Genomic DNA, 57671 nt, shown 5'->3' on the forward strand with positions numbered 1-57671 from the left:
AGGACGCCGCCGAACAATCTTTGTGGGAGTGCCCCGCACCGTTTATGGTGCGGGGCATTTCTGCGTTCGGGGCCCTTTTGCGTGAGCGAGGTTTTTCGCCCCCTCCCGCACATGTCACTTCAGAGGCGGCCCGCAGCCTTCAGCGCCAGATAGGCGTCCGCCAATGCCGGCGCCAGTGCGTCGGGTACGGCGTCCACGACCGTAACGCCGTACCTCTGGAGCTTTTCCGACGTACGGCGACGTTGGGATTGCGCCTGCGAGCCGGCAGCGGCTTCATACACCGCGTCCACTGAACCCCGTGCCGTGCTCATCGCCTCTGTATGCGGGTCGGCCACCGAGGCGACGATCACTGTGTGGCGCTGGGTGAGTTGAGGGAGGACAGGCAGGAGTCCCTCCTCGACCGGAGCTGTCTCAAGGCTGGTCAGCAGCACGATCAGTGAACGTCGGGGCGCGCTCTTCATGACTGTGGCGGCCAGGCCTCGTGCGTCTGTCTCCACGAGCTCGGGCTCCAGCGTGGAGAGCGCGTTCACCATCGCGGGCAGCACGTCGCTCGCCGAGCGGCCCCGGACCTGGGTGCGCGTGCGGCGGTCGTACGCCAGCAGATCGATACGGTCGTCGGCGCGGGTGGCGAGGGCCGTGAGGAGCAGTGTGGCGTCCATCGCGGCATCGAGGCGCGGGACATCGCCCACGCGGCCGGCCGACGTTCGGCCCGTGTCGAGGACGACGAGGATGTGGCGGTCACGCTCGGGTCGCCAGGTGCGGATCGCGACCGCCGACTGACGGGCGGTGGCGCGCCAGTCGATGGACCGGGTGTCGTCCCCCGGTACATAGGGGCGAAGGCTGTCGAATTCGGTGCCCTCGCCGCGGGTGAGCACACTTGTCCGACCGTCGAGCTCGCGCAGGCGCGCGAGCCTGGACGGCAGATGCTTACGGCTCGTGAAGGGTGGCAGGGCGCGCACCGCCCACGGGACATCGTGATTTCCCTGGCGGGCCGCCAGGCCGAGGGGGCCGAAGGAGCGCACGGTTACTCGTTCCGCACGCCTGTCGCCGCGGCGAGTCGGGTGGAGCAAGGTGGTGAGGCGGCGGCGTTCACCCGCCGGGACGGTCAACTCGTGGCGGGAGACGGCCTGTTCGGAGTGGGCCGGCCAGCTGCTAGGGGGCCAGGCGTCGCGGATATGGGCGCGCAGGGCTCGGCGTGCGGGGTTGGTGACCGTGAGCTGGACCTCGGCCTTTTCGCCGAGTCGAACTGAGGTATCACCACTTCGAGTGAACTGGAGCGTTCGCACTGGCGCGGCCAGGCAGTAGTCGCACAGAATTGCGAGTGAGAGGGGCGCGTTGACCGCCAGCATCCCGGCCCAACTGGGGGCGAGGAGGCCGACGGGAAGCGAGCCCAGAGCGGCGAGGAGCGCCGTTCGTCCGGTGAGGGCCACGGTTCATCGCCTCATCGGGGTACGGGGACGTGGGCGAGGATCGCGGTGATGACGGAGTCGGCTGTGACTCCCTCCATCTCCGCTTCGGGGCGGAGTTGGACGCGGTGACGCAGGGTGGGTAGTGCCAGAGCCTTCACGTCGTCCGGTGTGACGTAGTCGCGGCCCGTGAGCCAGGCCCAGGCCCGGGCGGTGGACAGCAGAGCGGTGGCGCCTCGCGGGGAGACGCCCAGTGAGAACGAGGGGGAATCACGAGTGGCACGGCAGATATCGACGACGTAGCCCGCTATCTCCGGGGAGACAGAGGTCTTGGCGACCGCGGCTCGTGCCGCTTCGAGGTCGGCCGGGCCGGCGACGGGGCGAACGCCCGCCGCTTGGAGGTCGCGTGGGTTGAAGCCGTCCGCGTGTCGGGTCAGGACGCTGATCTCGTCGTCGCGTGACGGGAGGGGGACCGTCAGCTTCAGCAGGAATCGGTCGAGCTGTGCTTCGGGGAGGGGGTAGGTGCCCTCGTACTCGACCGGGTTCTGTGTGGCGGCGACCAGGAAGGGATCGGGGAGTGGCCGGGGCGTTCCGTCGATCGTGACCTGGCGCTCCTCCATCGCTTCGAGCAAGGACGACTGGGTCTTGGGCGGGGTGCGGTTGATCTCGTCGGCGAGCAGCAGGTTGGTGAAGACAGGGCCGGGCTGGAAGGAGAACTCTGCCGTGCGCGCGTCGTAGACGAGTGAGCCCGTCACGTCGCTCGGCATCAGATCGGGGGTGAACTGGACGCGCTTGGTGTCGAGTTCGAGAGAGGCGGCGAGGGCCCGTACCAGGAGTGTCTTCGCGACGCCGGGGACTCCTTCGAGGAGGACGTGGCCCCGGCAGAGCAGGGCGACGACGAGTCCGGTCACGGCGGGGTCCTGGCCGACCACGGCCTTCGCGATCTCGGTGCGCAGGGCCTCCAGGGAGGCGCGGGCGCTGTCCGAGTCCTCAGCGGTCTTGGGGGTCGGGGCACTCATGAGGTGCGTACCTCTCTTTCGAGGGCGTCGAGTTGGTCCGTCAGGCGGATAAGAGCCGCATCGTCGGCCGGCGCCGGGCCGAAGAGCAGCGTGCGGAGATCCCGCGAGTCGTCGGGGAGTTGTGCGGAGACGGCGGGGACCAGGGTCTCCGGGGTGTGGGCCTCGGACGGTGGGACACCGAGGAGGGAAGCGAGGCGGGTGCGGGTCTCCGTACGGAGGACCGAGGCGGCACGGTCGCGGGCGTTGGCCTTGCGGTAGAGGCGGGCGCGGCCCTCTGTGGCTTCGGAGGCGCGGATGGCGACCGGGAGCCGTTCGGCCACCACGGGGCCGAGTCGGCGGGAGCGCCACACGGCGGCGAGTACGGCGGCGAGGGCGAGTTGGAGAGTGCCCCAGAGCCAGCCGGAGGGGATCAGGTCGAGGAAGCTCGACTCGTTGTCTGCTCCGTCTTGGTCCTCTTCGCCGCCGGTGCTGTCACCACTGTCGTCGCCGTTGCCGCTGTCGTTGCCACTACCGATGCCGCTGCCGGATTCGGTGGCGGAGGGATCACTGAGTGAGGGGAGGTACCAGACGATATGAGGCCGGGAGCCGAGGAGTTGAAGGGCCAGCGAGGCGTTGCCCTGCTTGGCGAGGCGCTCGTTGTAGAGCAGGTCGGGGGAGCCGAGCAGGACGGTGTCGCCGTTGGCCGGGGTGTCGACTCGGAGAAGGGACGGCCGCCCCTCCGTGGGGTAGCAGGCGTCGCTGTCGGGCGAGTCGGCGGTGTAGCGATGCCCGCCGATGTCGACGGTGCCCGCGTCGCGGGCGGCCTGCAGGGAGCAGCGGGGGTCTTTGGCGGCCACCGGTGTTTCGGTGGTCGATGTGACGCCCGGCGCGAGGGTGCCGACGGAGGGCGGTCCTGGCGACAGCAGGACGGTGCGACCGCCGGAGAGTTCCGTCGCGGTCTGCAGGGTGCGCTGCTGATGGAAGGTCAGGAGATTGGGGGAGGTGACGACCAGGGTGGTGTCCGGGCCGGTTCCCGCTGTGGCGTCGGCGAGCGTGGTGACGACGCGGGTGGAGACGCCGCGGTCCTTGAGCAGTTCGGCGACGGCGCGGCTGCCGAGCGGGTCGGCGGAGCGGGGGTCGAGGCGGCCGTGCTGGTCGCCGGAGCGCACGGCTGCCAGGGCGATCCCGGCCACGAGGAGGATGGCGAGTGCGAGCAGCAGCCCTCGGACGCGCTTCCAGACCTGCTGGGCGCTGGGCGACATCGAGGTGGGGCTGGTCATCGGCCGAGCTGGGGCGCCGGTCCCGGTGCCGGTCATTCGGCGGCTCCTTGGGTGACGTCGCTCAGCTGGGGTCTGCTGCTCTCCAGCGCGAGGTCCAGTTCGCGCAGGCGCAGGTATGTCTGCTGGTCTGCGGTGCGTCCGCCGTACGTGATGTCGTCGAAGGCTCTGGCCGCCGCGCGCAGGGCGGTCGCGTGCTCGGGGAGGGATCGGCCGGCGTCGGCGGCGGCCTCGTCGGCGGTGCGGCCGGGGCGCGGGTCGAGGATCGTGCGCTCTTCCAGGGAGCGGACGACGGCGCGCATCCGTTCCTGGACAGCTGGGTTCCAGCGTTCTGCGGCGGCGTGTTCCTCCGCGTTGGCGCGGTGTTCGGCGGCGCCGCGTGGGCCGGAGTCGAAGAGCGCGTCCTTGGGGAGGGTGGTGCGCCCGGGGGTGCCGAGTCGCCACCAGAGGGCTGTGCCCAGTGCCGCGACGAGGACTGCGATCACGGCGAGGCCGACCGGGCTTGTGACGCCGGAGCCGGCCACGGAGTTGAAGAGGTCTCCGATCCACTCCCAGAAGCGGTCCATCGCGCGTTGGAGGAGATTCGGGTCGTTCTCGTGGTACATCGGCTTGGACAGTTCGTCCTCGGCGGCCTCACGAGCGGGGACACGCGGGGTGTCCACCGGTATGTCGTCGCTCGTGAGTGCCGTCCGCCAAGCCGTTGCCGAGCCCCCCGTGCCGAACACCGCATCAGCCCCTGTGGGCGTCGTTGCCAGGCTGTTCGGGGCCGTAGCCCGGTACACCGGCGGCGCGTGCGAGTTCGAGGTCCAGGGCTTCGCGCCGGATGCGCTGGTCTACGTAGAGAAGCACGGAGACACCCGCGGAGATCGGCAGGGTGATGGAGGTGCTGATCACGGTGCCGATGCCGGTGATGATCAGGAAGGGCCAGCCGAAGTCCGGGCCGGTCTCGGAGAACAGGCCACTGACCCCGTCGCCGTCCACCGCCATGGCGACGAGGCTGAAGGGCACAGCGATGATCATGGAGACCACGAAGGTCAGCAGCATCGTCAGCAGCAGGATCCCGAAGATCCTCCACCAGGTGCCCTTCACGAGCTTGGCGGAGCGGCGCATGGACGCCACGATCCCCTGCCGTTCGAGCATCAGGGCGGGCGAGGCGAGGCTGAAGCTGACCATCAGCCAGATCAGTACGACGGCGGCGGCCAGTCCGCCGAGCATCGTCAGTGCGACTCCCGCACCGGAGCCGATCAGCAGTCCCGGCAGGATGCCGACGGTCACGATGGCGGCGCCAATGACGGGCAACAGCAGTGTCAGGCCCAGCAGTTGAAGCAGCCGGGGCCGGGCCTCGGCCCAGGCGTCGGTCAGGGTGACGCCGCGGCCGAGGACGGAGCGGCTGATGACCACGGTCAGCACGGCCGTGGTGAAGAGCGTGCCGATGACGGTGATGAACAGGGACGGTGCCAGGGCGAGGAGGCTGGACTGCATCGCGTCGACGGCCTGGTTCAGGGCTTCCGCCGGGCTCGCGTCCGGGTCGAGGTCCACCGGCTCCGGCAGGAGATAGCGCTGGACGAGTATGTCGCCGATCTGCGAGATCACCGCGACGACGATGGTGACGCCGAGGACGGTGCGCCAGTGTGCGCGCAGCGTGGACACGGCGCCGTCGAGGATCTCCCCCACACCCAGGGGGCGCAGCGGGATGACTCCGGGCTTGGCCGCGAGGGGCGGCTGTCCCCAGCCGGGGTGCCTCCCGCCGCCGGGGCCGGGGCCGCCCCAGCCCGGTGCGGGCCTGGGAGCCGGCGGAACGGGGCCGGGGGTGGTGGGCGCGGACCACTGGCCGGGCGGCGGCTGGTTCTTGGACCACTTCGAGGGGGAGTCCGAGGGCGTGCCGGAGTCGTCGGCGGGGGCGGCGGGCCGGGGCACGCTCGCGTCCTGGCCGTCGGACGGGGCAGATCCGGGCGAGGCCCAGCCCGGAGTGTCGTTCACGGTCGTCCACCTCGTGGATTGGTTTCGGAGGCAGGCTCGGGGAGCCGGCGCTTCAACGGTGCCTGTCTGCGAAGCAGAGCGGGAGGCTGGCAGCCATCGTGCCACGCGTGGCCCGCTGGTGGGCGGGGTGCTCCATCTCCTTCTCACCTTCATAGTCCGAGCGGTACCGGGCAGACTGGGCGGATGACTGATCAGTACGCACCATCGCCGCTCCCTGCCGAGCCGTCCATGTCTCCGGCGCTGCGCTGGGACGAGCTGCCTGAAGGGCCCGTACTGGTCCTTCTCGACCAGACGAGGCTGCCGGTCGAGGAGGCCGAGCTGGTCTGTACCGACGTGCCGGCCCTGGTGCAGGCGATTCGGACGCTCGCGGTGCGCGGGGCGCCGCTCCTGGGCATCGCGGGGGCGTACGGCGTCGCTCTCGCCGCCACCCGGGGATACGACGTGGATGAGGCGGCGGCACTGCTGGAGAGCGCCCGGCCCACCGCCGTGAACCTCGGGTACGGGGTACGGCGGGCGCTGGGGGTGCATCGTGCCGCGATCGCCGGGGGCGCCGACCAGGAGCAGGCGGCCGCGGCGACGCTGGCGGAGGCGAGGGAGCTGCACCTGCAGGATGCCCTGGCCAGCGCCCGAATGGCGGCATCAGGGCTGGCCCTCCTCGACGAGTTGCTGCCGGGCGGAAGCCACCGGATCCTGACCCACTGCAACACCGGGGCGCTGGTGTCGGGCGGCGAGGGCACCGCGTTCGCCGTCGCGCTGTCGGCGCACCGGGCGGGGCGGCTCAGGCGGCTGTGGGTCGACGAGACCCGTCCGCTGTTGCAGGGGGCGCGGCTGACGGCGTACGAGGCGGCTCGCAACGGGATGGCGTACACGCTGCTCACCGACAACGCGGCCGGTTCGCTGTTCGCGGCGGGTGAGGTGGACGCCGTGCTCATCGGGGCGGACCGGATCGCCGCCGACGGCTCGGTGGCGAACAAGGTGGGCAGCTATCCGCTCGCGGTGCAGGCGAAGTACCACCATGTGCCGTTCATCGTGGTCGCGCCGACCACGACGTTGGATCTGGAGACCCCGGACGGCGCGGCGATCGAGGTGGAGCAGCGGCCGGGGCAGGAGGTCACCGAGCTCACGGCTCCGCAGGCGGCGGGGGCCGGGGTGGAGCTGGGTGGTGGCATGCCGATCGCGCCGCTGGGGACGCAGGCGTACAACCCCGCTTTCGACGTGACGCCTCCGGAACTGGTGACGGCGCTGGTCACCGAGTACGGGGCGCTGTCGCCGGTGACCCGGGACGGGATCGCGGAGCTGTGCGCCCAGGCGCGACAGCAGGCGCGGGGCTGACGGCACAGGTGCGCGAGGGGTGGGGGAGGCACGTTGTCGGGGTGGGCCGGGCGGGCGGCTCGCTATGGTTCCTGTCGGAGAAGGTCAACGAGACAGGGCCTGACATCTGTGGTTGACGTCAACAGCAACGAACCGCGACGGTCCACGAAGGACACACGTCCACGTCGTCCCAGGTCAGTGAGCTGGATCACGCAAGTCTACGCAACGGAAATGAAAATGGGATGATGTCGATATGAAGGGACGCGTCCTTGTCGTCGATGACGACACCGCACTGGCCGAGATGCTCGGCATCGTGCTGCGAGGTGAAGGGTTCGAGCCGTCGTTCGTAGCGGACGGCGACAAGGCTCTCGCCGCTTTCCGTGAGGCCAAGCCGGATCTGGTGCTGCTGGATCTGATGCTTCCAGGCCGCGACGGTATCGAGGTGTGCCGGCTCATCAGGGCCGAGTCCGGCGTGCCGATCGTCATGCTGACGGCCAAGAGCGACACGGTCGACGTGGTGGTGGGGCTCGAATCGGGCGCCGACGACTACATCGTCAAGCCGTTCAAGCCCAAGGAGCTCGTCGCCAGGATCAGGGCGCGGCTGCGCAGGTCCGAGGAGCCGGCTCCGGAGCAGTTGGCCATCGGCGATCTGGTCATCGATGTGGCGGGTCACTCGGTGAAGCGTGAGGGGCAGTCCATCGCCCTGACGCCGCTGGAGTTCGACCTGCTCGTCGCGCTGGCCCGTAAGCCGTGGCAGGTGTTCACCCGTGAGGTGCTCCTGGAGCAGGTCTGGGGTTACCGTCACGCGGCCGACACCCGCCTGGTCAATGTGCATGTGCAGCGGCTTCGCTCCAAGGTCGAGAAGGACCCGGAGCGCCCGGAGATCGTCGTGACCGTACGCGGTGTCGGCTACAAGGCCGGACCGAGCTGAGATGTCCAGTGGCAGTGCTGCCCCGAAGCCCGGGGAGCCGGGAGTCCGTGCGGGGCGGACTGCCGACCGGGATCGTCGGGCCTCACGCCTGGGCAGGCTCCTGCGCCGTGGCCGGCTGCTCCAGGACGGGGCGGCGGGCAGTCCCGTGCTGCGGCTCGTCGTGCGCTGGCTCAGGCGTCCGGTGCTGCCCGCGGTGCGGCTGTGGCGGCGGAACATCCAGCTCAGGGTGGTCACCACCACCCTGCTGATGTCGCTGGGCGTGGTGCTGCTGCTGGGCTTCGTCGTGATCGGGCAGGTCCGCAACGGCCTGCTCGACGCCAAGGAGAAAGCGGCCCAGAGCCAGGCGGCGGGTGGTTTCACCGTCGCCAAGGAGAAGGCCGACGCGCCGGTCGAGCCGGGTGGCCAGGAGGGCGGCGCGGGGGACGGCAAGTCGAGCCGCAACTCCGTCAACTGGCGCTCCGACCTGGTCGTACAGCTGGCCAGTGGCGGACAGAGCGCGTTCAACGTGGTGGCGCTGAGCGCGGACGCGAACGGTGCGGGGTCCAGCAGCCGCTTCCCGCGCGCGTCCGGCGGCGTGGACCACATCGCGAGCGTTCCGGCGGATCTGAGGTCGGACGTGGCCAAGGGCACGGGGACGTTCCAGACGTACACCCTGATCGAGTACACGGACGGCCGAGAGCCCGAGTCCGGGCTGGTGATCGGCAAGCGCCTGACGGATGTCGACGGCAATTCCTACGAGCTGTACTACCTGTTCCCGCTGACCCAGGAGGAACAGTCGCTCAATCTGGTCAAGGGCACCCTCGCGACGGCGGGGCTGTTCGTCGTGGTGCTGCTCGGGGCCATCGCCTGGCTCGTCGTACGGCAGGTCGTGACGCCCGTGCGGATGGCGGCGGGGATCGCCGAGCGGCTCTCCACGGGCCGTCTCCAGGAACGTATGAAGGTCACCGGCGAGGACGACATCGCCCGTCTCGGCGAGGCCTTCAACAAGATGGCCCAGAATCTTCAGCTCAAGATCCAGCAGCTGGAGGAGCTCTCCAGGATGCAGCGCCGCTTCGTGTCGGACGTCTCGCACGAGCTGCGTACCCCGCTGACCACGGTCCGGATGGCCGCGGACGTCATCCACGAGGCCCGGGTCGACTTCGACCCCGTGACCGCGCGCTCGGCGGAGCTGCTCGGTGACCAGCTCGACCGGTTCGAGTCCCTGCTCTCGGATCTGCTGGAGATCAGCCGGTTCGACGCGGGCGCGGCGGCGCTGGAGGCCGAGCCCATAGATCTGCGGGTGGTCGTACGCCGTGTGATCGGCGGAGCGGAACCGCTCGCCGAGCGCAAGGGGACCCGGATCCGCGTCATGGGCGACGAGCAGCCGGTCGTCGCCGAGGCCGATGCCCGGCGCGTGGAGCGGGTGCTGCGCAATCTCGTCGTCAACGCCGTCGAGCACGGTGAGGGACGCGACGTGGTGGTGCGGATGGCGGTGGCGGGCGGAGCCGTCGCCGTGGCCGTAAGGGACTACGGAGTGGGCCTCAAGCCCGGCGAGGCGACCCGGGTCTTCAACCGGTTCTGGCGGGCGGATCCGGCGCGGGCGCGTACCACCGGTGGTACGGGCCTCGGCCTGTCGATCGCCGTCGAGGACGCGCGCCTGCACGGCGGCTGGCTCCAGGCATGGGGCGAGCCGGGCGGCGGGTCGCAGTTCCGGCTGACGCTGCCGCGCACCGCCGACGAGCCGCTACGGGGCTCGCCCATACCGCTGGAGCCGGAGGACTCGCGGCGCGGCCGGGAGCGCTCCGCCTTCGACTCCAAGGAGAGCGCCCACCGGCTGGCGAGTGTGCCTTCCCAGTCGCCGACGGCGTCGCCGCTTCCGGTGCCGCCCCGGGCGCCGGTGCCACCCCCCGCCGGGGTGGTCGACCCGACGGCGCTGCCGGGCAACGGCGCCCGGGTCGTGCCACGTGCCGCCGGGGAACCCGTTGAACGGGATTCCGACCCCTCCGCTTCCCCGTCGTCGTCCTCGGCGTCGAGGACCACATCGTCATCTGCCTCCGCGTCCGCGTCCGCGGCGCAGGCACCTCAGCGGGAGGACACAACTCGTGGGCGTTGACCGGCTTCGTCACGGCCGGGGGCGCGCGGTGCGGCTGCCCGTCGTGGTCGGGTGCGGTGCCCTGCTGCTGGCCGGCTGTGCGTCGATTCCCAACAGCGGGGACGTCGAGCCGGTCAAGGCGTCCCCACGCGGTGACTCGCAGGTGCGGGTGTATCCCGTCGCTCCCGCCGAGGGGGCCGATCCGAACGAGATCGTCGACGGCTTCCTGGAGGCGATGACGAGCGACGACCCCGACTTCGCGGTGGCCAGGAAGTATCTGACCAAGCAGGCGTCGCAGAGCTGGCAGCCGGCGAACCGTACGACGGTGCTGGCGTCCGCCCCCGACCCGGCCGACCCCCAGGGCCCGTCCGGTCCTGACGGCCCCGGCCTCACCTACCCGCTGTTCGGCGACCAGATCGCCGCCGTCGACGCCGGGCACGCCTACCAGCCGGTGGCACCCGAGCCGTACAACGGCTCCATCCATCTCGTCCAGGAGAACGTGCTGGACGGCAAGGAATGGCGTATCGACGACCTTCCGCAGGGGCTGGTGCTCGGCGAGTCCGACTTCCAGCGCAACTACCGTGCGGTGAACAAGTACTACTTCGCCCCCGGACAGGGCTGGCTCGTCGCGGACCCCGTCTACATCCGTCAGCGGATAGACCCCGTGACACGGATGGACCCGGTCACCCAGGCCGTCAAGGTGCTCCTCGAAGGGCCCACGGACTGGATGCGGCCCGTGGTCGACTCGCCCTTCCCGACCGGTACGGAGCTCAAGCGCGGCACCCGGACACTTGAGTTCGACGACCGGAACGCCCTGAAGGTGCCGCTCAACTCGAAGGTCGACAACGTCGGGCGTGAGCAGTGCCGCAAGATGGCGGCGCAACTGCTCTTCACCCTGCGCGACTTGACGTCCACCCGGGGCGAACAGGTCGAACTCCTGCGGCAGGACGGCTCCTCGCTGTGCGTGCTGAGCGGTGACCAGGCCGAGGAGTTCGCCGCCGACCGTACGTCCGGCAGCCCGGACAGTCCGTACTTCATCGACGCGAAGGGCCGCCTCGCGCAGCTGTCGGCGAGCAGCAAGGAGCCGATCGACCCGCCGCGTGTGCGCGGCCCGTTCGGCGACGGCACGATGCCGCTGGGCCAGGTCGCGGTGGCGCGGGACGAGAAGCACGCGGCGGGCGTGTCGCAGGACGCCAAGTCCATGTACGTCGGGTCCATCATCTCGGCGGGCGAGGTGGGCGACGCCCTGGTCGTCAGCAAGGCCGAGAAGAAGGAGGACCGGCTGTCGGCGCCCAGTTGGGACGGCAACGGCGATCTGTGGATAGCGGACCGGGACCCGCAGCAGCCCCGGCTGCTGCGCCTCGCCGACGGCGCGGACGCGCCGCGCGAGGTCACGGTCGACGGTCTCGGTGACGCGCGCATCGAGGCGCTGCGGGTCTCGGCCGACGGCGTACGGGTGGCGCTGCTCCTCACCGAGGACGGACGTACGACCCTGCAGATCGGCCGCGTGGAGCGGCGCGGCCCCGCCGGCCGGCAGACCGTGTCCGTGACGGAGCTGAAGGCGGTGGCGCCTCGTATGGAGACCGTGACCGCCGTGTCGTGGGCCGGTCCCAGCCGGCTCGTCGTGGTCGGCAAGGAGGCCGGCGGGGTGCAGCAGGTGAGCTACATCCAGACGGACGGTTCGACGTCCGCCGCGGGTGTGCTGCCGGGGCTGAATCAGGTCACGGGGATCGCCGCGACCGACGACGAACAGCAGCCGCTGGTCGCCGACTCGGACGACGCCGGGATCGTGCGGCTGCCGACCGGCGCGAACTGGCAGACGATGGTGCAGGAGGGCTCGTCACCGGTCTATCCGGGCTAGTCACACCCCGGGGCCGGGCCTCGGCCGACGGGTCGGGCGCGGCTCCGGCGGGGACTTTGTGGCCGGATCCGGAACCGGGTTATCCACAGGGGTGGCCGCAGGTCCGAGACCTTGGCACAGTGGATGACATGCGGGGGTGGTGGCGAGAAATCACCGGGCTGGTGCTTCCGGTCGTCTGCGGCGGCTGCGGGAGTCCCAGGACGCCGCTGTGCGACGCGTGCGCGAGAGCGCTGTACGGGATGTGGCCCGGCCGGGTGCGGCCGGTTCCCGAGCCCGTGGGGCTGCCGGTGGTGCACGCTGCCGCGCCGTACGAGGACGCCGTACGGGCCGTGCTGCTGGCCCACAAGGAGCGTGGCACGCTCGGGCTGGCCGCGCCCCTGGGCAGGGCACTGGCCGGGGCGATCGAGGCCGCCGTGCCGCAGGGCACCGGTGTCGGGCCCCTGATGCTCGTGCCGGTTCCGTCGACGAAACGTGCCGTCGGTGCCAGGGGACACGACGCGGCCCGCCGTATCGCCCTGGCGGCGGCCGGGGAGCTGCGCGGTGCGGGTCGCTCCGCCCGGGTGCTTCCGGTGCTGCGGCAGCGACGCGCGGTGGCCGACCAGTCGGGCCTGGGCGCCCGTCAGAGGCTCGCCAATCTGTCCGGCGCTCTGGAGGTCGCCGTCGGCGGTGCGGGGCTCCTGGAGGGCGGCAGAGTGGTGCTGGTGGACGATCTCATGACAACCGGTGCCTCGCTTGTGGAGGCTTCGCGTGCGGTGCATGCCGCGACGCGTCCGGGGAACTCGGTATTCGTACAGGTGAGCGCGGCCGTGGTCGCCGCTCCTCCGCTCTCTTTCGAAATAAACCGGAACTGATCGCTAGTTTGCTTCGTTGCAGGTGGTGAGGGTCATAAAACACCGAAACGGACGTACGCGCGGGTAGCGGGTGCCGATACCCGTCCAAGCGAGCTATGTTCGGTTGTGAGGAAAAGCGAAAGCTGTACTCACCGATATGCAGCGGCGTGTTGGGAGCGTTTTCCAAAACCTCGGAGACAGAGGGAATGGGGATCTTGCCCACGGGGGAGGAGGAGGTGAAAGTCACCAAGTCCGAGGCCTCGATGACCATCGAGGTCGGGTGCAAGAGGGAGTAGTTCCGCAACGCGGCGGAGCGAATCCGGGAACGGAGTTCTGCGTGGACATCGTCGTCAAGGGCCGCAAGACAGAGGTACCCGAGCGGTTCCGCAAGCACGTGGCCGAGAAGCTGAAGCTGGAGAAGATCCAGAAGCTCGACGGCAAGGTGATCAGCCTCGACGTCGAGGTGTCCAAGGAGCACAACCCGCGTCAGGCGGACCGTTGCGACCGGGTGGAGATCACGCTCCACTCCCGCGGTCCCGTCATCAGGGCGGAAGCATCCGCCGCCGACCCGTACGCAGCGCTTGACCTGGCCACCGGCAAGCTGGAGGCGCGGCTTCGCAGGCAGCACGAGAAGCGGTTCAACCGGCGTGGCAACGGCAGGCTTTCGGCCGCCGAGGTCGTCGACGTCGTTCCTGGGGTCGCCCAGTTGAACGGAGCGGGCCCCGCCCCCGTGAGCGAGTCGTCGAACGGCGTACCCACCACCAGGATCGGCTCGCTCGAAGTGCAGGGCGAAGGACCGCTGGTGGTCCGCGAGAAGACGCACACCGCGGCCCTGATGACCCTCGACCAGGCTCTCTACGAGATGGAGTTGGTCGGACATGACTTCTATCTGTTCGTGGATTCCGAGACCAAGGAGCCGAGTGTCGTCTACCGGCGGCACGCCTATGACTACGGCGTCATCCACCTGAGGACCGACCAGCTGGCCGAGTCCGAGGCGGCGGGCGCGGGCGGCGCGCTCGGCGGCTGAGAGAAACGACACCCCTCGGTGGTGCCCCCGCGGTCCTGATCCGGCCTCGGGGGCACCACCGCGCGACTACTGGATCACCGCTCTGTCGGCCGGGCATGAAATCATGGCCACGCACGCCAACACCCTTTCCCTGACCTGGGGTTGGTGTAGCTCGCATGTAATTCGGCCCATGGCCTTCAGGGGGAGGAACGATGGCGGACAGCTTCGGGCCGGTGCACCACGCTCACGGTGCCGGCGGTACGACCGGCGGTGCCGGACCGGGCAGCGGCGCGGACCCGGACGACCCCGGCAAGGAACCGATCAGGGTCCTTGTCGTGGACGACCACGCGCTCTTCCGCCGGGGACTGGAGATCGTCCTCGCCCAGGAGGAGGACATCCAGGTCGTGGGCGAGGCCGGGGACGGCGCGGAGGCCGTCGACAAGGCCGCCGACCTGCTCCCCGACATCGTGCTGATGGATGTCCGGATGCCCAGGCGCGGCGGCATCGAGGCATGCACCTCCATCAAGGAGGTGGCCCCCAGTGCCAAGATCATCATGCTGACGATCAGCGACGAGGAGGCCGACCTCTACGACGCGATCAAGGCGGGCGCCACCGGCTATCTCCTCAAGGAGATCTCGACGGACGAGGTGGCCACCGCGATTCGCGCCGTCGCCGACGGGCAGTCGCAGATCAGCCCTTCCATGGCCTCCAAGCTGCTGACCGAGTTCAAGTCGATGATTCAGCGCACCGACGAACGCAGACTCGTGCCCGCGCCGAGGCTCACCGAACGCGAGCTCGAAGTCCTGAAACTGGTGGCCACGGGAATGAACAACCGTGATATCGCCAAGGAGTTGTTCATCTCCGAGAACACCGTGAAGAACCATGTCCGCAACATCCTGGAGAAGTTGCAGCTGCACTCCCGGATGGAGGCCGTGGTCTACGCGATGCGGGAGAAGATCCTCGAAATCAGATGACGGCCCGCGTCAGCGCCGCCGCCAGGTCAGGGCGGTCGACGCGCTCGATCCGTACGGAGTCGCAGCCGACCCACTCGGCCGCCTCCCGCAGCGCCCTCGCCATGGGCTCGACTGCCGCGGGGGTGTCCAGCGACACCTGTCGGGCGACGAGCGTGCTGCCCTCACGCGCCGGGTCGACACGGCCGAGCAGCTTCCCGCCCGACAGCAGGGGCATCGCGAAGTACCCGTAGATCCGCTTGGGCTTGGGGACATAAGCCTCCAGGCGGTGGGTGAAGCCGAAGATCCGCTCGGTACGGGCGCGCTCCCAGATGAGCGAGTCGAACGGTGAGAGCAGGGTCGTGCGGTGCCGCCCGCGCGGGACGCTCGTCAGCGCGTCCGGGTCGGCCCAGGCGGGCTTCGCCCAGCCCTCGACCGTCACCGGCACGAGCCCCGAGTCCGCGATCACCGCGTCCACCTGCTCACCCTTGATGCGGTGGTAGTCCCCGATGTCCGAGCGGGTGCCCACACCGAGCGACCGGCCCGCGAGCCGTACGAGCCGACGAAGGCACTCGGTGTCATCCAGGTCGTCGTGCAGCAGATGGTCGGGAATGGCGCGCTCCGCGAGGTCGTACACCCGCTTCCAGCTGCGGCGCTCGGTGCACACCACCTCGCCGTGCATCAGCGCCCGCTCGACCGCGACCTTCGCCTCGGACCAGTCCCACCACTCCCCGCCGTTCTTCGCGCCGCCCAGCTCCGTCGCCGTGAGCGGGCCCTCGGCACGCAGCTGCTTGATCACCGCGTCATACGCCCCGTCCGACAGCTCGTGGTGCCAGTGCGGGCGGGCGCGGTAGGCGCGGCGCCGGAAGGCGAAATGCGGCCATTCCTCGATCGGGAGGAGGCAGGCGGCATGCGACCAGTACTCGAAGGCGTGCGGCCGGGGCGGGTCGCCCTCGGGCGCCGCCGGAGTCCAGTACGACTCCTCGACCTTCCTGCGGCCCACGGCGCCCAGCCGCGCGTACGGAATCAGCTCGTGCGAGCGCGCGAGCACCGAGATCGTGTCCAGCTGTACGGCTCCGAGATGGCGCAGCACGCCCCGTACGCCGCCCCGTCGGTCGGGCGCGCCGAGGAACCCCTGGGCTCGCAGCGCGATACGGCGGGCTTCGGCGGCGGACAGCTCGACGGCGGGGGGCGGCACAGTGGTCATGCCACGAACGATAGACGGCGGCACTGACAGCCGGCCGGGGCCGGTGATCACGGGCGTCGGGCGCGCGCGGGCAGATACGGGTGCCTGGACGGCAGGCCGAGATCGGAGGGCAGTATCGCGCCGATCCAGACGTCACGCGTCGTCTCCTTCGTGAGGAGAGCGGCGCGCAGGGTGCCCTCCGGCACGAAACCGGCCTTCAGCGCGACGGCCCGCGATCCCTCGTTGCCGGCCTCGGCCCGCCACTCGACGCGTTCGGCGCCCAGCTCCGTGAAGATCCAGCGGACCAGGGCGCCCAGGGCTTCCGTCGTGTAGCCCCGGCCCCGGTGCTCCTTGACCGTCCAGTAGCCGACCTCCCACACCCCGGTCCGGCTGTGGGCGCTGACCGAGGCCAGCAGCGGGCCGCCGCCGACCGGCTCGACCGCGAAGACGAAGTTGGTCCCGGCCCGCCACATGTCCGGCACGACCCGCTCGACGAAGTGCTCGGCGTGCTGTCTTCCGTACGGAGAGGGGATCGTCGTCCACCGCTGGATGTCGGGATCCTGGCAGGCCGCATGAACGGCGTCGATGTCGTCCGGGACCAGGGGCCGCAGCCGCAGACGCTCGGTGATCAAGGAGACGGCCGAGGCGTCCGGAGGGGCGGAAACGAGGGTGACTGGCTCCATGGAGGGATTCTGGTGAGAGGGGGTCCCCGGCGCGAGCGCTTTTCGTGGCTCACCGGCACCTATCGCGCTTCCCGCGCGTTCTCAGGGCGGGTGACAGGAGGCCGGCGTCACGTGGACCTCCCGAGGCGGCCGGGTCCTCGCTTACGATGGCCGTTGCGGTGGGGTCGGCCTGCCGCGCCCGCGCCAGTGTCCATCACCAGACCCAGTGCCAGGCCCGACCGGCAAGGAGACCAACCTCAGTGTCCGTCTTCAACAAGCTCATGCGTGCAGGCGAAGGCAAGATCCTGCGCAAACTGCACCGCATCGCGGACCAGGTCAACTCCATCGAGGAGGACTTCACCGCCCTCTCCGACGCCGAGTTGCAGGCCCTCACCGACGAGTACAAACAGCGCTACGCCGACGGCGAGACCCTTGACGACCTGCTCCCCGAGGCCTTCGCGACCGTCCGTGAGGCGGCCAAGCGGGTGCTCGGCCAGCGTCCGTACGACGTCCAGCTGATGGGCGGTGCCGCGCTGCACCTCGGCCATGTCGCCGAGATGAAGACCGGTGAGGGCAAGACCCTCGTCGGCACGCTGCCCTGTTATCTGAACGCGCTCTCCGGCAAGGGCGTTCACGTGATCACGGTCAACGACTATCTGGCGGAGCGCGACTCCGAGATGATGGGCCGGGTCCACAAGTTCCTGGGCCTGAGCGTCGGCTGCATCCTCGCGAACATGTCGCCCGCCCAGCGGCGCGAGCAGTACAGCTGCGACATCACGTACGGCACGAACAACGAGTTCGGCTTCGACTACCTCCGCGACAACATGGCGTGGTCCCAGGAGGAGCTCGTCCAGCGCGGTCACAACTTCGCCGTCGTGGACGAGGTCGACTCGATCCTGGTCGACGAGGCCCGTACGCCGCTGATCATCTCCGGCCCCGCGGACCAGGCCACGAAGTGGTACGGCGACTTCGCGAAGCTGGTGACGCGGCTCACCAAGGGCGAGGCCGGCAACCAGCTCAAGGGCATCGAGGAGACCGGCGACTACGAGGTCGACGAGAAGAAGCGCACCGTCGCGATCCACGAGTCCGGCGTCGCGAAGGTCGAGGACTGGCTGGGCATCGACAACCTCTACGAGTCGGTGAACACCCCGCTCGTCGGTTATCTGAACAACGCCATCAAGGCCAAGGAGCTCTTCAAGAACGACAAGGACTACGTCGTCATCGACGGCGAAGTCATGATCGTCGACGAGCACACCGGCCGTATCCTCGCCGGCCGCCGCTACAACGAGGGCATGCACCAGGCGATCGAGGCGAAGGAAGGGGTGGACATCAAGGACGAGAACCAGACGCTCGCCACGATCACCCTGCAGAACTTCTTCCGCCTCTACGAGAAGCTTTCGGGCATGACCGGTACGGCCATGACCGAGGCCGCCGAGTTCCAGCAGATCTACAAGCTGGGCGTCGTGCCGATCCCGACGAACCGGCCGATGATCCGGGTCAACCAGCCCGACCTGATCTACCGCACCGAGGTCGCGAAGTTCGCGGCGGTCGTCGACGACATCGCCGAGAAGCACGAGAAGGGCCAGCCGATCCTGGTCGGCACGACCTCCGTGGAGAAGTCCGAGTACCTGTCGCAGCAGCTCTCGAAGCGGGGCGTGCAGCACGAGGTGCTCAACGCCAAGCAGCACGACCGTGAGGCGCCGATCATCGCCCAGGCCGGGCGCAAGGGCGCGGTCACCGTCGCCACGAACATGGCCGGCCGTGGTACCGACATCAAGCTCGGCGGCAACCCCGACGACCTCGCCGAGGCGGAGCTGCGGCAGCGCGGGCTCGACCCGGTGGAGCACGTCGAGGAGTGGGCGGCCGCGCTGCCCGCCGCGATGGAGAAGGCCGAGCAGGCGGTGAAGGCGGAGTTCGAGGAGGTCGTCGAGCTCGGCGGGCTGTACGTCCTCGGTACGGAGCGTCACGAGTCGCGCCGGATCGACAACCAACTGCGCGGTCGTTCCGGCCGTCAGGGCGACCCGGGCGAGTCCCGCTTCTACCTGTCGCTGGGCGACGACCTGATGCGTCTGTTCAAGGCGCAGATGGTCGAGCGCGTCATGTCGATGGCGAACGTCCCCGACGACGTCCCGATCGAGAACAAGATGGTCACCCGTGCCATCGCGTCGGCGCAGTCGCAGGTGGAGCAGCAGAACTTCGAGACGCGTAAGAACGTCCTGAAGTACGACGAGGTGCTCAACCGGCAGCGCCAGGTCATCTACGGCGAGCGACGCCGGGTCCTGGAGGGCGAGGACCTCCAGGAGCAGATCCGGCACTTCATGGACGACACCATCGACGACTACATCCGCCAGGAGACGGCGGAGGGCTTCGCCGAGGAGTGGGACCTGGACCGGCTGTGGGGCGCCTTCAAGCAGCTCTACCCGGTGAAGGTCACGGTCGAGGACCTGGAAGACGCGACGGGGGACCGCGCGGGGATCACGGCGGAGTTCATCGCCGAGTCCATCAAGGACGACGCGCACGTGCAGTACGACGAGCGCGAGAAGTCGCTGGGCCCGGACGTGATGCGGGAGCTGGAGCGGCGCGTGGTGCTGTCCGTGCTGGACCGCAAGTGGCGCGAGCACCTCTACGAGATGGACTATCTCCAGGAGGGCATCGGGCTGCGCGCGATGGCGCAGAAGGACCCGCTGGTGGAGTACCAGCGCGAGGGCTTCGACATGTTCACCGCCATGATGGAGGGCATCAAGGAGGAGTCCGTCGGCTACCTGTTCAACCTGGAGGTCCAGGTCGAGCAGCAGGTCGAGGAGGTCCCGGTGCAGGACGCGGCGGCGGCCGAGCGTACGTCGCTGGCGAAGGCGGACGCGCCGGCGGGCGCGGGCGCGGGTGCCCGAGGTGGCGGCGGACGTCCGGAGATCCGGGCGAAGGGCCTGGAGGCTCCGCAGCGCCGCGACCGGCTGCACTTCTCCGCGCCGACGGTGGACGGTGAGGGCGGGGTCGTCGAGGGCGACTTCGAGAGCAGCGGTGGCGCGGATCGCACGGAGGCGGGTGCGGGGACGACTCGCGCGGAGCGGCGGAAGGCGCAGAAGGGTGGGGGGCGGCGCCGCAAGAAGTAAGCGGCGGGGTTCCTTACGCGGATTCGGTGCGGCGGCCGGGCCCGGACACGATGTGTCCGGGCCCGGCCGCCGTTTGCGCGCCCCGCGCGGCCCCTGGTGAGGGTTGGGCCCGGCGGGGGCCGCAGGGGGCTGTACGAGGGCCTCGTGGCCGCGGTGAGCGGTCGGGCCGGGTCCGTCCGGCGGCCGGTTCGTCCTCAAGCGCCGGACGGGCTGAGGCGGTCCGCCCGGGCGGGTGTTGCCCTCAAACGCCGGGCGGGCTGGTTTGGTGCGGGTGGGCTGGGATGTGGCGGGTTGGTGGTGGGTGTGTCCTCAAGCGCCGGACGGGCTGAGGCGGCCCGCCCGGGCTGAGGGGGCCCGGGCGGGTGCACCAGTGCGGCGCGTCCGCTCGCCGCCCTACCCCCGGGGGCGGCGGGACGCCACCTCGATTGCCGCGCAGCGCCAGCGGAGGTCGGGGCCCTGTTCGAGGCGGAATGCCATCGCGCGGACGCGGTCGCCCGCCGCGATGCTCGCCCAGGCCTCGACCACCCCCGGGCGGGGGTGGAAGCCCCGGCAGGTGCGGATCACCGGGGTGGTGTTGCGGGCGCGCAGTGGGGTCGTCGGGGCGAGGTGGACCAGTTGGTCGTACGCCTCACCGATTGTCTGGCCCAGCATCGAGTGGACCGGTCGCAGGCCGCTGAGGACCGCGAGCAGCAGTTCCGCGAAGCGCTCGTGCGGCTGGAGCCAGGGCTCGCGGCGCTGGGAGATCACCCGGCCCGGCCTGCGCGGGTCGCGCCTTGTCGGTGGGCCGACCGTCCGTGCCGCCCGCCTGTCGTACGTCCTGCCGGTGTCTGTGTCGCTCACGCAGATCGCCCCCGTTCCGCAGGCCCGGTCCGCGATCGCGTTACCGGGCGGTAACTTGTGTTGGGGATCTTCTACGGGTGATCCGCGGCCGTCGCAAGGGCCGGATTGCGGGGCGGCGCGCTCGTCGGATGTCACCTGTCCGAGTGGCCGGGCAAGCCGCAGCAGGGCTGGAGGCGTCACTCTGTGTATTCAGGTGGACGTTGAACGGCTCCGCAGTGTCACCCCGACGAGGGATCGCCCGGATGTGCCGGACGTATCCTTGGACCGCTCCTCCGACTACGAAAGCGGTCATCGCATGCGCGTCTACGTCCCCCTGACCCTCCCCGGTCTCGCCGAGGCGTACAAGACGGGCGAGTTGGGTCCCGGGCCGCTTACGGCCTACGCGGTGACGCCCGGACTGCGCGAGTGGTATCTCTCCGACGACATCGAGGAGTTGGAGTACGCGGCCCTCAACCGCGCCGCCGCCGGTTCCCTCCGGCTGCTCGCCGGTGACCCCTCCGCCGCCCGTCGCCGGGTCGTGGTCGCCGTCGACGTGCCGGACAGGGAAGCCGCGGCCGACCCCGACCGCGGGGTGGACTCCGCCGGGCTCGGCGAGGTGCGGATCGCCTCGGCCGTTCCCCTGGCCAAGGCCGCCGCCGTGCACATCGACGCGGACGACGCCGAGGCCGATGTCTCCGCCGCCGCCGCGGCGCTGGGCGCCGCCGACCACGGTGACGACGACGCGCGGTTCACGGTGGACGGCGCCGAGGACCACGAACTGCTCTGGTTCGGGGTGCAGGAGATCCCGGGCATCGTCGCGTAAGGTTGCGCGGCGCGTTGTCAGACCCGGCCGGTAACGTTTCCGGCATGGGGAAGCACGACACACATCTGGTCTGGGACTGGAACGGCACGCTGCTCGACGACTTCAGCGCGGTCATGGCGGCGACCAACGCCTCCTTCGCGGAGATCGGCCTCGACCCGATCACCGCGGAGCGGTACAGGGATCTGTACTGCATGCCGATCCCGGTCTTCTACGAGCGTCTGATGGGCCGCCTCCCCACGGACGCCGAGTGGCTGGTCATGGACGAGACATTCCACCGGCACTATGTGGAGCACCGCGTCGGGTGCCTGCTGACCGAAGGCGTCGAGGAGCTGCTGACGCAGTGGACGTTGGCGGGCCGCAGCCAGTCCATCCTCAGCATGTACGCGCACGACCAGCTGGTTCCCGTGGTGCGGGGTTACGGGATTCACCAGCACTTCGTCCGGGTCGACGGACGGACGGGACCCTCCGGCGGCACGAAGGCGGTGCACATGGAGCGCCATCTGGCCGCGCTCGCCGAGGAGGGCCGGATAGCCCCCGAGCGTACGGTGGTGATCGGTGACGCCGTCGACGACGCCCTGGCCGCCGCCCATGTGGGAGCCGGCGCCGTGCTCTACACGGGCGGATCGCACAGCCGAAAGAGCCTGGAGGCGGTGGGCGTTCCCGTCGTCGACAGTCTCGCGGAGGCCGTCGACCTGGCGCAGAGCATCGCGCGCTGATCGCCGGCGCACACCACTGACCGCGCGGCACCGCCGCACACCGCCGGGCGCCACCACCCTCGCCCCGCCGCATGTCACTGGCCGGAATGGCAAATTTCCTGCCCTTCTTTTGTACATATGCGGTTCATGACGGGGCCGGGGTGCGGCGGGATAGCCTTGGGCCGTGATCAGTGCGATACGCCGTGGGAGCAGTGAAGCTCCCGGCCCGCGCCCGGAGTGCCACAGCGCCCCGGGCCTCCCTGATCCCCTCAATCCGGCGTGGCCGTCAAATTTGGCCAATAACGTCCCGGACATCTCTCATCGCGGCATAGCGTCGACTCCGACCGGACACCCCGCGTCGTGGCGTCGTGCCGCTTCTTTCAACGACGTCACGCAATGGCGCGCGACAGGAGCCAGAGGACATGCAGACCAAGCTGGACGAAGCCAAGACCGAGCTGCTCGCACGGGCGGCACGGGTCGCTGAGAACAGCCCAGCCGGGGGGGCTGGGGGTCTGGGGGGCACCTCCCGGAACAACTCGGCCGCGACGGCGACCGACGACGGTGCGTACGACGAGAAGCATCCGGACAACGAGGCGCTGCTCGCCTTCCTCCACCGGTACTACCTGCACACCGCCCCGGACGACCTCGCCGACCGCGATCCGGTCGACATCTACGGCGCGGCACTCTCCCACTACCGGCTGGCCGAGAATCGCCCGCAGGGCACGGCCAACGTGCGGGTCTACACGCCGACCGTCGAGGAGAACGGCTGGACGTGCACCCACACGGTCGTCGAGGTCGTCACCGACGACATGCCCTTCCTGGTCGACTCGGTCACCAATGAGCTCACCCGGCAGAACCGCGGCATCCACGCCGTCATCCACCCGCAGATCCTGGTGCGCCGGGACATCACCGGCAAGCTCATCGAGATCCTTCCCGAGGGCCGGGCCGAGGGCGCGGAGCTGTCGCACGACACCCTGATCGAGTCCTGGATCCACGTCGAGATCGACCGCGAGACCGACCGCTCCGATCTCAAGCAGATCACCTCCGACCTGCTGCGCGTCCTCTCCGACGCCCGCGAGGCCGTCGAGGACTGGGACAAGATGCGCAAGTCCGCCCTGCGCATCGCCGACGAGCTGCCGAACGAGCCGACCGCGGACGACCTTCGCGACCAGGAGGTCGAAGAGGCCCGCGAGCTGCTGCGCTGGCTCGCCGACAACCACTTCACCTTCCTCGGCTACCGCGAGTACGAGCTGACGGGCGACGACGCCCTGGCCGCCGTGCCCGGCACCGGCCTCGGCATCCTGCGCTCCGACCCGAAACACACCGACGACGAGGCCCACCCGGTGAGCCCGTCGTTCAACCGGCTCCCGGCCGACGCGCGTGCCAAGGCCCGCGAACACAAGCTGCTCGTCCTGACGAAGGCCAACAGCCGCTCCACCGTGCACCGCCCGAGTTATCTCGACTACGTCGGTGTGAAGAAGTTCGACGACAAGGGCAACGTCGTCGGCGAGCGCCGCTTCCTGGGACTCTTCTCCTCGGCGGCGTACACCGAGTCCGTACGCCGTGTGCCGGTCGTACGGCGCAAGGTCGCCGAGGTCCTGGAGGGCGCCGGCTTCTCGCCGAACAGCCACGACGGCCGCGATCTGATGCAGATCCTGGAGACGTACCCGCGCGACGAGCTGTTCCAGACGCCCGTCGAGCAGCTGCGCGCCATCGTCACCAGCGTCCTGTACCTCCAGGAGCGGCGCCGGCTGCGCCTCTACCTCCGCCAGGACGAGTACGGGCGTTACTACTCCGCCCTCATCTATCTGCCGCGCGACCGCTACACCACCGGCGTCCGGCTGCGCCTGATCGACATCCTCAAGGAGGAGCTCGGCGGCACCAGCGTCGACTTCACCGCCTGGAACACCGAATCGATCCTGTCCCGGCTCCACTTCGTCGTACGTGTCCCGCCGGGCACCGAGCTGGCCGGGCTCACCGATCCGGACGTCGACCGCATCGAGGCACGGCTCGTGGAGGCCGCCCGCTCCTGGGCCGACGGCTTCGGTGAGGCGCTCAACGCCGAGCTGGGCGAGGAGCGCGCCGCCGAGCTGCTGCGCCGCTACGGCAACGCCTTCCCCGAGGGCTACAAGGCCGACCACTCACCGCGCGCGGCCGTCGCCGACCTCGTCCGGGTGGAGGAGCTGAGCCGGGAGGAGCAGGACTTCGCGCTCTCCCTCTACGAGCCGGTCGGCGCCGGTCCCGGCGAGCGCCGTTTCAAGATCTACCGCACGGGCGAGCAGGTCTCCCTCTCCGCCGTTCTGCCGATCCTCCAGCAGCTCGGCGTGGAGGTCGTGGACGAGCGGCCGTACGAGCTGCGCTGCTCCGACCGCGCACAGGCCTGGATCTACGACTTCGGGCTGCGCATGCCGTACGGCGACAGTGGTCACGCCAAGGACGACCATCTCGCCGAGGACGCCCGCGAACGCTTCCAGGACGCCTTCGCGGCCGTCTGGACGGGCGAGGCGGAGAACGACGGATTCAACTCCCTCGTCCTGCGCGCCGGGCTCAACTGGCGCGAGGCGATGGTGCTCCGGGCCTACGCGAAGTATCTGCGGCAGGCCGGGGCGACCTTCAGCCAGGACTACATGGAGGACACCCTCCGTAACAACGTCCACACCACCCGGCTGCTGATCTCCCTCTTCGAGGCCCGGATGGCGCCCAACCGCCAGCGAGCCGGCACCGAGCTCATCGAGGGGCTCCTGGAAGAGCTGACAGGCGCCCTCGACCAGGTCGCCAGCCTGGACGAGGACCGCATCCTGCGCTCGTTCCTCACCGTCATCAAGGCCACGCTGCGGACGAACTTCTTCCAGAGCGCCAGCAAGGGGCACGACGGGACGGGCCGCAGGGGCACGGGCGAGAAGCACCACACCTACGTGTCGATGAAGTTCGACCCGCAGGCCATCCCCGACCTGCCCGCACCCCGCCCGGCGTACGAGATCTGGGTCTACTCGCCACGGGTCGAGGGCGTGCACCTGCGCTTCGGCAAGGTCGCGCGCGGCGGCCTGCGCTGGTCGGACCGGCGCGAGGACTTCCGTACGGAGATCCTGGGTCTGGTCAAGGCGCAGATGGTCAAGAACACGGTGATCGTGCCCGTCGGCGCCAAGGGCGGCTTCGTCGCCAAGCACCTCCCCGACCCGGCCGTGGACCGTGACGCCTGGCTGGCCGAGGGCATCGCCTCCTACAAGACGTTCATCTCGGCCCTCCTCGACATCACCGACAACATGGTCGGCGGCGAGGTCGTACCCCCGGCCGACGTCGTGCGGCACGACGAGGACGACACCTATCTGGTCGTCGCCGCCGACAAGGGCACAGCGAGCTTCTCCGACATCGCCAACGAGGTCGCGATCGCCTACGACTTCTGGCTCGGCGACGCGTTCGCCTCCGGCGGCTCCGCCGGCTACGACCACAAGGGCATGGGCATCACGGCGCGCGGCGCCTGGGTGTCCGTCGAGCGGCACTTCCGCGAGCTGGGCCACAACACCCAGACCGAGGACTTCACCGTCGCGGGCGTCGGCGACATGTCCGGTGACGTCTTCGGCAACGGCATGCTGCTCTCCGAGCACATCAGGCTGGTAGCCGCCTTCGACCACCGGCACATCTTCCTCGACCCGAACCCGGACGCGGCCACCTCGTTCGCCGAGCGCCGCCGCCTCTTCGAGCTGCCGCGCAGTTCCTGGGCCGACTACGACAAGTCGCTGCTGTCGCAGGGCGGCGGGATCCACCCCCGTACCGCGAAGTCGATCGCCGTCAACGCGCATGTGCGCGAGGCGCTCGGGATCGAGGCGGGTGTGACCAAGCTGACGCCGGCCGATCTGATGCGGGCCATCCTCAAGGCCCCGGTCGACCTGATGTGGAACGGCGGCATCGGTACGTACATCAAGTCGTCCGCCGAGTCGAACGCGGACGTGGGCGACAAGGCCAACGACGCCATCCGTATCAACGGCGAGGACCTGCGGGCCAAGGTCGTCGGCGAGGGCGGAAACCTGGGCGCGACGCAGCTCGGCCGGATCGAGTTCTCCCGGCGCGGCGCCGACGGCCAGGGCGGCAAGATCAACACCGACGCCATCGACAACAGCGCGGGCGTGGACACCTCCGACCACGAGGTGAACATCAAGATCCTGCTCAACGGCCTCGTCAAAGAAGGCGACATGACCGTCAAGCAGCGCAACAAGGTGCTGGCTGCCATGACCGACGAGATCGGCAAGCTGGTCCTGCGCAACAACTACGCGCAGAACGTGGCGCTCGCCAACGCGGTCCTCCAGGCCCCGTCATTGCTCCACGCCCACCAGCGGTTCATGCGCCGGCTGGAGCGGGACGGCAATCTCGACAGGCAGCTCGAATTCCTGCCGGCCGACCGCCAGATCCGCGAGCTGCTCAACGGAGGCAAGGGGCTCTCCCAGCCCGAACTCGCCGTCCTGCTCGCGTACACCAAGATCACTGTCGCCGACGAGCTGATCTCCACCAACCTCCCCGACGACCCGTATCTGCGGAAACTGCTGTACGCGTACTTCCCCGCGCAGCTCCGCGAGAAGTTCTCCGAGCACATCGACGGGCACGCGCTGCGCCGCGAGATCATCACGACGGTGCTGGTCAACGACACGGTGAACGCGGGAGGTTCGACCTTCCTGCACCGTCTGCGCGAGGAGACCGGGGCGTCGATCGAGGAGATCGTACGGGCGCAGACAGCCGCCCGGGAGATCTTCGGTCTCGGCCCGGTGTGGGACGCGGTCGAGGCGCTGGACAACACCGTCGGCGCCGACGTCCAGACCCGGATCCGGCTCCACTCACGGCGACTGGTCGAGCGCGGTACGCGCTGGCTGCTCGGCAACCGGCCGCAGCCGGTGGAGATCGCGGAGACGGTCGAGTTCTTCTCCGCGGGCGTGGAGCAGGTGTGGCAGCAGCTGCCCCGACTGCTGCGCGGCGCCGACCTGGAGTGGTATCAGAACATCGTGGAGGAGCTCACCTCGGTGGGCGTGCCCGAGGAACTGGCCCTGCGGGTCGCCGGATTCTCCGCGGCGTTCCCGGCGCTCGACATCGTGCGGATCGCGGACCGCACGGGCAAGGACCCGCTGGCCGTCGCCGAGGTGTACTACGACCTCGGAGACCGGCTGCGGATCACGCAGCTGATGGACCGGATCATCGAGCTGCCGAGGGCCGACCGCTGGCAGTCCATGGCCCGCGCGTCGATCCGCGAGGACCTGTACGCGGCGCACGCCGCCCTGGCGTCGGACGTGCTGTCCGTCGGCAACGGGACGTCGACGCCGGAGGAGCGCTTCAAGGCGTGGGAGCAGAAGAACGCGGCGATCCTCGGGCGTTCACGCGCCACGCTGGAGGAGATCCAGAGCTCGGACTCCTTCGACCTGGCGAATCTGTCGGTCGCGATGCGGACGATGCGCACGCTGCTGCGGACGCACGCGTAACGCCGCATGAGTGAGGGAGGGGCGCCCGGCCCGAGCCGGGCGCCCCTCCCGCGCCGTACGACGTTCCGTACGGCGCTATGTGGTAGGCCGGGTGGGTGCGACGGCCCCCGCGGCGGCCGTCTTCCCGGCCGTTTTCGCGGCGGGCTTCCTGCCGGGCTTCTTGCCCGTGAACTCCTCGTACGCCGCGACGACTTCCGCCGCGGGCCCGTCCATCCGCAGCGTCCCCGACTCCAGCCAGATCGCCCGGTCGCAGGTCTCGGTGATCGTCCTGTTGCTGTGGCTGACCAGGAAGACCGTGCCCGCCTCCGCACGCAGCTCGGCGATGCGCTCCTTGCTGCGGTTCTGGAACCGGGCGTCGCCCGTGGACAGCGCCTCGTCGATCAGCAGCACGTCGTGCGCCTTGGCCGCCGCGATGGAGAAGCGGAGCCGTGCGCCCATGCCGGAGGAGTAGGTGCGCATCGGCAGGGTGATGAAGTCGCCCTTCTCGTTGATCCCGGAGAACTCGACGATGTCGGCGTAACGGCTCCTGACCTGCTCGCGCGTCATGCCCATCGCGAGCCCGCCGAGTATCACGTTGCGCTCGCCCGTCAGATCGCTCATCAGCGCCGCGTTGACCCCGAGGAGTGAGGGCTGCCCCCGTGTGTAGACCTTGCCCCGGCTCGCCGGCAGCAGCCCGGCGACCGCCTTGAGCAGGGTCGACTTGCCCGAGCCGTTGGAGCCGATGAGACCGATGGCCTCGCCCTTGTACGCGACGAAGCTCACGCCCCGTACGGCGTGCACCTCGCGTACTCCGGGGGACGGACGGCGCGAGACGATCCGGCTGAGCGCCGAAGTGGCGCTGCCCTTCCCGCCCTTGGTGCCGTGCACCTTGTAGGTGATGTGGACGTCGTCGACGACGACGGTCGGAACACGCTCGGTCTCAGCCACGGCCGTACTTCTCCTCCGCCTGCCAGAAGAACAGGAATCCGCCGGCCCCGAGCAGCACGGCCCAGCCGGTGGCGACCAGCCAGACGTGGGGCGGGAGTTGACCGGCGGTGAAACTGTCGATGAGCGCGAAGCGCATCAGGTCGATGTAGACGGCCGCCGGATTGCATTCGAGCGCCAGGCGGACCAGCCGCGGCACGGCCTCGTCCTTGAACACCGTGTCCAGGCTCCACATCACCCCGGACGCGTACATCCAGGTGCGGAGCAGGAACGGCATCAGCTGCGCGATGTCGGGCGTCGACGCCGTCAGCCGCGCGAAGATCATCGCGAGGCCGGTGTTGAACACGGTCTGGAGCGCGAGGGCGGGCACGGCCAGCAGCCAGGCGGGCCTCGGGTATTGCTCGAAGACGGCCAGGATCACGGTCAGCGCGCCCAGGGAGAACAGCAGTTGCTGCAACTGCTGGAGGGCGAACGCGAGGGGCAGCGAGGCACGCGGGAAGTGCAGGGCGCGTACGAGACCGATGTTGCCGGAGACGGCACGGGTACCCGCGGTGATGGTGCCGGCGGTGAACGTCCAGATGAAGACGCCGGTGACCAGGAACGGGACGTAGTCCGGAACCCCGTCCTTGGTGTTGAGCAGGACGCCGAAGATGAAGTAGTAGACCGTCGCGTTGAGCAGCGGCGTCATGATCTGCCAGAGCTGGCCGAGCTTCGCCTGGCTGTACTGCGAGGTGAGCCGGGCGGTGGCCAGGGCGGTGACGAAGTGGCGGCGGGAGTGCAGCCCGCGCAGATAGGCGAGAAGCGTGGGACGGGCGCCGCTCTCGGTGAGGCCGTGCCGGGCGGCGAGCGCGCGCAGGTCGTCGGGGAGGGCGGGGGCCGATGCCCCCGGCGGTGGTGGTTCGGGGGCCCGGACCGGGGCGGCGGATGTGGTCGTCTGGCTCACAGAGGTCGCTTTCGACGAGGGACATCGAACGAAGACGGTGGGGTGGTGATGGCGGGGATCGACCGACGGAACGGGACCGTTTCGTCGTAACGAAGAGGCTAGGACGGATGTACGTCGCAACGCAACCGTTTCGTCGTGACGTTCCTGGCGCTATGCTCGTCGGCATGTCCCCGGACCCCCGCCTCTCACGCCGCGCACCAGCGGGAGCCGCCGTGCTCCGTGAGGATGTGACCGACGCCATCCGCTCCGCCGTCTTCGAGGAACTGGCCGCCGTCGGGTTCGCGCGGATGTCCATCGAGGGCATCGCCCGCCGGGCCGGTGTCGGCAAGACCGCCGTCTACCGGCGCTGGAAGTCCAAACTGGCGCTGGTGCTCGACCTCGTATCCGCCGTCGCGGCACAGGGGCTGCCCGTCCCCTCGACCGGTTCGCTGTACGGAGACGTACGCGCCCTGCTCGAAGTGGCGTCGCACGCCCTGCGCCACCCGCTGGCCTCCCGCGTCATCCCCGACCTGCTGGTGGAGGCGGCCCGGCACCCGGAGATCTCCGAGGCGATCAAGTCGGCGCTGCTGGACAAGGAGAAGGGCATCGCGGCCGCGGTCGTACGCGAGGCGGTCGCGCGCGGCGAGCTGCCCGAGGGCACCGACCCCGACCGGGCCCTCGACCTCATCGCCGGTCCGCTCTACTGGCGTCTCGTCGTCGTACGGGGCGACCTGCCCGCCGGCTACCTCGACGACCTCGCCACCACGGCGGTCGCCGCGCTGACCCGCGACCGCACCACCTGATCGAGGGCGCGCCGCGCGCCCCCGACCGCCGTCCCGACGCGGCCAGGCGCAACCCGGCCACTCGCCACTCAAGACGCCGCGGGGGGAGTGAGCCCACGAAACCCGCGTCCCTCGGGGCCAGTTGCTCGATCAGCCGCGCGGGGTCGTCCGCGTACGTGTCGAGGCCCGTTGCCGTCGCGTCACTCCCCTGCCCCGTTGATCGCGCCTGCCCCGTTGATCGCGACCGCGCGCTGTCTGTCTTGGAGAGTCGAGGCAACGTCTCCTCCCGAGGAAGAAGTGATCATGACCGCAACGCCGCACCAGCGACCGCGTCGGCTGCTGGCCCTCACCGTTCTCCTGCCCGCCACCGCGCTGAATCGGCCGGCTCCGCGGTGGCCGCCGCTCCCGGTGATGGGGCGCCCTCCGCGAAGGGCAAGCCCACCATCGTCCTGGTGCACGGCTCGTGGGCCGATGCCTCCGGATGGAACGAGATCACCGAGAGCCTCCAGCGGGACGGCTATCCCGTGATCGCCGCAGCCAACCCGCTGCGAAGTCTTTCCGGGGACTCCGCCTACCTGGCCGCCCGGCTCAAGACGATCAAGGGTCCGATCGTGCTGGTCGGTCACTCCTACGGCGGCTCCGTCATCACGAACGCGGCCACGGGCAGCCCGAACGTGAAGTCCCTGGTCTGCCTCGCCGCGTACCAGCCCGATACCGGTGAGTCCGCTGCAACTGGCCACGAAGTTCCCGGGCAGCCGGCTGAGCGACGACCCCGACGCTCCCGTCCCCACCGCGCTGGACGCCGTGCCCATCCCCGGCCCGGCCAACCCGAGCGAAGACGTCGACCTCTACATCAAGCCGGACAAGTTCCGGGAAGTGTTCCTCAGCAACCGCCTGGACGCGAACACCGCCGCCGTACTCGCCGCCGCGCAGCGGCCCGCCACACCCTTCGCCTTCTCCGAGCCCTCGAAGGCCCCCGCGTGGAAGACCATCCCCTCGTGGGCCCTGGTTGCCACACAGGACTTCGCCATCGGAACCGCCAACGAGCGGTTCATGGCGAAGCGGGCCGGATCGCACACGATCGAGGTCGACGCCCCGCACGCGGCGTATCTCACGAACCCCGGCGCCGTCACCGACCTCATCCTGCGGGCCGCCGGCTCGGCCTCGGAGAACGGCAGACCCAGCCTCGCCAAGACCGGCTCTTCCGAGCGGACCGCTGTCATGGCCGGTCTCTCCGGGGCGGCCGTCGCCGGCGGTGCCGGGATGGTCGTGCTCGGGAGAAGGGCTCGGGCGGGCAACTGAATCTGCTCCGGCCCGACCGGTGGTCCTTGCGCCCTCAGGGGCGTTCGAGCGTGCAGTCGGCGGCGCGGGACCACCGGAGTCCGGAGTCATCGCGGATGGAACCGGCCGGCCCCGCCGCCGACCGGACGGTGTCCCAGTCGATGCCGCCGACGGGACGCCGTCTCGGCCGATGCGGCGGACCGAGTCGTTCCCGACCTCCGTGCCAGCCGCGCGCGCTCTTCGCGCCCAGGTCGGCGAGGTAGTCGCCCGTCCGCAGTTCGACGTGGTGCGGTCCTGAAGTCCGTCCTTGGCGGCCGTGCCCACCCGTCGCTGTGTTCCCTCCCGCGCGACCGAGACCCAGAACGCGTCCAGCGCGGGTGGCATCAGGGCATGGTCCGCGAGCGTGACATCTCCGACGTATGCCTTGGTCTCGGCGAGTGCCGACTTGTCGAACGACGCGATGCGGTCGGCGATGTCGTCGACGAAGCCATCGAGTCCCGCGTCGGGGACGGCCCGGTTGACATACCCGCTCAGCCAACGCCTGGCGACGCTGACCGAGGCGGGCATCCTGGAGAAGCGTCCGTACCGGGAGGCCACGTCGCGGGCGCGCTTCGGCTATTACCTGACAGAGGCCGGGCAAGAGGTGAAGATCATCGTTGGCGCTCTGCAGCAGTGGGGCGACGCGCATCGCCCCCACCCGGACGGCCCGCTCGCACGCCGTGTCAACACGCGGACCGGGCGGCCCCTGCGCGTCGCTTTCGTGGATGACCGGGGCGAGGAGACGGCGCTCGCCAATGCGGACATCGGCGCACCCGTAGTGAGCTGAACCGCCGAGCGGCAGCTCTCCGGCCGCCACCTCCGCAAGGCCGGTCGGCGGCACCTCGAAACCAGGCCGCGAACTCGGGCCTCGAACTACCCCTGGTGGTGCGCGCTCCGCCCGGCGCGCCCTGCCGGGTTGCGATGTCGGCCGATCACTTCAGACGCCGATCACTTCACCGGGGGTGTCTGGGCCCGGTGCGCGGCATCGAGGATCTCCTCGGACAGCTCGGTCCCTGCCGTGGCGCGGGCGAGCAGAATGGCGCCGACCAGAGTGCACATGTCCGCCAGGCCGTCCCTGTCGTCGCCGTTCGACAACCAGTCGGCGAAGTGCCTGGCGCCCTCGCTGTAGGCCGCGCGAGGTTCGTCCGGCGTGGGCCGGCGGGCCATGTCGCCGGCGAAACCGGCGGTCGGGCACCCGGTGCCCGGTTCGTCGCGGTGCTCGGCGGACAGGTAGAAATCCACCAGCGCCTGGCGAGCGGCCGTGCGGTCGCCGTGGGTGTCGTCGAACGAGTCCAGCAACTGGCTCATGCCGCTGAAGCCCTTCTCGGTGGCCTCGGCGACCAGGGCGTCCTTGGACCCGAACTGCTTCGGGAATCCACCACGGGTCAGGCCGACCGACTCCATGAGGTCGGCGATGCTCGTGTGCACGCCCTGCTCGCGGAAGATCCGGGACGCCGCGGCCACGACGCGCTCGCGGTTCTCCCTTGCCTGTGCCTGGGAAACGCGGCTCATGGTGTGCCTGCCTGATTGTTAGATCAATATCGACATCTATGTCCATGTTAGCGCCCGTGGGAGCCGGGCTATTCCAGGGGCGCCCTGCTGTGCCCGTGCGCTCCCGAGGCCGCACGGGCGTAGGGGAGCCTGTGGGGGCGGAGACATTGGGCTCTCTTAGATGTCATGTGGTATCTAAGTGGGAGAGGGGTGCCCGCGGGCCCCCTCTCCCACTGTCGTTCGAGGATTGAGAACTTCGCCATGCCAGCACAGAACACGAAAACCGCCCTGATCACGGGTGCCTCCGCCGGCCTCGGGGCCGCGTACGCGCACCGGCTCGCGGACCGGGGTCACGACTTGATTCTCGTCGCCCGCGACACGGCTCGGATGGAGTCACTGGCGGCCGAGGTCAGGGAACGCACGGGGAAGGCGGTGGAGGTGCTCACCGCGGATCTCACCGACGACGCACAACTGGCGGGTGTGGAGGAGCGGCTGCGCGAGGACGCGAGCGTCCAGGTGCTCGTCAACAACGCCGGGGGTTCGCTCTTCACTCCGCTCGCCGGTGCGGACGCGACCGCGTTCGGGGACCTCATCACGCTCAACGTGACCTCGCTGACCCGACTGACCACCGCGGCCGTGAGTGGTATGACTCGCCGAGGCAGCGGCACGATCGTCAACATCTCTTCCGCGCTCGCCCTGAACATCCTCCCCGTGAGCGCCGTGTACAGCGGGACGAAGAGCTACGTCCTGACCTTTACGCAGGCTCTGCAGCAGGAACTGGCGGAGAGTGCCATCACGGTTCAGGCCGTCCTTCCCGGAGCCGTTCGTACGGAGTTCTGGGACGGTTCCGGGATTGATCTCGCGTCCTTCCCCGATGAGTGGATCATGACCGCTGACGACGCGGTCGACGCGGCGCTCGCCGGCCTCGACGCCGGTGAGCCCGTCACCATTCCCTCGCTCCCGGACATCACCGACTGGGAAGCCCTGGAGAAGGCCCGTGGGGTTCTGGTCCCGAATCTGTCGCGCTCCGTCCCCGCCGCCCGCTACCGCGCCTGACCGCGAGAGCGCCCGGCTGCTCCGCCCGTGTGACCGGGCGCGGCTCCTGGGTGTCCGCGGTGGCGGGCCCCCGCGGACAGCTCCTGACGGCGTCGTCTGCCGCCGACGGCCGGGTTGACAGGCGCACGCGCGCGTCAACGCGCGGGCCTTCGCGTCCAAGCGCTCCCCCCGCGCGCCCTCCCCGCTGCTCGTAGCCGCCGTACGGGTGACATGACCCCCGTCTCCGTAGCCCTGGTGGACGGACCTTCGTTGCCCGGTGGGGCGGACCAGGGCAGGTCCCTCCGCGAAGACGGGCGCGAAGCCGAGCGCGCGAGGACGAGCCGAAGGACGGGCGCCATGACGGTCGCTTCCACACCAGATTCCGGGCGGCCCCGGGAGCCCGTCCCCGCGAGCCCCCGGAGACGTGGCCGGGGGCGGGTCGTCATGCTCGTCGACAACGCGGTCAACGGCGACTCCCGTGTGCAGAAGGCCGCCCGCTCCATGGCCGAGGCCGGCTGGGACGTGGTGCTGCTCGGCCAGTCCCCGGACCGCGACCGGCACCGCTGGACCATCGGAGGCGCCGAAGTCCACCTGGTCCCCGTCGTGATGACCCTCGCCAAACGCCGCAGGGACTACCGCAGAGTCGTTCTGCCCCGGCTCTTCGCCTACCGGCGCGGTGGCATCGCCCACCACCGCAAACAGTGGGTCAAGGCCTGGCGCGCCGATCTGCTGGCCCGCAGGTCCGCCGAGGGCCGGAGATTCCTGATCCGGCGTACGGCGGCCCGGATCCTGGCCCGCTGGGTCGGCTTCCGGCACCGCCAACTCGCCCTGGTGGAGGGCAGACGCAACCCGGACTCGCTCCCCGAGCGGCTCCGTACGGCCATGTGGCGCGCGCTGCTCGGCGACCGCTGCTGGCGCAGACTCGAACCGTACCTGTGGGACTACGAGTTCGCCTTCGGCCCCGTCGTCGACGCACTGGAACCCGACCTCATCCACGCCAACGACTTCCGGATGATCGGAGTCGCCGCCCGTGCCGTGCACCGCGCGCGGGGCAGAGGCCGGACCGTGAAACTCGTGTGGGACGCGCACGAGTATCTGCCGGGCATCAAACCGCGGGCCGGCTACCGGCGTTGGATGCCCGCCCATGTCGCGCACGAGCGGGAGTACGGGCGGTGCGCGGACGCCGTCGTCACCGTCTCCCAGACGCTGGCCGAGCTGCTGCACAAGGAGCACCGGCTGCCCCGGATGCCCGTCGTCGTGCTCAACGCCCCCGAGGGCGGCCCGCCCGCCGAGCGGGCCCATGAACCCGTCCCGGATCTCCGGGAGTTGTGCGGCATCGACGCCGCCACGCCACTGCTGGTCTACAGCGGCGCCCTCGCCCCGCAGCGCGGACTCGCCACCCTCATCGAGGCCCTGCCCCAACTGCCGGGCGCGCACGCGGCGCTCATCGTCCCCGCGCCCGACGGGTGGGTCGTACGCAAGGTGCTGGACCACGCGGCGGAGCTCGGCGTCGCCGACCGCGTCCACCCGCTGCCGTACGTACCGCACTGGCAGATCGCGCCTTTCCTGGCCCCCGCCGACATCGGCGTCATCCCGATCCACCACTGGCCGAACCATGAACTCGCCCTGATCACCAAGTTCATGGAGTACGCGCACGCGCGGCTGCCCATCGTCGTCAGCGACGTGCGCACCATGGCCGCGAAAGTACGTGAGACCGGGCAGGGTGAGGTGTTCCGCGCCGAGGACACGGCCGACTTCGTACGGGCCGCGCTGGCCGTGCTCGACGACCCGGCCGCCTACCGCAAGGCGTACGACCGTCCGGGACTGCTGGCGCAGTGGACCTGGGAGGCGCAGGCCGACATCCTCGACGGGGTCTACCGGAGGCTCCTGGCGGCCCCTGCGGAGGCGACGGTCGCCGCGACCGTCCCGCTGGGCGGAGCGGCCCTGGGCACACCGGCGGTGGGCGAACCGGCGCAGGGCGGCGGGCAGACGCCCGGCGGGCGGCCGGGTCCCGGGGAGGAGACGGAGCCGGGCGACCCGGCGGGGGCGACCGCGAACTGACCTGCCGGGACCGCGCGTTCGCGAACCGACCTGCCGGGCGCGCGCGTTCGCGAAGGAACCGGTCGGGCCGACGCGTCGACCACGTGACCATACGGCCGTACGGGCGTTGATGTCCTCGAACGTCGGGAGACGAGACATCACCGGCGTCGGGGGAGCGCCGCACCCAACGAGCCGGATGGAAAGTGAGTCACCGTGCACAAGTCCGCGTACGAGCAGATGGAGCTCTGCGTCAAGGAGTACATGCCCGCGTCCGGCCGCCACCGGGTGGTCGACCTGGGCTCGCGCATCTCGCCCAACCAGTCCCTCACCCACCGGGGTCTGCTCGACGGGCGTGATGTCGAGTACATCGGCGTCGACGTGCTCGACGGTCCCAACGTCGACATCGTGATGCCCCGGCCGTACCGCATTCCGGTACGGTCCCGGACCGCCGACTTCGTGCTCTCCGGCCAGGCCTTCGAGCACATCCCGTTCTTCTGGGCGTCGATGATGGAGATCTCGCGCGTCCTGCGGCCCGGCGGGCTGGCGTTCGTCACCGCGCCCTCGCGCGGCCATGCGCACGACGCCCAGGACTGCTGGCGGTACTACCCCGACGGGTTCAGGGCCATGGCCGCCTTCGCCGGGCTCGAACTGGCCGAGGCATACACGGACTTCCCGCCGATGAAGGGCATCCGCTTCGACTACGCCGCCATCGACGGCAAGCGCGCCTACTGGGGCGACTCGGTCGGGGTGTTCCGCAGGCCGCGCCGGCCGAGGCGGCGGGTGTGGGAGTACGCGGTACGTGAACTGACCGTCCGGTACGCCAACCGCGTCGGCGGCGTCGGCTCCGTCCCGCTGCCCGAGCCCGTCGCCGGTCGCGACCGCTGCGGCCGGGGCGCCCCCGCCAAGGCCCCCGTCGCGCCCGTCGCCCCCCTCGTACCCGCGCCGTCACCGGAGGCAGAGCCCGGAGCCGCGCAGCCCGTAACAGCCAAGACGCACACGAAAGAGGCATAACCTAGCGGGAGTTGACGAAAGGTGACATCCACGGAGTTCTGCGCGTACCGTCCGTCGGCATGGCATGGCGAAGCGCAGTGAACGGCGCACTCGAAAAGCTCACCGGATATCAGCTCAGGCGGATCCCGGTCCCCGCCCCGCGGTCGGCGACGTCGGCGCCCGCCGCCGTACCGGCGCCGGCCCGGCCGGCCACCGCGAAGGCCGAGACACAGGCACCGGCGCAGCCCAAGCCGAAGCCCAAGGCGGCGGCGCTCCCCGCCGACTACGACGACGAGGCGAAGTCGATCATCCGCGCGGTCAAGCCGTACACGATGACCTCCCCGGAGCGGCTCAACGCCTTCATCCTCGCCACCCGCCATGTCGTACGGCACAACATCCCCGGTGACATCGTCGAGTGCGGAGTCTGGCGCGGGGGCTCGATGCAGGCCTGCGCCAAGACGCTGCTCGCCCTCGGCGAGACCGACCGCGGCCTGCATCTCTTCGACACCTTCGAGGGAATGCCGCCGCCCACCGCCGAGGACCTGCGGCGCGACGGCAAGTCCGCCGAGGAACTGCTCGCGGCGCAGGGCAAGGACCGGCCGATCTGGGCCATCGCCTCGCTGGAGGACGTACAGGCGGGCTTCGAGCGGGTGCCCTACCCCGGCGAGCGGGTGCACTACGTGCAGGGCTTGGTCGAGGACACCGTGCCGCAGCAGGCGCCGGAGCAGATCTCGATCCTGCGCCTGGACACCGACTGGTACGCCTCCACCAAGCATGAACTGGAGTTTCTCTACCCCCGGTTGGTGAGCGGCGGTGTGCTGCTCATCGACGACTACGGCTACTGGCAGGGCTCCCGCCAGGCCGTGGACGAGTTCCTGGAGAAGACGGGCGAGCGGCTGCTCATGCTGCGCATGGACGAGGGCCGGATCGCGGTCAAGCCCTGAATCCACCGCGAGCCCGTCGCGGAACGACCGCGAACCCGCCGCGAATCCACCGCTGTTCTGAGTTCGGAAGTCCGGAAGTTCGGAAGGACCGTGCACCACGCATGACCCCCCGCCTCACCGTCGTCGTGCCCATCTACAACGTGGAGGAGTATCTCGACGACTGCCTACGGTCACTGGCCGGACAGACGATGGCCGACTCCGAGATCGTCATGGTGAACGACGGATCCACGGACGGGAGCGCACGGATCGCGAGACGGTTCGCCGAACGGGACGAGCGTTTCCGGCTGGTCGAGCAGGAGAACGCCGGGCTCGGCGCGGCGCGCAACACCGGAGTGAGCCGCGCCCGGGGGGAGTTCCTCTCCTTCGTCGACAGCGACGACGTCGTACCGGACGACGCGTACGAACGGATGCTCGCGGCGCTCGACGCCTCCGGCTCCGACTTCGCGACCGGCAATGTCCTCAGGCTCGGTCCCGGCGGCTCGCTCGTACAGGCGCCCATGTTCCGCAAGCCGATGGCGACGGAGCGCTCCGGGACGCGGATCACCCGCGACTGGGTGCTGCTCGGGGACCGTATCGCCTGCAACAAGGTGTTCCGGAAGTCCTTCTGGGACCGGCACGGCTTCGCCTTCCCCTCCGGGGTGCTGTACGAGGACATCGCCGTCGTGCTCCCCGCGTACTTCCTGGCGAGCGGCGTGGACGTGCTGTCCGCCCCCGTCTACCACTGGCGCACCAGGGACGGCTCGATCACGGCGAAGCGCGCCGTGCCGAGGGGGATCCGGGACCGGGTCACCGCCGTGACGTCGGTGAGCGACTTCCTCGCCGGACAGCGGCGTACGGACTCGGGCGGCGGCATCGACTGGGCCGACGCCCGGCGCCGTTACCACCAGCACGTCCTCTCCGGCGATCTGTGGCTCTTCATCGAGGCGCTGCCCGACGGCGACGCCGCGTTCCACACGGCTTTCCTCGACCACGCCAACGCCTTCGCCGAGACGGTCGACGAGAGTGTCCTCGACGCCCTGCCGCTGCATCTGCGCGTCAAGTGGCATCTGATCCGGGAACGCCGGATGCCCGAACTCCTCGCGCTGCTGGCCCACGAGAAGGCCGACCCCGGGGCCTTCGGCGTCCGGGGGCTGCGCAGGTCCCGCGCCGAGTACCCGGTGCTCACCGGCGGTCTGCCCAGGGCCGTCGCCACCCTCAGGCCCAAGGAGCTGCCGGTGACCTCGCATCTCACCGAGGCCGTATGGCGCGACGGGCGACTGCACCTCAAGGGCTACGCGTACGTACGCAACGTGCCGGCCGACGCGCGCCGCAAGTCCGTCAAGGTCGCCTGGCTGCGCACCGGGAAGCGGCGTGTGCTGCCGCTGCGGACGCGCACCGTGCGGATGCCGGCGGCGACGTACGAGTCCAGGCAGGGACTGCACGCCTACGACTGGGCCGGGTTCGAGACCGTGGTCGACCCGGGCCGGCTCGCGAAGGCGGAGGCCTCTCGTGCGCGATCGTCGCGGACCGTGTGGAAGGTGGAGATGGGGGTGTTCGGGGCGGGGCGGCTGCGCCGGGCGCCGCTGCGGCTCACCGGGTCGGCCGCGGCGCCCGCCGTACCGGCCGTGCACTACGTGGACGACACCACGCGCGTCGTGCCCACGCTCTCCGGCAACAAGCTCGAACTGCGCGTCGAGCCCGTACGCGCCCTGCTCACCGCCCACGGCCGCCACACGACGGCCGACGGCGCCACCGACACGGCGGCGGACCCGGGCACCGACGCGGCAGCGGACCCGGGCACCGACGCGACGGACGGCGCCGTACGGATCGAGGGGCTGCTCCACGCCACGAGCAGCCCGCCGAGCGCGCTGGCCGTCCAGAACTGGTACACCAAGGACGTCCACGAGTTCCCGCTGCGCCTCGCGGACGGCACCTTCAGCGCCGACGTCCCACTGTCGGTCTTCGGCGACCCCGCGGCGCGAGGGCGGTCCACCGTGCCCTGGGGCGTCCATCTCGTACGCGCCAACGGCAGCCGCTTCGCCGTGGCCGCCCGGGGCGCCGTCCCGCCCGGCCACTACGGCCTCGGCGACGGCCGCGAGCTGTACGTCACCGCCAACGCGGCGGGCGATCTCGTCCTCAGCGACCAGACCGAGCAGCCGGTGGCCGACACGCTCGACTGGGCGGCGGACGGCGAGCTGGTCCTGGAAGGCAGCCAACCCTCCATGCGGGAGGCCGAGTTGGTACTGCGGCACACCGGCCACCGCGAGGAGAACGTCTTCCCGGTCCGTATCCTCCCGGACGGCCGGTTCCGGACAGCCCTGCTGCCCGGCGCCGTCGAGGGACTGAACGGCGTGCGCCAACTGCCCGAGGGGCGATGGCTGTTGTACGTCCGCGAGCCGGGCGAGAGCGACCCGGAGAGCTACACCCCCGTCCGGATCCAGCCCTCGCGGCACCAGACGCTGCCGCTCGTACGGACCCTGGACGGCCGGGAGTTCACCCTGGACAGGCACCAGCAGGACATGCTCCAGCTGCACTCCGGGTCCGTGCTCCCGGAGCAGGACCGGGGCGCCTACCGGCAGCAGCGGCTGCGCCGCGTCTACGCCGAGTCCCGTGCGGCGGGCCCGATGCGGGACGCCGTTCTCTACAGCAGCTTCGACGGCAGGCAGTACTCCGACTCGCCACGCGCCGTCCACGAGGAACTGGTGCGCCGACGGGCCCCCGTGGAGCATCTGTGGGTCGTACGCGACCGGCAGGTGGCCCTGCCACGGGACGTGCGCGCCGTCGAACTGCACAGTGCCGACTGGTACGAGGCGCTGGCCCGCAGCCGGTGCGTCGTCACCAACACCCAGTTGCCGCAGTGGTTCGAGCGGGCGGAGGGCCAGCACGTCGTCCAGACCTGGCACGGCACCCCGCTCAAGCGCATCGGCCGCGACCTGACGGGCACCGCCCACGCCGACGAGGCGTACATCGCGTCCCTGCCGGGGCGGGCCGCGCAGTGGAGCGTGCTCGTCTCGCCCAACAGCTTCTCCACCCCGATCATGCGCCGCGCCTTCGGATACGAGGGCACGGTCCTGGAGTGCGGTTATCCGCGCAACGACCTGCTGTACGCGTCCGACCGGGGCAAGGTCGCCGCAGCCCTGCGCGAACACCTCGGGATTCCCGAGGACAAGCGGGTGATCCTCTACGCGCCGACCTGGCGCGAGGACCAGCCCAGAAAGGGCGGCCGCTACGGGCTCGACCTCCGGCTCGATCTGGAACTGGCCGCGCGGGAACTGGCGGACGACCATGTCCTGCTGGTGCGCCGCCACTATCTGGTGGGCGGTTCGGTCCCGGGCGCGGGGCGCGGCGCCACCGGCTTCGTACGGGACGTGTCCCGTTACCCGGATGTCGCCGAGCTGATGCTGATCAGCGACGCCCTGGTCACCGACTACTCGTCGCTGATGTTCGACTTCGCGCAGACGGGCCGGCCGATGTACTTCCACGCGTACGACCTGGAGCACTACCGGGACACCCTGCGCGGCTTCTACTTCGACTTCGAGTCCGCGGCGCCTGGGCCGGTCGTCGCCGACACCGCCGCGCTCGTGGCTGCCCTGCGCGCCCCGGAGTCCCGGGTGCCCACCGACGCGTACGACCGGTTCCGGGAGACCTTCTGCGATCTGGACGACGGCACCGCCGCCGCCCGTGTCGCGGACCTGATGCCCGTGGGGGGCGGCGCATGAGCGCGGTCGAGATCAGCTGTGTCGTCACCGCCGGACGGGACGCGCACGCGCTGCGCAGGTCGGTGGAGTCCGTCGTCGCGCAGACGATGCGCGCCACCGAGGCGGTCGTCGTGCTCGGTCTGACGGTCGCGGGTCCGCCGGGCACCGGCCCCGCCGACAGTGGGCCGGGCAGTGGCGAGCGGGCCGCCGCGGCGGGGTTCGCCGACGCCGAGTCGGCCGCCGAGGACGTACGCGCCGTGGCCGACGAACTCGCCGCGCTCGACCCCGCCCGCGTCAGGGTCGTCACCTCGGGGGCCGAGACCCCCACCACCGCCGTGCTGCGCAACCACGGCCTGGACCAGGCGCGAGGCCGGTACGTCACCGTGCTCGGCGAGGGCGAGCGCCTCCAGCGGGATGCCTGCCGGAATCTGTGGGAGGCCGCGGAACGCTCCGGCGCCGAACTCGTGGCCGGCCGGTGGACCCCGCGCGCGGGCCGCCGCGTCAAGGAGCAGCCACCGGCCCGGATCGTCGAGAGCGAGCTGTACGCGCGCTCCCGCACCGTCGACGATCTGGCCGACGCCCCCGAACTCGTCGTCGCCGACGCCCTGGTGACCGGATTCTGTGTGAGCACCGCCCTCCTCGACCGGGCGGGCCTGCGTTACGCCGAGGACCTGGACCGCGCCGAGATCCTGTTCGGCGCCGAACTGGCCGCCGCCGCACGCCGGATCGCGCTCGTCCCCAACCTGGTCGTCAGCGGCCGGGCGGCCCACGACCCGGCCGGCGCGCTGGAAGGACAGCTCGCCGCGCACGTACGCGTCGCCGAACTGCCCCTGCTCCGCAACGACCCGGGCCTCCGCGAGGCCCGCGACCGGGCCTTCCTCACCGACCAACTCGTCCCGCTCGCCAGGCAGTTCCCGAAGCTGGACGCCGACGGGCGGGCCCGCGCCGCCGCCCTGGTCGCCGCACTGCCCGCCGCCCGGACCGACCCCGGGCTCCGGGTCGGCCTGCCGCCGGTGGAACGGGTCTGCCTCCAACTCCTCGCCGACGGCGACGCCGACGGCGTACTGGCCGCCGGCTACGCGCTCGGCAGGCCCGACACCGTAGCCTCGGCGCTCGCCGAGCGGGACGGCCGGGTGTACTGGCGCGCGGAGTTGCCCGACGACCCCGGGGAACGGGCGGCATTCGACGTCACGGAGCTGGGCCACCAGTACCGGCCCTTCGCCGGCACCCCGTTGATGAACCACCTCATCCACTGCGGCCAGGAGGGCGAGAAGCTCGTCCTCGAAGGACGGCTCCCCGCGCCGCTCCAACCGCTCGCCCCCGACGCCTCGTTGACGGCCACGCTGGAGTTCCTGGTACGCGGCAGCGACGGACGGCGCGCGTTCCGGGCACCCGTGGACGAGGTGTGGCGCGAGGGCGACGCCGTACGCTGGCGCGCCTCCGTCGAGATCGGCGCGCTGCTGCGCGTCGGCGGGACGCGGGACCGCGTGTGCGACCCCCACCTCGCCCTTCACACGCCGGTCGGCACCACCAGCGGCCCGCTCTTCCTGGAGCGGGACCGGGTCGAGGCGGCGGGCAGTTATCGGGCGCGTCCACGCCGGGGCCCGCTGTTCGGCGACACCTGGAAGCCGTACGTCACGGTCAAGCACCACCTCGCGCTGCAACTCGAAGCGCGCCGCCGCCCCGGACGGATCGCGGCGGCGGCCCTCCACTACCTCACTCACTTCCGCCCGGCCCGCAAGCTGAAGAGGCTGGTCAAGGGGGTGCGCCGGCGTTTCGACCGGCTCTCCGCCCGCTCCGTCAAGGCCCGCGTCTACAACCGGCTGCTGATCCGGCTCCCCGTCCGCAAGGGCTCGGTCGTCTTCGAGAGCCACATGGGCAAGTGCTACGGCGACAGCCCGCGCGCCATGTACGAGGAACTGCGCGCGCAGGGCCGCCGCAAGGTGCGCTGCGCCTGGTCGTACGCCTCGTCCACCGACGGCTTCCCGACAGACGTGCGGCTGGTACGGCGGCTCTCCTGGCGCTATCTGTGGACCCTGGCCCGCGCCCAGTTCTGGGTGGACAACCAGGGCTTCCCACTCGACCTGAGGAAGCCTCCCCGCACCACCTACCTCCAGACCTGGCACGGCTCCGCGTACAAGCGCATGGGCTTCGCGGAGAGCCGGATCAAGGCGCAGAACGCCTCCGAGCGGGACAAGCTGAGCGCCGCTCTCGCCCGGTTCGACCACTTCCTCGTACGGTCCGAGCACGACGTGACGACCCTCGCGCGCGACTACCGGCAGCCCGCCGAATCCCTCGTGCGCTGCGGCTATCCGCGCAACGACCGGCTCGTGCGCGCCCGCGCCACCGACGAGACGCAGGGGCGATTCCCGCGCCCGGCGCTCGCGACCGCCCTCGGGATCCCCGACCACCGCAAGGTGGTGCTGTACGCGCCGACCTTCCGGGGGATGCCGAAGAAGGGCCGTGCGGTTCAACTCCCGCTCGACGTGCGGCGGTTCGCTCAGCGGTTCGGTGACGAGTACGTCCTGCTCGTACGGGCCCACTATCTGGAGTCCGCGGTCCTGCCCGTCTGTCCGCCCGGCACGGTGATCGACGTGTCCGGCTACCACGACGTCAGTGAACTGCTCTGCCTCGCCGACGCGTTGATCACCGACTACTCGTCGATCATGTTCGACTACGTCCTGCTGGACCGGCCGATGATCTTCTTCGCACCGGATCTGGACGCGTACGTGGCGGCGCGCGGCAGCTACTTCGACCTGCGCGCCGAAGCCCCCGGGCCGGTGGTCGAGACGCAGGACGAACTGCTGCGGGCGATGGACGAGTTGAAGCCGTCGGACACCGCCCACCGGGCCGACCGCGCGCGCTTCGCCCAGAAGTTCGGCGGCTTCGAGAGCGGCCAGGCCGCGCGTACCGCCGTGGACGTGCTCTTCGCAGGAAGGACCCGCCGGTGACCGACACCGCGCTCGCCACCGTCCCCCGGGAGCTGATCCTCCTCGCCAACGCCACCGACGTCCTCGGCGGCGTCACCGCCTGGACCCACCAGATGGCCCGTCTGTTCGGCGCGAACGGCCACCGCGTCCAGGTCGTCGGCATTCACGAGGCCGAGCTGAAACTCGCCCTCCCCGAGCCGCCCGCCTACCCGGTGACCGCGCTCTACCCCGCCCACCCGCCGACCCCCTGGCAGCCGCGCTCGCCACTCGACCGCTTCGACCTGCGCGCCCGCCGCCGCGAGGCGGCCAGGGTGGCCGACAAGCGGCGGGCTGTGGCACGTCTCGGGGAGATCTTCCGGGCGGCCGGGCCCGGCGCGCTGGTGATCGTCACCCAGGTCTGGCCGATGGAATGGGTCCTGGAGGCCGACACCACGGGTCTGCGGCTGATCGGGATGAGCCACGAGTCGTACGAGTACAGCAAGCGCTGCCACCGCTTCCGCTGGATCAAGAACAGCTACCCCCGCGTCGACCGCTGGCTCACCCTCACCCAGGAGGACGCGGACGCCTGGATCGCCGAGGGCTTCGACAACGTCGGCGCCATGCCGAACGCACTCGGCTCCCTGCCCGAACTCCCCTCGCCCCGCACCGAGAAGACCGTCGCAAGCATCGGCCGACTGGACGACCAGAAGGGCATCGACCTGCTCCTGGAGACCTGGTCCATGGTCACCGGAGAGCGCCCCGACTGGCGGCTGCGCGTCTACGGCGCGGGCCAGGACGCGCCCGCACTGAAGAAGCAGTGCACCGAGCTGGGGCTGGACGGTTCGGTCGACTGGATGGGCCCCACCGACGACGTGCCGGCCGCGCTCGCCGGGAGCTCGGTCTTCGTCCAGTCCTCCCGGGGCGAGGGGTTTCCACTGGCCCTCATGGAGGCCATGGCGAGCGGCCTGCCGTGCGCGGCGTTCGACTGCGCGCCGGGAGTCCGGGAGATCATCACGGACGGCGCCGACGGCCTCCTCGCACCCCCGGGCGCCACGGACGCACTCGCCGACCGCCTGCTACGGCTCACGGGCAATCCCCGCCTGCGGGACTCCCTGGGGGACCGGGCCCGCGCGAACGTCCAGCGCTACTCCGAGACGGAGATCCTGCGCCGCTGGCACGAGTTGTTCGATCTGCTCGACCGGTAGCCCCAGGTGGTGTCCGGCGGTGACGGGCCCGGCAAAAGGCGATGGCAAGGAGAGATCTCTCCTTGCCACTCTCAACGTATAGCGCGGCGGGGGGCTTGCGGCAAGGCCCGGGGGGTGGCGCAGAATCGGCGGCCGATGTCACAACCTGCGGAAACGGGGGCGCGGAAGTGCTGGAGCCGTACGTGTTGGATCTCCGAGAGGTAGACGGGACGCGGGCCGCCCTCGTCGGTGGCAAGGGCGCGAACCTCGGTGCGCTGGTGGGGATCGACGAAATACGTGTGCCGGGTGGGTTCTGTGTGACGACGGACGCCTTCCGGCGGGTCATGGCGGAAGCACCGCTCATCGACGACCAGCTCGATCAGCTGTCGCGCGTGGACCCGGACGACCGGGAGGCGATCCGAACGCTCAGCGAGCGGATCCGCCGGACCGTCGAAGCGGTCGCCGTCCCGGATGAGCTCGTGGTGGAGATCACCCGCGCGCTCGCCCGGCTCGGTGAGGAGGCCGCGTACGCCGTCCGCTCCAGCGCGACGGCGGAGGACCTGCCGACGGCCTCCTTCGCCGGTCAGCAGGACACGTACCTGAACGTCGTGGGGGCGGCGGCGGTCCTCCGGCACGTCAGCCGGTGCTGGGCCTCGCTGTTCACCGAGCGGGCCGTGATCTATCGGCGGCGGAACGGCATCGACCACCGCACGGTCCACATGGCCGTGGTCGTGCAGCGGATGGTCCTCCCGCGGGCGTCCGGCGTCCTGTTCACGGCCGACCCCGTCACGGGTGACCGGAAGGTCGCCACCGTGGACGCGGGCTTCGGTCTCGGCGAGGCCCTGGTCTCCGGGCTGGTGAACCCGGACGTCTTCAAGGTGCGTGACGGCGAAGCCGTCGTCGAGGTGGTCTCGCGGCGGCAGGAGCGGCCCGCGCTGACGGATGCGCAGGTCCTGCGGCTCGTGGAGCTCGGGCGGCGGATCGAAGCGCGCTTCGGGCGCCCGCAGGACATCGAATGGTGCCTGGCGGACGACGGCTTCCAGATCGTTCAGAGCCGGCCGATCACGACGCTGTTCCCCGTCCCCGAGGCCGGCGACCAGGAGAATCACGTCTATGTCTCCGTCGGTCACGGGCAGATGATGACCGACCCCATGAAGCCCCTCGGGCTCTCCATGTGGCAGCTGACGGCCATGGTGCCGATGCACGAGGCCGGCGGGAGGCTGTTCGTGGACGTCACCCGGCGCCTGGCCTCGCCCGCGAGCCGCGCCGCTCTCCTGGACGCGATGGGGAAGGGCGATCCGCTGATCAGGGACGCTCTGGAGACCGTCCTCGACCGCGACGGCTTCGTCCCGTCGCTCCCGGACGCGGGACCCGGCGGGCCGCCGGCCGGTGGGGCGTCCGCCCCGGCCGAGCCCGATCCGGCCATCGTCACCGAGCTGATCGGGCGGAGCCGGGCGTCCGTCGCCGCCCTGGACCGCGACATCCGGACGAAGACCGGACCGGCGCTGTTCGACTTCCTGCTGGAGGCCTTCCAGGAGCACAAGCGGGTCCTCGGTGATCCGCTGAGCCATCAGGCGATCATGGCGGGGATGGAGGCCACGTGGTGGCTCAACGACAAGCTGCGGGAGTGGCTCGGCGAGAAGAACGCGGCCGACACCCTGACGCTCTCGGCCTCCGGCAACGTCACGTCGGAGATGGGACTCGCGCTCTCCGACGTCGCCGACGTGATCCGTCCGCACCCGGAGGTGGTGGCCTTCCTGCGGGGCGTGGAGCACGCCGAGGACGAGGCCTTCCTGGGCGGGCTGGCCGAACTCGCGGGCGGGACGGAGGCGCGCGACGCCATCGAGGCGTACCTCGACCGGTACGGCATGCGCTGCGTCGGCGAGATCGACATCACGAGGCCGCGCTGGCGCGAGCGCCCCGGCACCCTTGTGCCCGTGATCCTCGACAACGTCAGGAACTTCCGGCCGGGCGCCGCCGGGCGCCGCTTCGAGCAGGGGCGGGGGAAGGCCCGGGAGAAGGAACTGGATGTCCTGTCACGCCTGCGGGCACTGCCGGACGGAGACCGGAGAGCCGACGAGACCAAGCGGATGATCGACCGGGTCAGAAGCTTCGCCGGATACCGGGAGTACCCGAAGTACGACATCGTCAGCCGCTACTTCGTCTACAAGCGGGCCCTGCTGGCGGAGGCCGGGCGGCTCGTGCGGGCCGGCGTGCTTCCCGAGGAGGAGGACATCTTCTACCTCACGTTCCAGGAACTCCACGAGGTCGCGCGCTCGCACCAGGTGGACGACGGGCTCGTCCGGCGGCGCAAGGACGCGTTCCGGTCGTACCACGCGCTCATCCCGCCCAGGGTGCTCACCTCGGACGGTGAGGCCGTCACCGGGGCGTACCGGCGTGACGACGTGCCGGCCGGCGCCCTGGCCGGCCTGCCGGTCTCCGCGGGGACCGTCGAGGGACGGGCCCGCGTCGTCCTGGACATGGCGGAGGCCGATCTCGAAGCGGGCGACATCCTGGTCACGGCCTTCACCGACCCCAGCTGGTCGCCGCTGTTCGTCGGAATCGCGGGCCTGGTGACGGAGGTGGGCGGCCTGATGACCCATGGCGCCGTGATCGCCCGGGAGTACGGCCTGCCGGCCGTCGTGGGCGTGGAGCGGGCCACCCGGCTGATCCGGGACGGGCAGCGGATCCGCGTGCACGGAACCGACGGCCACGTCGAGATCCTGCCCTGACACGCGCTTACGCCGACGGCCCGCGCCGACCCGCCGGAGCCCCGCCGGACATGCCGCAGCGCCGCACCTCCGACACGTTCCGCCCGTGCCGCTGCTGCGGCAGCGACACCGGGGAGGGCGCCGGGGTGCGCTTCTCCAGCGGGACCGGCTCCGGCAGACCCGCGGTCTCACCGAGGAAGACCCGGCGTACCACCCGCTCGGCCGCGAGACCGTCGTCGTACGGGCAGAACCGGGCCCGGAAGGCGGCACGCAGCTGGGCCGAGCGGGAGCCGCGCCAGTGGTCCGTGGTGAAGATGTCGATCAGGTCGTCCTCGTCGCGCGCCACCGCGCCAGGCGGAAAGGCGCGGACGTCGAAGTAGGTACCGCGGGCCGCCTCGTAGGCCTCCCAGTCGTTGATGTGGATCACCACGGGCCGGTCCAGGTTCACGTAGTCGAACATCAGCGACGAGTAGTCCGTGATGAGCGCGTCCGCGGCCAGGCACAGCGACTCGACCCGGTGATGGCCCGAGACGTCGATGATGCGCGGGTGCGGGGCGTGCGGCAGCGGGGCCTCGTACGTGTGGTGGGCGCGGGTCAGCACCACGAAGCGCGGGCCCAGCGCCTGGGCGAGCCGCTCCAGGTCCAGCGGGACGTACGGGGTGCGCCGGTAGTCGCGATGCGTGGGCGCGTACAGCACGGCCGTGAAGCCGTCGGGGATGCCCAGGGACTCCCGCAGCCGGGCGACGTCGGCCGAAGTGGCCCGCTGGAACACGTCGTTGCGCGGATAGCCGTATTCGAGCGCCGTGTGCCCGGCGGGATACGCCTTCTCCCAGACCAGGGTGGAGTGCCGGTTCGCCGAGAGGGAGTAGTCCCACTGGTCGACGCCCGCGAGGAGCCGGTCGAACTCGGTGCGGCGCGCGGCGGCCGGGTGGTCCTGGAGGTCCAGCCCCATGGATTTGAGCGGGGTGCCGTGGTGCGTCTGGAGGAGGATCTGACGGGGGCGCTTGACCAGGCGCGGGTCGAAGTTGACGTTGTTGACGAGGTACTTGTCGCGGGCGAGCGCCGTCCAGTAGCCGAAGCTGCCCGGCCGCAGCTTGCGCGTCGCGGTGGGCACGGTGTGGTGGTATTCGGCGCGCCCGATCCACGACGTGGCGATGTGCGGGGCGAGTTCGCGGACCTTCTCCTCGATGGCCGCCGGGTTGCAGGCGTAGCCCCGGCCGTCGTACGCCGCGAAGACCGCCCTGTTCTCCCGTACCGGCAGGCACCGTTGGATCCGGTAGTGCAGTTGCAGCGCCCCGGCGCGCAGGGCCCGGCCGAGCGTCGTGGCGATCCGGTGGGCGCCGAGTTGCAGGTGCTGCGCCGTCCACAGGGCGCGGTACGTGCGGTGGGCGCCGAACCGCAGCAGGGTGTGGCGCAGCCGGGCCCGCAGCAGCGGCGCGGAGCCCGGGGTGCGGTGCCGGCGGTGGTGGGCGCGGGCCCGGCGGAAGAACTCGGGGCGGCTGCGGCGCGGCAGCCGCCCGCCGGCCGCGACGAGTTTGGAGAAGTGGTCGAGCATCCGCCGGAACAGCACGGGGCGCCAGTCGTCGAGCGCGGGCCGTGAGTCGATGAAGGCGAAGACGCGGTCGTACTGGTCGAAGATGTCGAAGTGCTTGCGGCTGGTGGTGGAGAGGATGTTGCCCTGGCGCCGCTGCCGGTAGTGCACGCAGACGCGGTCGAGCGTCGCGATCGAGTCGGCGGCCATCAGGACGGGGAAGGTCCAGGGGGTGTCCTCGTAGTAGCCGGGCGGGAAGCTGAAGCCCTGCCGGGCGATGTACTCGCGGCTGTAGGCCTTGTTCCAGACGACCATCAGCACCCTCAGCAGACCCGGCCGGTCGGTGAGCCGGAAGGGCGCGGGGCCGTTCTCGGCGAGCAGGTCGGAGAGGACGTTCCTGACGACCTCCCCGGACCAGTACGCACGGGCGTAGTCGTAGACAAGGACATCGGGCCCGTCGGTCTCCTTGAGCCGGTCCGCGATCGTCTGGAGAGCGCCCGGGGTGAGGGTGTCGTCACCGTCGAGGAAGATCAGATAGTCGCCCGTGGCATGGGCCATCCCGGCGTTACGGGCCGGTCCGAGGCCCTCGTTCTCCGGGAGGTGAACGGCGACCACGCGAGGGTCGGCGGCGGCTGTCTCGTCGATAATTGTCCCGCAGGCGTCGGGTGATCCGTCGTCCACGGCGATGAGTTCGAAATCCTCATAGTTCTGGTCGAGCACCGACCGCAGACACTCCTGCAAATACGCCTGGACCTTGTACGCGGGGACGATGATGCTGAACCGGGCCATGGCTCGGGAACGGCCGATGGAGTGACCTGGTTACGCCAGACGTGGCATACGGGGGACAAATACGCCGGGCGGGCCGGTGGTTGAACCGGCCCGCCCCTTTTGGCGTACTTCCATGTCGAACGAGTGGCCGATACGGCCCTACTTGACCGCCCCCGCCATGACCCCGGAGACGAACTGCCGCTGGAACAGGAAGAAGACCGCCAGCGGAATGATCATCGAGAGGAAGGCGCCGGGCGCCAGCACATCGATGTTGTTGCCGAACTGCCGTACCTGCTGCTGGAGGGCGACCGTGATCGGCGGGGAGTCGGAGTCCGCGAAGATCAGGGCCACCAGCATGTCGTTCCAGACCCAGAGGAACTGGAAGATGCCGAGCGACGCGATCGCGGGACCGCCGAGCGGCATCACGACCCGTGTGAACAGCCGGATCTCGCCCGCGCCGTCGAGCCGCGCGGCCTCCAGGAGCTCCCGTGGGATCTCCGCGAAGAAGTTCCTCAACAGGAAGATCGCGAAGGGGAGTCCGAAGGCGACGTGGAACATCACGACGCCGAAGGTCGTCTCGAAGATCCCGATCTCGCCGAAGAGTTCGGAGACCGGGATGAGCGCGACCTGGACCGGGACCACCAGCAGACCGACGACGAGCATGAACCACCAGTCGCGGCCGGGGAAGTCCATCCACGCGAAGGCGTAGCCGGCGAGTGAGCCGATCACCACGACCAGCACGGTCGACGGGACCGTGATCATCACCGTGGACCAGAGGGAGTTGGTGATGATGTCGTTGGACAGCAGCTCCGAGTAGTTCTCGGTGGTGAGCTGCGCCGGCTTGGTGAAGACCTCCCACCAGCCGCTCGCCGCGATGTCCGAGGAGCCGCGCAGCGAGGAGATCAGCAGACCGATCGTCGGCATCATCCAGAAGAGGGCGACCAGGATGAGGAAGACCGAGACGACTCCGCCGCCGGCCTTCGCCGCTATCCGGGCCGGCAGGGACGGCTTCGGCTTGGCCGATGTCCCGGCCGGCAGGGGCTGCTTCGCCTGTACCGCTGTGTCAGTCGTACTCATCGGCGGTTCTCCTTCTGCATCCGGCGAATGTTGAAGAGCATCACCGGGATCACGAGCAGCAGGAGGAATACGGCGATCGCGCTGCCCACGCCGACGTTGGCGTCCGTGCCGAACGACGAGCGGTAGAGCTGGAGCGCCAGCACGTTCGCGTCGTCCTGGGAGGAGCCTGGCGCGATGATCAGTACCAGGTCGAAGATCTTCAGCACATTGATCATCAGGGTGACCATGACCACGGCCAGGACCGGTGCGAGCAGCGGGACGGTGATCCGGCGGAACACGTTCCACTCGTTCGCGCCGTCGACCCGTGCCGCCTCCAGGAGTTCACGCGGCATGCTCGCCAGACCGGCGCCGATCAGCACCATCGCGAAGCCCGCCCACATCCACAGATAGCTGCCGATGATCGCTGGGGTCACGAGGGAGGGGCCGAGCCAGTCCACCCCGTTGTACGGCTCCTTGAAGTTGGACTCGGGCAGCTGGAGCACGGCTCCGTCGGCCGAGGCCGGCAGGGTGAACGTACCGTCGGACGCCGCGGTGGCCGACGCGACGACCTTGCCGTCCTTGACCGCCTCGATCCTGAGGCCGCCCAGGCCGAGTTCCTTGGAGTCCACGACGTTGGGCTTGCCGCCGCCGCCCTTGGTGAAGTCCAGCCAGGCGGTGCCGGTGATCTCGCCGCCGCCGTTCCCGGCCGTCTTGGCCGGCTCGGCGTCGGACGGCATCTTGTCCGGCGGCACACCGACCAGCGGGATCAGCGCCGGAGTGCCCGCCGTGACCGGCTGCTTGGTGACGAACGAGCCCTTGGCGTCGCCCGCCTTCAGCGGATGCACCGGCAGCGGACGGGCCTTGGGGTAGCCGGCCGATTCGGAGAACGTGTCGTGCACGCCCACGGCGACGGCGTTGGCGATGCCGCGCTCCGGAGCCTGCTCGTACACCAGCCGGAAGATGATGCCCGACGCGAGCATCGAGATCGCCATCGGCATGAAGACGATCAGCTTGAACGCCGTTCCCCAGCGCACCCGTTCGGTGAGTACGGCGAAGATCAGACCGAGTGCGGTGGCGACCGTCGGGGCCACCACCACCCAGATCAAGTTGTTCTTGATCGCGGTCCGGATGGTGTCCTCGGTGAATATCTCCACATAGTTGTCGAAGCCCGCGAAGTTGTCGCCGGACTGGTCGAGGAACGACCTGTAGACGGAGAACCCGATCGGGTAGACCACGAGCGCGCCCAGCAGGACCAGCGCGGGCAGCAGGAACGCCACCGCGAGGCCTTTACGTGTGCCTGTCACGCTCTTGCGCTTCCCCTTGGCGGGGGACGGGGGCGCCGGCACCGCGGTGCCGGCGCCCCCTGTTGTCGCCGACTTCACCGCGTCAGCTCTTGAAGGCCTTGGCGGCGTCCGACTCCAGCTGCTGCTGAGCGCCCTTGACGTCCTTCGGGTTCTTCAGGAAGTCCTGGAGGGCCTTCCACTCGCCCTTGCCGGGCGTACCGCCGAACGACTGCGGCATCTGGTCCGACATGTCGAAGCGGAAGTCGTCACCGGCGTCGATGAGCGCCTTGGCGATGTCACGCTGCACGTCGTTCGGGTACGCCTTGCCGTCCAGGGCCTTGTTCGGCGAGATGAAGCCGCCGGCCTCCGCCTGGATCTGAGCGGCGTCCGTGGACGCCAGGAAGGTCAGCAGCGCCTGCGCGCCCTTGCTGTCCGTCAGCGCCACGGCCGCGTCGCCACCGGTCACCACCGGGGAGTCCGCGCCCACGGCCGGGAACGGGAAGACCTTCGCGTCCGTCCCGACCTTCGCGCCGGCCTCGGTCACGTTGACGCCCGCGAAGTCGGCCGCGAAGACCATGCCCGCCTTCGGCGTGTCACCGCCGGTGAACGTCTGGGTGACGGAGGCGGGGAACTCGGTCTGGAGCGCGCCGTCCGCGCCGCCGGCGATCAGGGCGGGCTTGCCCCACAGCTCGGCGAGCGTCGTCAGCGCGGTGGCCACCGAGGGGTCGGTCCACTTGATCTCGTGCTTGGCCAGCTGGTCGTACTTGTCCGGGCCGGCCTGCGACAGATAGATGTTCTCGAACCAGTCGGTGAGCGTCCAGCCGTCGGCGCCGCCGACGGAGACCGGGGTGACACCCGACGCCGAGATCGTGTCGGCGGTCGTCAGGAAGTCCTTCCACGTCTTGGGCTCGGCCGCGCCCGCGTTCTCGAAGGCCGTGTTGTTGTACCAGACCAGCGACTTGTTGGCGGCCTTGTAGTACACGCCGTACTGCTCGCCGTCGACCGCGCCGAGGTCCTGCCAGCCCTTGCTGTAGTTCTTCGCCAGCTGCGCCTTCGCCTCGGCGCCGGCGGGCTTGGCCCACTTCTTCTCCACGGCCTGCGTGATCGCGCCGACCTGCGGGAGCATCGCGACATCGGGAGGGCTGCCGCCGGCGATCTTCGTGCCGAGGAAGTTGACGATCGGGTCCTGCGCGGGGACGAACGTCACCGTCGCCCCGGTCCGCTTCTCGAACTCGTCCAGGACCTTGGTGAAGTTGGCCTGCTCCGGGCCGGTCCACACCGCGGCGACCTGGATCTTCTCGCCGTCCAACTTGGGCAGTTCGACCGTGGCCGCGGGCTTCTTGCTCTCGCCGCCACCGTCCTCCTTGTCATCGGAGCCGCCCCCGCAGCCGGTGAGCACCACGGCGCCGACGACCACGGCCGCCACCGCCGCTCTGTGTGAACCTCGGCCTGCTGAGGGTGCTCCGGCTCCAAACGCCTTGCGGCCATTAAGAGTTGTACGCATGACTGCCCCGTCTCTCCCGTGCGCGTGCGGATCTTGACGCATGTTTACGCATGCGGACCGGCGCCCCGAGCGAGCCGACGACGCCGTCCTTGTCCCGTGCGGTAAGTCCTACGCGCCGTGACCGTAGGCCGCAATACTGTCTTGAGCTTCAATTCGAAGATCGTGATGGGCTCGTGACGTGGTTTGCGGACGTAGGGGTAATTTCAGAGATGTGAAGACAGGGCGGCCGCCGAGATCCGGACAGAAATCGGCTCCGACCTCAGGATGTCCGCTTTCGGCCACCGGGCGACCCCCTGGCCGCCCGACGGCCGAGGGGCGCTGTCAGACCCGGCCCAGGGGGCTCACCGGTACCGCCGAGACCGAACGGGCCGCCCGTTCCAGGGCACTTGCGAGCAGGGCCAGGTCGGTGGGGCCGTTGCCCAGTTCCCGTACCGGCCGACGGGTCGGCGGATCGCCCATGCGCTCCCACTCCAGCGGGACCACGGTGGGCCGCAGCGTCGCCGTACGCGGGATCCGGCCGGTCACCCGGCCGCCCTGGAACGGTGTCACCCGGCCGTCCGGATGCCCGAGCCTGCCGCGGCCCGGCAGCGGATCGTCCGGGCCGGGCGCCGCCGGGGGCGTGTCCAGAACCACGCGTAGCCGGGCCCGGCCCGCCAGCTCCGTCTCCGACGTTCGTTCGGGGCGGGCGGACGTGGCGACCAGATGGACGCCCAGCCGCTCACCGTCCCGGGCGATCGCCTCCAGGGCCCGTACGACCGAACCGGCCGCCGGGCGGCCCGGACTGCCCAGCGCGGGCGCGACCAGGGCGTCGTAGTCGTCGACAAGGAGGATGAGCCGGGGGAGGACCGGGCCGGGGCCGGGCTCGCCGCGCGTACGGGACGAGGTCTGGCGCAGCCGCAGGGTGCCGCCGTCCGGGGCGACGCCGGTGCCCGTGCTGCCGGTGCTGGTGCCTGCGCCGGTCGGCCGCTGCTCCGGCTCGCCCGCGACCGGCACACCCGGTGCGCCCCCCGAGGGCGCCCCGGGGCCGGCCGCCTGCTGCTCGGCCCGCTCCCGCCGCGAACCGCGCTGCTCGGCCGGGCTCGGCGCGCGCTGGCCCACCATCCGCTCGGCGACCTCACGTCTGTTGTGCCACTCGGCGAAGTCCAGCCGCTCCAGCACCTCGGCGCGCCGCTTCAACTCCGCCCCCAGCGCCTGCGCGAACTCCCGCATCCGGACCGGGTCGGAGGCCACCAGGTGCTCGGTCACATGCGGCAGTTCCGTACAGGCCCCCAGACCCTCGCCGCGCTCACCGCCCGCGCCGTCCACCAGGAACAGACCGAGCCTGTCCGGCCGCCCGCCCGCGGCCAGCGAGGCCGCGACCGCGCGCAGCAGTTCCGTACGGCCACTGCCCGGCGGGCCCTCGATCAGCAGATGCGGGCCCTCCTCCACCAGATCCACGGTCACCGGGCCGTGCGGCCCCGTGCCGAGCACCGTGGTGCTCCCCGCCGCCGACGCCCAGCGGGCCATCAGCGACGCGGGCGTCGCCCGCGCCAGCCCCAACTCGTCCAGCAGCCTGGCCGAGCGCGGCAGCTCCGCGGCCTGCCGGCTCCGGCCCGAGCCGGCGCCGCTGCCCGCTTCCGTACGGAGGGGGGCCAGCGCCCGGCCGAAACGGTCGGCCCACGCGGCGGACACCGCGTCCACCGTCGCGAGCGTGCCGTGCCCGGCGGGCTGCCCCACCGCCGTCCGCAGGAGCCGCAGGGCCGTCGCCACATCGCCGCTCAGCATGGCCACCGCCCCGCACTCGCGGAAGGCCAGCGAGGCCGCGCACGCCGTCTCGTACGTCGCGGCGACCGGGGAGACAGGCGAGGCCGCCGGGGTCTCGGCGAGACAGATCACATGGACACCGGCCACCGAGCCGGCGCCCGCCAGCCGCGCGGTGGTCTCGCGCAGCGCCGACGATCCGGGATCGCCGTCCACGACCAGCAGGGTGGCGCTCCCCTCGTACCGCCCGGCGGCCTCCGCGATCGACCTGGTGTCGGCCGACGCCCACCCCCTGCCGAGCGGCCCGTCGTCCAGCCTGCGCGTCAACTCGCCCAGCCGGGCGGTGGCCTGGTCCCGGTCGTACGCCAGGAGCAGCCGGCAGTCCTGGCCGTGGGCCGGCCGCACATGCGGCAGCCAGCCGAGCCAGCCCCACTCCCGTTTGCGCTGCCCCACAGTTATGGACCGGTCCGCGCTGATCAGCACGATCTCCAGATCGGCGGGGGAGTGCAGCGCGGCGAGCTGTGCCACGGCCGACCTGGCGAGGCCGGTCAGCCGCTCCCTGGGGCCCGCGAGACCGAGCGAACCGGCCTCGCGCAGGCTCACGGTCACCGGGACCGAGGGCAGCGGGCCGGATCCGTCGTGCGAGTGGCGCTCCGTCGTACCGAGGCGCAGGACGAGCGATTCGGGGTGGGAGGGGCCGCGCTCCCAGAGCCGGGGGCCGGGGCCCAGGGCCGTCATCAGTACGGAGGCGGGGTCGGGCCAGGTGTCGTCGAGGGGCGCCGGGCCCCTGCGGGGGGCGGAGCCGGTGGCGGCCGGGACGTCGTCCTCGGGGAAGTCCTCGTCGCGGGTGCCGGCCAGCCGCCTCGCCCAGGCGCCTATCCCGCCGCGTCGCCTGCCGGGACCCTCCGGCAGCTCCGTGCCGCGGGTGGGCGTGCCCTGGCGCCGGGAGCCGGGCGTACGGCTGTGTCCCTGCGGGCCGTCGTCGTCGGCCGCGCCGTGAGTCTCGTCACTCTCGGCCCGGTCGTGCGCGGGGCGCCGGCCGGCGCCGGGCACCGGCACGTACAGGGCGTCGCCGTACCGGGTGTCGGCGTCCGAGCGGGGGGTGCGGGGGTCGGGCACGCGGGGTGTGACGGCGGGGCCGCCGTGGGCGCCGTACGCGTGGACCGTCCGGCCCCCGGGGCCCGCGCCCGCTCCGTACGACCCGGAGTCCGCGCCGGACCGCGCGCCACCGTGCGTCCCCGGTCCCGTGCCGGCGCCCGGGTCATCGCCTTCGGCTCCGGTCACGCTTCCGTGCGCGATCCGCAGATGCCCCTCGCCGTCCGGCGTGGCCGCCAGCGTCGGTGTCCGGCCGCCCGGGATGAGCCGCAGCGCGGACTCGCCCAGCCGCAGCAGGGCGCCCGCCGGGAGCGGCACCGCCGCGGACCCGACCCGTACGCCTTCGAGCGTCGTGCCGTTCGTGGAACGCAGGTCCGCCACCGAGAC

The 57671-nt window shown here is 70.8% G+C and carries 38 protein-coding genes (1 of these 38 running past the window's edge); 22 read left to right on the plus strand and 16 right to left on the minus strand.

The window, feature by feature from the left end:
• Positions 1-119: 119 nt before the first annotated feature.
• From IEY79_RS32310 to IEY79_RS32330, 5 genes are read right to left on the minus strand one after another with little or no spacing between them, the layout of a single operon-like run.
• A complete protein-coding gene (locus IEY79_RS32310) occupies positions 120-1430 on the minus strand; it encodes a DUF58 domain-containing protein (RefSeq protein WP_189111211.1) in 1311 nt (436 codons plus the stop codon).
• 11 nt (positions 1431-1441) lie between these two features.
• Positions 1442-2425, minus strand: a complete 984-nt coding sequence (locus IEY79_RS32315) for an AAA family ATPase (RefSeq protein ID WP_189111212.1) — start codon at positions 2423-2425, stop codon at positions 1442-1444.
• Complete coding sequence (locus IEY79_RS32320) at positions 2422-3720, minus strand: DUF4350 domain-containing protein (RefSeq protein WP_229701314.1); 1299 nt, start codon at positions 3718-3720, stop codon at positions 2422-2424. The genes IEY79_RS32315 and IEY79_RS32320 overlap by 4 nt, the downstream gene beginning before the upstream one ends.
• Positions 3717-4406 carry a DUF4129 domain-containing protein gene (locus tag IEY79_RS32325; protein ID WP_229701315.1) on the minus strand — a complete coding sequence of 230 codons (690 nt, stop codon included), beginning with the start codon at positions 4404-4406 and terminating at the stop codon, positions 3717-3719. Before IEY79_RS32325 ends, IEY79_RS32320 begins: the two co-directional genes overlap by 4 nt.
• A 4-nt stretch (positions 4407-4410) precedes the next feature.
• On the minus strand, positions 4411-5661 hold the full coding sequence (locus IEY79_RS32330; RefSeq protein ID WP_189111213.1) for a DUF7847 domain-containing protein: 1251 nt from the start codon (positions 5659-5661) through the stop codon (positions 4411-4413).
• 183 nt (positions 5662-5844) lie between these two features.
• On the opposite strand from IEY79_RS32330, the gene mtnA reads away from it, so the two are divergent.
• The 7 genes from mtnA (at position 5845) to IEY79_RS32365 (ending at position 14645) form a co-directional block, all read left to right on the plus strand.
• The gene (gene mtnA / locus IEY79_RS32335; protein ID WP_189111214.1) at positions 5845-6993 is read left to right on the plus strand and encodes an S-methyl-5-thioribose-1-phosphate isomerase; all 1149 of its coding nucleotides are present in this window, start codon (positions 5845-5847) and stop codon (positions 6991-6993) included.
• 232 nt (positions 6994-7225) lie between these two features.
• Positions 7226-7903 (plus strand): two-component system response regulator MtrA, encoded by a 678-nt coding sequence (gene mtrA / locus IEY79_RS32340; RefSeq protein WP_005486885.1) that lies wholly within the window; start codon positions 7226-7228, stop codon positions 7901-7903.
• A gap of 1 nt (position 7904) precedes the next feature.
• Positions 7905-9995, plus strand: a complete 2091-nt coding sequence (gene mtrB, locus IEY79_RS32345; RefSeq protein WP_189111215.1) for an MtrAB system histidine kinase MtrB — start codon at positions 7905-7907, stop codon at positions 9993-9995.
• Positions 9985-11835 (plus strand): LpqB family beta-propeller domain-containing protein, encoded by a 1851-nt coding sequence (locus IEY79_RS32350; protein WP_189111216.1) that lies wholly within the window; start codon positions 9985-9987, stop codon positions 11833-11835. The genes mtrB and IEY79_RS32350 overlap by 11 nt, the downstream gene beginning before the upstream one ends.
• A 128-nt stretch (positions 11836-11963) precedes the next feature.
• Entirely contained in the window at positions 11964-12686 is a 723-nt protein-coding gene (locus tag IEY79_RS32355) for a ComF family protein (protein ID WP_189111272.1), read from the plus strand.
• 316 nt (positions 12687-13002) lie between these two features.
• Positions 13003-13692, plus strand: coding sequence for a ribosome hibernation-promoting factor, HPF/YfiA family (hpf, locus tag IEY79_RS32360; protein WP_229701316.1), 690 nt, complete (start codon positions 13003-13005; stop codon positions 13690-13692).
• Positions 13693-13883: 191 nt separating this feature from the next.
• A complete protein-coding gene (locus IEY79_RS32365; protein ID WP_189111218.1) occupies positions 13884-14645 on the plus strand; it encodes a response regulator in 762 nt (253 codons plus the stop codon).
• Here IEY79_RS32365 and IEY79_RS32370 read toward each other — a convergent pair.
• Positions 14638-15828 (minus strand): winged helix-turn-helix domain-containing protein, encoded by a 1191-nt coding sequence (locus IEY79_RS32370; protein WP_189111219.1) that lies wholly within the window; start codon positions 15826-15828, stop codon positions 14638-14640. The two genes, IEY79_RS32365 and IEY79_RS32370, sit on opposite strands and share 8 nt — an antisense overlap.
• Before the next feature lie 47 nt (positions 15829-15875).
• Complete coding sequence (locus IEY79_RS32375) at positions 15876-16490, minus strand: GNAT family N-acetyltransferase (protein WP_189111220.1); 615 nt, start codon at positions 16488-16490, stop codon at positions 15876-15878.
• A gap of 239 nt (positions 16491-16729) precedes the next feature.
• Here IEY79_RS32375 and secA point away from each other — a divergent pair, with 239 nt between their 5' ends.
• Entirely contained in the window at positions 16730-19579 is a 2850-nt protein-coding gene (gene secA, locus IEY79_RS32380; protein WP_189111221.1) for a preprotein translocase subunit SecA, read from the plus strand.
• 393 nt (positions 19580-19972) lie between these two features.
• On the opposite strand, the gene IEY79_RS32385 is transcribed toward secA, so the two are convergent.
• On the minus strand, positions 19973-20419 hold the full coding sequence (locus tag IEY79_RS32385; protein ID WP_373292669.1) for an Rv3235 family protein: 447 nt from the start codon (positions 20417-20419) through the stop codon (positions 19973-19975).
• A gap of 295 nt (positions 20420-20714) precedes the next feature.
• Here IEY79_RS32385 and IEY79_RS32390 point away from each other — a divergent pair, with 295 nt between their 5' ends.
• The 3 genes from IEY79_RS32390 (at position 20715) to IEY79_RS32400 (ending at position 27378) form a co-directional block, all read left to right on the plus strand.
• On the plus strand, positions 20715-21221 hold the full coding sequence (locus IEY79_RS32390; RefSeq protein ID WP_189111274.1) for a DUF6912 family protein: 507 nt from the start codon (positions 20715-20717) through the stop codon (positions 21219-21221).
• A 44-nt stretch (positions 21222-21265) separates the two neighbouring features.
• A complete protein-coding gene (locus IEY79_RS32395) occupies positions 21266-21937 on the plus strand; it encodes an HAD family hydrolase (RefSeq protein ID WP_189111222.1) in 672 nt (223 codons plus the stop codon).
• A gap of 401 nt (positions 21938-22338) precedes the next feature.
• Complete coding sequence (locus IEY79_RS32400; RefSeq protein WP_189111223.1) at positions 22339-27378, plus strand: NAD-glutamate dehydrogenase; 5040 nt, start codon at positions 22339-22341, stop codon at positions 27376-27378.
• A 75-nt stretch (positions 27379-27453) separates the two neighbouring features.
• Here IEY79_RS32400 and IEY79_RS32405 read toward each other — a convergent pair whose 3' ends face one another.
• Complete coding sequence (locus IEY79_RS32405) at positions 27454-28305, minus strand: ABC transporter ATP-binding protein (protein WP_189111224.1); 852 nt, start codon at positions 28303-28305, stop codon at positions 27454-27456.
• Positions 28298-29245, minus strand: a complete 948-nt coding sequence (locus IEY79_RS32410) for an ABC transporter permease (protein WP_189111225.1) — start codon at positions 29243-29245, stop codon at positions 28298-28300. The genes IEY79_RS32405 and IEY79_RS32410 overlap by 8 nt, the downstream gene beginning before the upstream one ends.
• A gap of 152 nt (positions 29246-29397) precedes the next feature.
• Between IEY79_RS32410 and IEY79_RS32415 the strand changes: the two genes are divergently transcribed.
• The 3 genes from IEY79_RS32415 (at position 29398) to IEY79_RS32425 (ending at position 32113) form a co-directional block, all read left to right on the plus strand.
• Positions 29398-30027 carry a TetR/AcrR family transcriptional regulator gene (locus tag IEY79_RS32415; RefSeq protein ID WP_373292670.1) on the plus strand — a complete coding sequence of 210 codons (630 nt, stop codon included), beginning with the start codon at positions 29398-29400 and terminating at the stop codon, positions 30025-30027.
• Between the two features lie 431 nt (positions 30028-30458).
• Positions 30459-31550: an esterase/lipase family protein gene (locus tag IEY79_RS38490; protein WP_373292672.1), complete on the plus strand. Its 1092-nt coding sequence runs from the start codon at positions 30459-30461 to the stop codon at positions 31548-31550.
• 182 nt (positions 31551-31732) lie between these two features.
• Positions 31733-32113: a winged helix-turn-helix transcriptional regulator gene (locus IEY79_RS32425; RefSeq protein ID WP_229701317.1), complete on the plus strand. Its 381-nt coding sequence runs from the start codon at positions 31733-31735 to the stop codon at positions 32111-32113.
• Between the two features lie 161 nt (positions 32114-32274).
• Here the strand turns inward: IEY79_RS32425 and IEY79_RS32430 are convergent, their stop codons facing one another.
• Positions 32275-32838: a TetR/AcrR family transcriptional regulator gene (locus IEY79_RS32430; protein WP_189111227.1), complete on the minus strand. Its 564-nt coding sequence runs from the start codon at positions 32836-32838 to the stop codon at positions 32275-32277.
• A gap of 240 nt (positions 32839-33078) precedes the next feature.
• Here IEY79_RS32430 and IEY79_RS32435 point away from each other — a divergent pair, with 240 nt between their 5' ends.
• From IEY79_RS32435 to rph, 8 genes are all read left to right on the plus strand, one after another.
• Complete coding sequence (locus IEY79_RS32435; protein ID WP_189111228.1) at positions 33079-33873, plus strand: SDR family NAD(P)-dependent oxidoreductase; 795 nt, start codon at positions 33079-33081, stop codon at positions 33871-33873.
• A 423-nt stretch (positions 33874-34296) separates the two neighbouring features.
• On the plus strand, positions 34297-35913 hold the full coding sequence (locus tag IEY79_RS32440) for a glycosyltransferase family 4 protein (protein WP_189111229.1): 1617 nt from the start codon (positions 34297-34299) through the stop codon (positions 35911-35913).
• Between the two features lie 192 nt (positions 35914-36105).
• Positions 36106-36903, plus strand: coding sequence for a methyltransferase domain-containing protein (locus tag IEY79_RS32445; RefSeq protein WP_189111230.1), 798 nt, complete (start codon positions 36106-36108; stop codon positions 36901-36903).
• A 59-nt stretch (positions 36904-36962) separates the two neighbouring features.
• The gene (locus IEY79_RS32450; RefSeq protein ID WP_189111231.1) at positions 36963-37826 is read left to right on the plus strand and encodes a TylF/MycF/NovP-related O-methyltransferase; all 864 of its coding nucleotides are present in this window, start codon (positions 36963-36965) and stop codon (positions 37824-37826) included.
• Between the two features lie 101 nt (positions 37827-37927).
• On the plus strand, positions 37928-41524 hold the full coding sequence (locus tag IEY79_RS32455; RefSeq protein WP_189111232.1) for a bifunctional glycosyltransferase/CDP-glycerol:glycerophosphate glycerophosphotransferase: 3597 nt from the start codon (positions 37928-37930) through the stop codon (positions 41522-41524).
• Positions 41521-44454 carry a bifunctional glycosyltransferase/CDP-glycerol:glycerophosphate glycerophosphotransferase gene (locus tag IEY79_RS32460; RefSeq protein WP_189111233.1) on the plus strand — a complete coding sequence of 978 codons (2934 nt, stop codon included), beginning with the start codon at positions 41521-41523 and terminating at the stop codon, positions 44452-44454. The genes IEY79_RS32455 and IEY79_RS32460 overlap by 4 nt, the downstream gene beginning before the upstream one ends.
• Positions 44451-45617 (plus strand): glycosyltransferase, encoded by a 1167-nt coding sequence (locus IEY79_RS32465; protein ID WP_229701318.1) that lies wholly within the window; start codon positions 44451-44453, stop codon positions 45615-45617. The genes IEY79_RS32460 and IEY79_RS32465 overlap by 4 nt, the downstream gene beginning before the upstream one ends.
• Before the next feature lie 167 nt (positions 45618-45784).
• Positions 45785-48328 carry a rifamycin-inactivating phosphotransferase gene (rph, locus tag IEY79_RS32470; protein ID WP_189111234.1) on the plus strand — a complete coding sequence of 848 codons (2544 nt, stop codon included), beginning with the start codon at positions 45785-45787 and terminating at the stop codon, positions 48326-48328.
• A gap of 7 nt (positions 48329-48335) precedes the next feature.
• Here rph and IEY79_RS32475 read toward each other — a convergent pair whose 3' ends face one another.
• From IEY79_RS32475 to IEY79_RS32495, 5 genes are all read right to left on the minus strand, one after another.
• Positions 48336-50627: a bifunctional glycosyltransferase/CDP-glycerol:glycerophosphate glycerophosphotransferase gene (locus tag IEY79_RS32475; RefSeq protein ID WP_189111235.1), complete on the minus strand. Its 2292-nt coding sequence runs from the start codon at positions 50625-50627 to the stop codon at positions 48336-48338.
• Between the two features lie 138 nt (positions 50628-50765).
• Positions 50766-51683, minus strand: a complete 918-nt coding sequence (locus IEY79_RS32480; protein WP_189111236.1) for a carbohydrate ABC transporter permease — start codon at positions 51681-51683, stop codon at positions 50766-50768.
• Entirely contained in the window at positions 51680-53044 is a 1365-nt protein-coding gene (locus IEY79_RS32485) for a carbohydrate ABC transporter permease (RefSeq protein ID WP_189111237.1), read from the minus strand. The genes IEY79_RS32480 and IEY79_RS32485 overlap by 4 nt, the downstream gene beginning before the upstream one ends.
• Positions 53045-53048: 4 nt before the next feature.
• Positions 53049-54449 (minus strand): ABC transporter substrate-binding protein, encoded by a 1401-nt coding sequence (locus IEY79_RS32490; protein ID WP_373292671.1) that lies wholly within the window; start codon positions 54447-54449, stop codon positions 53049-53051.
• Between the two features lie 321 nt (positions 54450-54770).
• Positions 54771-57671, minus strand: the 3' portion of a protein-coding gene (locus tag IEY79_RS32495; protein ID WP_189111278.1) for an FtsK/SpoIIIE domain-containing protein. It continues 444 nt past the right edge of the window; only the last 2901 of its 3345 coding nucleotides appear in the window; the start codon falls outside the window, past its right edge; it ends in the stop codon at positions 54771-54773.

This window comes from Streptomyces camponoticapitis, assembly GCF_014646115.1.
GTDB lineage: Bacteria > Actinomycetota > Actinomycetes > Streptomycetales > Streptomycetaceae > Streptomyces > Streptomyces camponoticapitis.

Coding starts and splice junctions, on each gene's coding strand:
- IEY79_RS32315 (WP_189111212.1), bottom strand. CDS start 2,425: ATGAGTGCCCCGACCCCCAAGACCGCTGAGGACTCGGACAGCGCCCGC.
- IEY79_RS32320 (WP_229701314.1), bottom strand. CDS start 3,720: ATGACCGGCACCGGGACCGGCGCCCCAGCTCGGCCGATGACCAGCCCC.
- mtnA (WP_189111214.1), top strand. CDS start 5,845: ATGACTGATCAGTACGCACCATCGCCGCTCCCTGCCGAGCCGTCCATG.
- mtrA (WP_005486885.1), top strand. CDS start 7,226: ATGAAGGGACGCGTCCTTGTCGTCGATGACGACACCGCACTGGCCGAG.
- mtrB (WP_189111215.1), top strand. CDS start 7,905: ATGTCCAGTGGCAGTGCTGCCCCGAAGCCCGGGGAGCCGGGAGTCCGT.
- IEY79_RS32355 (WP_189111272.1), top strand. CDS start 11,964: ATGCGGGGGTGGTGGCGAGAAATCACCGGGCTGGTGCTTCCGGTCGTC.
- IEY79_RS32365 (WP_189111218.1), top strand. CDS start 13,884: ATGGCGGACAGCTTCGGGCCGGTGCACCACGCTCACGGTGCCGGCGGT.
- IEY79_RS32370 (WP_189111219.1), bottom strand. CDS start 15,828: ATGACCACTGTGCCGCCCCCCGCCGTCGAGCTGTCCGCCGCCGAAGCC.
- IEY79_RS32375 (WP_189111220.1), bottom strand. CDS start 16,490: ATGGAGCCAGTCACCCTCGTTTCCGCCCCTCCGGACGCCTCGGCCGTC.
- IEY79_RS32390 (WP_189111274.1), top strand. CDS start 20,715: ATGCGCGTCTACGTCCCCCTGACCCTCCCCGGTCTCGCCGAGGCGTAC.
- IEY79_RS32395 (WP_189111222.1), top strand. CDS start 21,266: ATGGGGAAGCACGACACACATCTGGTCTGGGACTGGAACGGCACGCTG.
- IEY79_RS32400 (WP_189111223.1), top strand. CDS start 22,339: ATGCAGACCAAGCTGGACGAAGCCAAGACCGAGCTGCTCGCACGGGCG.
- IEY79_RS32415 (WP_373292670.1), top strand. CDS start 29,398: ATGCTCGTCGGCATGTCCCCGGACCCCCGCCTCTCACGCCGCGCACCA.
- IEY79_RS32430 (WP_189111227.1), bottom strand. CDS start 32,838: ATGAGCCGCGTTTCCCAGGCACAGGCAAGGGAGAACCGCGAGCGCGTC.
- IEY79_RS32435 (WP_189111228.1), top strand. CDS start 33,079: ATGCCAGCACAGAACACGAAAACCGCCCTGATCACGGGTGCCTCCGCC.
- IEY79_RS32440 (WP_189111229.1), top strand. CDS start 34,297: ATGCTCGTCGACAACGCGGTCAACGGCGACTCCCGTGTGCAGAAGGCC.
- IEY79_RS32450 (WP_189111231.1), top strand. CDS start 36,963: ATGGCATGGCGAAGCGCAGTGAACGGCGCACTCGAAAAGCTCACCGGA.
- IEY79_RS32455 (WP_189111232.1), top strand. CDS start 37,928: ATGACCCCCCGCCTCACCGTCGTCGTGCCCATCTACAACGTGGAGGAG.
- IEY79_RS32460 (WP_189111233.1), top strand. CDS start 41,521: ATGAGCGCGGTCGAGATCAGCTGTGTCGTCACCGCCGGACGGGACGCG.
- IEY79_RS32475 (WP_189111235.1), bottom strand. CDS start 50,627: ATGGCCCGGTTCAGCATCATCGTCCCCGCGTACAAGGTCCAGGCGTAT.
- IEY79_RS32480 (WP_189111236.1), bottom strand. CDS start 51,683: ATGAGTACGACTGACACAGCGGTACAGGCGAAGCAGCCCCTGCCGGCC.
- IEY79_RS32490 (WP_373292671.1), bottom strand. CDS start 54,449: ATGCGTACAACTCTTAATGGCCGCAAGGCGTTTGGAGCCGGAGCACCC.